The 57,671-nt window shown below is 54.5% G+C and carries 47 protein-coding genes; 23 read left to right on the top strand and 24 right to left on the bottom strand.

The window, feature by feature from the left end:
* The first annotated feature begins 180 nt into the window (after positions 1-180).
* Positions 181-1,884 (top strand): amidase, encoded by a 1,704-nt coding sequence (locus Q8W24_RS13295; RefSeq protein WP_305475592.1) that lies wholly within the window; start codon positions 181-183, stop codon positions 1,882-1,884.
* Positions 1,885-2,739: 855 nt separating this feature from the next.
* Complete coding sequence (locus Q8W24_RS13290; RefSeq protein WP_303433251.1) at positions 2,740-3,057, top strand: 2Fe-2S iron-sulfur cluster-binding protein; 318 nt, start codon at positions 2,740-2,742, stop codon at positions 3,055-3,057.
* A 93-nt stretch (positions 3,058-3,150) separates the two neighbouring features.
* Here the strand turns inward: Q8W24_RS13290 and Q8W24_RS13285 are convergent, their stop codons facing one another.
* Positions 3,151-3,843 (bottom strand): glutathione S-transferase family protein, encoded by a 693-nt coding sequence (locus Q8W24_RS13285; RefSeq protein WP_303433252.1) that lies wholly within the window; start codon positions 3,841-3,843, stop codon positions 3,151-3,153.
* Positions 3,840-4,391 carry a carboxymuconolactone decarboxylase family protein gene (locus Q8W24_RS13280; RefSeq protein WP_305415058.1) on the bottom strand — a complete coding sequence of 184 codons (552 nt, stop codon included), beginning with the start codon at positions 4,389-4,391 and terminating at the stop codon, positions 3,840-3,842. The genes Q8W24_RS13285 and Q8W24_RS13280 overlap by 4 nt, the downstream gene beginning before the upstream one ends.
* 120 nt (positions 4,392-4,511) lie before the next feature.
* On the opposite strand from Q8W24_RS13280, the gene Q8W24_RS13275 reads away from it, so the two are divergent.
* A complete protein-coding gene (locus Q8W24_RS13275) occupies positions 4,512-5,093 on the top strand; it encodes a TetR/AcrR family transcriptional regulator (RefSeq protein ID WP_303433254.1) in 582 nt (193 codons plus the stop codon).
* A 23-nt stretch (positions 5,094-5,116) separates the two neighbouring features.
* On the opposite strand, the gene Q8W24_RS13270 is transcribed toward Q8W24_RS13275, so the two are convergent.
* Entirely contained in the window at positions 5,117-5,530 is a 414-nt protein-coding gene (locus tag Q8W24_RS13270; RefSeq protein WP_305452203.1) for a heme-binding protein, read from the bottom strand.
* A 445-nt stretch (positions 5,531-5,975) separates the two neighbouring features.
* On the opposite strand from Q8W24_RS13270, the gene betI reads away from it, so the two are divergent.
* The 6 genes from betI to choV all read left to right on the top strand — a co-directional run bounded on the left by betI (position 5,976) and on the right by choV (position 13,118).
* Complete coding sequence (gene betI / locus Q8W24_RS13265) at positions 5,976-6,608, top strand: transcriptional regulator BetI (RefSeq protein ID WP_303433256.1); 633 nt, start codon at positions 5,976-5,978, stop codon at positions 6,606-6,608.
* Positions 6,609-6,619: 11 nt separating this feature from the next.
* On the top strand, positions 6,620-8,080 hold the full coding sequence (gene betB, locus Q8W24_RS13260; RefSeq protein ID WP_305475590.1) for a betaine-aldehyde dehydrogenase: 1,461 nt from the start codon (positions 6,620-6,622) through the stop codon (positions 8,078-8,080).
* Complete coding sequence (betA, locus tag Q8W24_RS13255; RefSeq protein ID WP_305475588.1) at positions 8,077-9,807, top strand: choline dehydrogenase; 1,731 nt, start codon at positions 8,077-8,079, stop codon at positions 9,805-9,807. The genes betB and betA overlap by 4 nt, the downstream gene beginning before the upstream one ends.
* A gap of 84 nt (positions 9,808-9,891) precedes the next feature.
* The gene (locus tag Q8W24_RS13250) at positions 9,892-10,833 is read left to right on the top strand and encodes a choline ABC transporter substrate-binding protein (RefSeq protein ID WP_305475586.1); all 942 of its coding nucleotides are present in this window, start codon (positions 9,892-9,894) and stop codon (positions 10,831-10,833) included.
* Positions 10,834-11,088: 255 nt separating this feature from the next.
* On the top strand, positions 11,089-11,931 hold the full coding sequence (choW, locus tag Q8W24_RS13245) for a choline ABC transporter permease subunit (RefSeq protein WP_303433260.1): 843 nt from the start codon (positions 11,089-11,091) through the stop codon (positions 11,929-11,931).
* A 2-nt stretch (positions 11,932-11,933) separates the two neighbouring features.
* Entirely contained in the window at positions 11,934-13,118 is a 1,185-nt protein-coding gene (gene choV / locus Q8W24_RS13240) for a choline ABC transporter ATP-binding protein (protein WP_305475584.1), read from the top strand.
* Positions 13,119-13,187: 69 nt separating this feature from the next.
* Here choV and Q8W24_RS13235 read toward each other — a convergent pair whose 3' ends face one another.
* The 7 genes from Q8W24_RS13235 to Q8W24_RS13205 form a co-directional block, all read right to left on the bottom strand.
* Entirely contained in the window at positions 13,188-14,519 is a 1,332-nt protein-coding gene (locus tag Q8W24_RS13235) for an HlyD family type I secretion periplasmic adaptor subunit (RefSeq protein ID WP_305475582.1), read from the bottom strand.
* Positions 14,516-16,339: a type I secretion system permease/ATPase gene (locus Q8W24_RS13230; RefSeq protein WP_305475580.1), complete on the bottom strand. Its 1,824-nt coding sequence runs from the start codon at positions 16,337-16,339 to the stop codon at positions 14,516-14,518. Before Q8W24_RS13230 ends, Q8W24_RS13235 begins: the two co-directional genes overlap by 4 nt.
* A 164-nt stretch (positions 16,340-16,503) precedes the next feature.
* Positions 16,504-18,453 carry a choice-of-anchor tandem repeat GloVer-containing protein gene (locus Q8W24_RS13225; protein WP_305475578.1) on the bottom strand — a complete coding sequence of 650 codons (1,950 nt, stop codon included), beginning with the start codon at positions 18,451-18,453 and terminating at the stop codon, positions 16,504-16,506.
* Positions 18,454-18,510: 57 nt separating this feature from the next.
* The gene (locus Q8W24_RS13220; protein WP_305475576.1) at positions 18,511-19,398 is read right to left on the bottom strand and encodes a hypothetical protein; all 888 of its coding nucleotides are present in this window, start codon (positions 19,396-19,398) and stop codon (positions 18,511-18,513) included.
* A 229-nt stretch (positions 19,399-19,627) separates the two neighbouring features.
* Entirely contained in the window at positions 19,628-22,387 is a 2,760-nt protein-coding gene (locus Q8W24_RS13215; RefSeq protein WP_303433266.1) for a TonB-dependent receptor, read from the bottom strand.
* A 229-nt stretch (positions 22,388-22,616) separates the two neighbouring features.
* Positions 22,617-23,582, bottom strand: a complete 966-nt coding sequence (locus tag Q8W24_RS13210) for a FecR family protein (RefSeq protein ID WP_305475574.1) — start codon at positions 23,580-23,582, stop codon at positions 22,617-22,619.
* Between the two features lie 12 nt (positions 23,583-23,594).
* Positions 23,595-24,110 (bottom strand): sigma-70 family RNA polymerase sigma factor, encoded by a 516-nt coding sequence (locus Q8W24_RS13205; RefSeq protein WP_305452188.1) that lies wholly within the window; start codon positions 24,108-24,110, stop codon positions 23,595-23,597.
* A 342-nt stretch (positions 24,111-24,452) separates the two neighbouring features.
* On the opposite strand from Q8W24_RS13205, the gene Q8W24_RS13200 reads away from it, so the two are divergent.
* Both Q8W24_RS13200 and Q8W24_RS13195 read left to right on the top strand, forming a co-directional pair.
* Entirely contained in the window at positions 24,453-25,049 is a 597-nt protein-coding gene (locus Q8W24_RS13200) for a biliverdin-producing heme oxygenase (RefSeq protein WP_303433269.1), read from the top strand.
* Positions 25,033-25,452, top strand: coding sequence for a YbaN family protein (locus Q8W24_RS13195; protein ID WP_303433270.1), 420 nt, complete (start codon positions 25,033-25,035; stop codon positions 25,450-25,452). Before Q8W24_RS13200 ends, Q8W24_RS13195 begins: the two co-directional genes overlap by 17 nt.
* A 128-nt stretch (positions 25,453-25,580) precedes the next feature.
* Here Q8W24_RS13195 and Q8W24_RS13190 read toward each other — a convergent pair whose 3' ends face one another.
* Both Q8W24_RS13190 and Q8W24_RS13185 read right to left on the bottom strand, forming a co-directional pair.
* Positions 25,581-27,845, bottom strand: coding sequence for a TonB-dependent receptor (locus tag Q8W24_RS13190; protein WP_305475572.1), 2,265 nt, complete (start codon positions 27,843-27,845; stop codon positions 25,581-25,583).
* Positions 27,811-29,046 carry a hypothetical protein gene (locus Q8W24_RS13185; protein ID WP_305475571.1) on the bottom strand — a complete coding sequence of 412 codons (1,236 nt, stop codon included), beginning with the start codon at positions 29,044-29,046 and terminating at the stop codon, positions 27,811-27,813. The genes Q8W24_RS13190 and Q8W24_RS13185 overlap by 35 nt, the downstream gene beginning before the upstream one ends.
* A 127-nt stretch (positions 29,047-29,173) precedes the next feature.
* Here Q8W24_RS13185 and zigA point away from each other — a divergent pair, with 127 nt between their 5' ends.
* Together zigA and Q8W24_RS13175 are read left to right on the top strand one after the other, a co-directional pair.
* The gene (zigA, locus tag Q8W24_RS13180) at positions 29,174-30,394 is read left to right on the top strand and encodes a zinc metallochaperone GTPase ZigA (protein ID WP_305475570.1); all 1,221 of its coding nucleotides are present in this window, start codon (positions 29,174-29,176) and stop codon (positions 30,392-30,394) included.
* A 2-nt stretch (positions 30,395-30,396) separates the two neighbouring features.
* On the top strand, positions 30,397-31,068 hold the full coding sequence (locus Q8W24_RS13175; protein ID WP_305475569.1) for a DUF1826 domain-containing protein: 672 nt from the start codon (positions 30,397-30,399) through the stop codon (positions 31,066-31,068).
* 66 nt (positions 31,069-31,134) lie between these two features.
* Here Q8W24_RS13175 and Q8W24_RS13170 read toward each other — a convergent pair whose 3' ends face one another.
* From Q8W24_RS13170 to Q8W24_RS13160, 3 genes are all read right to left on the bottom strand, one after another.
* Positions 31,135-32,079, bottom strand: coding sequence for a hypothetical protein (locus Q8W24_RS13170; RefSeq protein ID WP_305475567.1), 945 nt, complete (start codon positions 32,077-32,079; stop codon positions 31,135-31,137).
* Between the two features lie 250 nt (positions 32,080-32,329).
* A complete protein-coding gene (locus Q8W24_RS13165) occupies positions 32,330-33,535 on the bottom strand; it encodes an ABC transporter permease (RefSeq protein WP_305452175.1) in 1,206 nt (401 codons plus the stop codon).
* Position 33,536: 1 nt separating this feature from the next.
* Positions 33,537-34,214: an ABC transporter ATP-binding protein gene (locus tag Q8W24_RS13160; protein ID WP_305475565.1), complete on the bottom strand. Its 678-nt coding sequence runs from the start codon at positions 34,212-34,214 to the stop codon at positions 33,537-33,539.
* 78 nt (positions 34,215-34,292) lie between these two features.
* Between Q8W24_RS13160 and Q8W24_RS13155 the strand changes: the two genes are divergently transcribed.
* Entirely contained in the window at positions 34,293-34,910 is a 618-nt protein-coding gene (locus Q8W24_RS13155; RefSeq protein WP_305415083.1) for a DUF3299 domain-containing protein, read from the top strand.
* Here the strand turns inward: Q8W24_RS13155 and Q8W24_RS13150 are convergent.
* Positions 34,907-35,197 (bottom strand): DUF3861 domain-containing protein, encoded by a 291-nt coding sequence (locus Q8W24_RS13150; protein WP_303433279.1) that lies wholly within the window; start codon positions 35,195-35,197, stop codon positions 34,907-34,909. The two genes, Q8W24_RS13155 and Q8W24_RS13150, sit on opposite strands and share 4 nt — an antisense overlap.
* 101 nt (positions 35,198-35,298) lie before the next feature.
* Positions 35,299-35,787 (bottom strand): DUF2798 domain-containing protein, encoded by a 489-nt coding sequence (locus tag Q8W24_RS13145; protein WP_303433280.1) that lies wholly within the window; start codon positions 35,785-35,787, stop codon positions 35,299-35,301.
* 111 nt (positions 35,788-35,898) lie between these two features.
* On the opposite strand from Q8W24_RS13145, the gene Q8W24_RS13140 reads away from it, so the two are divergent.
* Entirely contained in the window at positions 35,899-36,351 is a 453-nt protein-coding gene (locus Q8W24_RS13140) for a MarR family winged helix-turn-helix transcriptional regulator (RefSeq protein ID WP_305415085.1), read from the top strand.
* A 55-nt stretch (positions 36,352-36,406) separates the two neighbouring features.
* On the opposite strand, the gene Q8W24_RS13135 is transcribed toward Q8W24_RS13140, so the two are convergent.
* The 5 genes from Q8W24_RS13135 to Q8W24_RS13115 all read right to left on the bottom strand — a co-directional run bounded on the left by Q8W24_RS13135 (position 36,407) and on the right by Q8W24_RS13115 (position 43,936).
* On the bottom strand, positions 36,407-37,051 hold the full coding sequence (locus Q8W24_RS13135) for a DUF2796 domain-containing protein (RefSeq protein ID WP_305475563.1): 645 nt from the start codon (positions 37,049-37,051) through the stop codon (positions 36,407-36,409).
* 233 nt (positions 37,052-37,284) lie between these two features.
* The gene (locus Q8W24_RS13130; RefSeq protein WP_305475561.1) at positions 37,285-38,757 is read right to left on the bottom strand and encodes a YdiU family protein; all 1,473 of its coding nucleotides are present in this window, start codon (positions 38,755-38,757) and stop codon (positions 37,285-37,287) included.
* A 54-nt stretch (positions 38,758-38,811) separates the two neighbouring features.
* Positions 38,812-41,697 (bottom strand): insulinase family protein, encoded by a 2,886-nt coding sequence (locus Q8W24_RS13125; RefSeq protein ID WP_305475559.1) that lies wholly within the window; start codon positions 41,695-41,697, stop codon positions 38,812-38,814.
* 67 nt (positions 41,698-41,764) lie between these two features.
* The gene (locus Q8W24_RS13120; RefSeq protein WP_303433285.1) at positions 41,765-42,022 is read right to left on the bottom strand and encodes a hypothetical protein; all 258 of its coding nucleotides are present in this window, start codon (positions 42,020-42,022) and stop codon (positions 41,765-41,767) included.
* 39 nt (positions 42,023-42,061) lie between these two features.
* Positions 42,062-43,936, bottom strand: a complete 1,875-nt coding sequence (locus Q8W24_RS13115) for a response regulator (protein WP_305475557.1) — start codon at positions 43,934-43,936, stop codon at positions 42,062-42,064.
* A 147-nt stretch (positions 43,937-44,083) separates the two neighbouring features.
* Here Q8W24_RS13115 and Q8W24_RS13110 point away from each other — a divergent pair, with 147 nt between their 5' ends.
* Positions 44,084-44,629, top strand: a complete 546-nt coding sequence (locus tag Q8W24_RS13110) for a helix-turn-helix domain-containing protein (RefSeq protein ID WP_305475555.1) — start codon at positions 44,084-44,086, stop codon at positions 44,627-44,629.
* Between the two features lie 67 nt (positions 44,630-44,696).
* Entirely contained in the window at positions 44,697-46,796 is a 2,100-nt protein-coding gene (locus Q8W24_RS13105; protein WP_305475553.1) for an ATP-binding protein, read from the top strand.
* 52 nt (positions 46,797-46,848) lie between these two features.
* On the opposite strand, the gene Q8W24_RS13100 is transcribed toward Q8W24_RS13105, so the two are convergent.
* Positions 46,849-47,253 carry a hypothetical protein gene (locus Q8W24_RS13100; protein ID WP_305415091.1) on the bottom strand — a complete coding sequence of 135 codons (405 nt, stop codon included), beginning with the start codon at positions 47,251-47,253 and terminating at the stop codon, positions 46,849-46,851.
* 147 nt (positions 47,254-47,400) lie between these two features.
* Between Q8W24_RS13100 and Q8W24_RS13095 the strand changes: the two genes are divergently transcribed.
* From Q8W24_RS13095 to Q8W24_RS13075, 5 genes are all read left to right on the top strand, one after another.
* Positions 47,401-48,549 carry a 1-acyl-sn-glycerol-3-phosphate acyltransferase gene (locus Q8W24_RS13095; RefSeq protein ID WP_303433290.1) on the top strand — a complete coding sequence of 383 codons (1,149 nt, stop codon included), beginning with the start codon at positions 47,401-47,403 and terminating at the stop codon, positions 48,547-48,549.
* Positions 48,550-48,641: 92 nt separating this feature from the next.
* On the top strand, positions 48,642-49,757 hold the full coding sequence (locus tag Q8W24_RS13090; RefSeq protein ID WP_303433291.1) for a hypothetical protein: 1,116 nt from the start codon (positions 48,642-48,644) through the stop codon (positions 49,755-49,757).
* Positions 49,758-49,948: 191 nt separating this feature from the next.
* Complete coding sequence (locus Q8W24_RS13085) at positions 49,949-51,937, top strand: DNA topoisomerase III (protein ID WP_305475551.1); 1,989 nt, start codon at positions 49,949-49,951, stop codon at positions 51,935-51,937.
* A 106-nt stretch (positions 51,938-52,043) separates the two neighbouring features.
* Positions 52,044-52,976, top strand: a complete 933-nt coding sequence (locus Q8W24_RS13080) for an AEC family transporter (protein WP_303433293.1) — start codon at positions 52,044-52,046, stop codon at positions 52,974-52,976.
* Positions 52,977-53,416: 440 nt separating this feature from the next.
* Positions 53,417-54,373, top strand: coding sequence for a glycine betaine ABC transporter substrate-binding protein (locus Q8W24_RS13075; protein ID WP_303433294.1), 957 nt, complete (start codon positions 53,417-53,419; stop codon positions 54,371-54,373).
* A gap of 92 nt (positions 54,374-54,465) precedes the next feature.
* Here Q8W24_RS13075 and Q8W24_RS13070 read toward each other — a convergent pair whose 3' ends face one another.
* Positions 54,466-56,193, bottom strand: coding sequence for a sigma-54-dependent Fis family transcriptional regulator (locus tag Q8W24_RS13070; protein WP_303433295.1), 1,728 nt, complete (start codon positions 56,191-56,193; stop codon positions 54,466-54,468).
* A gap of 391 nt (positions 56,194-56,584) precedes the next feature.
* Here Q8W24_RS13070 and Q8W24_RS13065 point away from each other — a divergent pair, with 391 nt between their 5' ends.
* A complete protein-coding gene (locus Q8W24_RS13065) occupies positions 56,585-57,514 on the top strand; it encodes a catechol 2,3-dioxygenase (RefSeq protein WP_303433296.1) in 930 nt (309 codons plus the stop codon).
* Positions 57,515-57,671: the final 157 nt, after the last annotated feature.

Genomic DNA, 57,671 nt, shown 5'->3' with positions numbered 1-57,671 from the left:
TTATGAATGATCATGACATAAATCATGGTGTTATGGCTGCTTACCTATGTTTTTGTCAATAAGTTTCAAGATGTGGCGCGATGTGTGCTTACGCATGTTTACGATCAACAACGGAAGCTGATCTGACTTGACAAATTAACCGGGAAAATTTCTTCAAAATTTTCAAACCAAGGTAAAAATATGCAAGCCTCCAAACAGGTACTCAGTATTACCGCAGTAACCGCAGCCATGTTGCTGCTTTCTGGCTGCGGAAGTTCCTCTTCCGATAACGATTCTCCTGCCGCCGCTGCTGAGGATTTCAACTTTTCTGAAGCAACGATCGCCAGTGTTCATAGCGCCATTACATCTGGACAGATGAGCTGCGAGCAAATTGTCAGCGGTTATCTGGATCGCATTAACACCTATGACACGGTGGTGGGTGGCACAGAGCTCAACTCTGTTGTGCTGACCAATCCGAATGCCATTGGCCGAGCCATTGAATTTGACCAGAATTACGGTACCGACGCTGATCTCGATGATCAGCCGCTGTACTGTATCCCGGTGCTGCCAAAAGATAACTACAACACCTCGGATATGTACACGTCTGGTGGTGCAACTGCATTCCAGTACAACCAGCCGAGCCGCGATGCCTATACCATCGAAAAACTGCGTGACGCCGGTGCCATTATCCTGGGTAAAGCGAACATGGATGAGCTGGCATTTGGCTTCCGTGGTGAAAGCTCCGTGCGTGGTCTGGTCAAGAATGCTTATGACCAGACCAAAGGTGCGGGCGGTTCTTCTACTGGTACCGGCGCAAGTATCGCCGCTAGCCTGGCCGTTTTTGGCCTGGGTACTGATACCGGTGGTTCCATCCGTGTTCCGTCCAGCCTCGGTGGACTGGTTGGTATTCGTCCCAGCATGAGACTGGTAAGTCAGGACGGCATCATGCCTCTGGCTGCCTGGCAGGATACTGGCGGCCCAATGTGCCGGACGGTTGAAGACTGTGCCGTTGCGATGGACGTATTGGTTGGTTTTGATGAGTCTTCACATTCAGGTCAGCGCGAAGTCTTCGATATCGATGGCGCACTGGTGGCTGATGAAGCCTCTTATCAAGAAGTAACAGGCGTTCCGGAAAGCTACACCGCGTTCCTTGATGCTGATGCACTGAACGGTGCTCGTATCGGTGTGGTACGTGGTCTGTTTGGTGATAATGAAGGTGATAATGCGATCGTACAGGCCAAGCTGAACGAAGCACTGGCGGCAATGGAAGCGGCAGGTGCCACGGTTGAAGACGTCGTGATCCCGGATATGGACGATATTCTGAGCAAATACCGCAGTATGTCGTCGTATGAGTTCGCCCGCGATATGGAAACCTACCTGCATAGCTGGTCGAGTAACCTGGACGGACACTTGCGTACCTATCAGGACTTCCAGGACAGCGCCGGCTACCTGGAGCGTAACACCAGAACCATCGCATCACGTAACAACCTTGATGTGGATCTGAGCACTGATGAAACATACCTTCTGAACACGGTTGATCGCCCAACGTTTGTGCGTCCCCGTATTCTGGAAGCCCTGGACAATACCGCTGCTGGTGAAGGTGCAGAGCCGTACGACGTGCTGTTGTACCCAACCCTGCAAAGCCTGGCCGGTGATCTGGGTAGCAGCCCAAGTGCTGGTAGTGCGAACCGTCTGAGCCCGTTCTCTGGCTTCCCTGCCTTGTCCATGCCTGCTGGTATGGCGGATGAAGACGACGGCGTTAGCCCAGCACAGCCTGTGGGTTTCGAAATTCTGGCCCGAGAGTTTGATGAAGCAACGCTGATCAGCATCGCTTACTCTTACCAGGAAGTGGCACAGCCACGTCAAGCACCGACTTATTACCCTGAACTGACGTCTGTTCAGTAACGGTCTGGTGATCGCGCAGAGCAGTATGCTTATTGCTCTGCGCGAGATTATCCAGTCTGACCTTGATTGCCTGGGTCGACTGGGTATGTCCTCTGGCAGGGCACATCCTGTGCAATCCAGCGGCAGCCGACAAAGTATATGAACCCGTGAATATCAACGGACACAACACCGTGACTCCCCTCAATTGTGAACCTCTCTCGGCTTTCTGAAACGCCTGTTTTATTTCCCTGGCATCACTATGAATAACCACCCGCGCATCGCATACAGAACAGGGTAGGTTTTTACCGTGCTCATTTCTCTCTGTGTTGGGGTCTCGTGTTTATTGGCGATAACACGCTTCTTTTCTGCCTGTATTTATTGGTGCTTCTCTGTCCCTGCCTAAGGTGGCTGGGCACAAAATCAAAAGCCGCCACGGGCGCATATGGCAATTATTGTAATCCCCCATTTACTATGATCCAGCTGTCCCTTGTCCCGGGACACAGGACGGGAGCCTGAAAGGCACCATGAAGAGTCAAGATGCTTTTCTGTTGTTGACACTGGTCAGCCTTGAAAAACAGAAAAAAGTGCCTCTTTGATCCCTTCTGACAATGGATTGCTATGCGATGAACATGACATGGAATAGCAGCAAGGGCCGATCACACAGGCTGAATAATTGACGGTATTACACCAGGGAGATGTGTACCCCCTGCGTTGCCTCCCAGACTTTCTGACGGTTCTGGTTAGTTTGCTCTGCTGATCATTGATCCCGTAAACAAGAATCCTATTTCCCGGAATTGACGCCAATATATGGGCGATTTTTTGGGCTACCTACGTAATATGAAAGGTCATCGGTTAACAATAAAAAGAAGTGTGACCATGAATAATCAGCAGACTGTTGTATCGCCAGATCGTGCCTGTTATCAGGTTCGCGTGATGAATGAATCACGATGCTTTGAAACCAACTCACAAAACAATGTACTGGCCAGTATGGGCTGGGCAGAGAATTCCCCGGTGCCGGTTGGCTGCAAGGGCGGTGGCTGTGGTAAATGCCGCGTCAAGGTGACCAGTGGCACTTACCTCAGCAAAAAGATGAGTCGGGCGCATATTACGCCACGGGATGAAGAGCAGAGTATTGTGTTGGCGTGTCGTATTTTTGCCCAGAGTGATATTCATCTGATACCGCTTGAGGCTTGAGCAAGCCGCGGACGCGGTTTATCTAACTACTGTTCTACTGTTCGAGACAGCAGTACCCCGCAAGGGGACTGCTGCCGTGCTGATCGTGGCGGTTTATTCCGCCGCATCGACTTCCGGGTAATTTTGCGGGAACAGGGCGCGACGGGCAGCGTCATCCAACTCACTCTGGAATTCGGCGTGCTGGCCAATGGTGCGGGCGCGTTCGACGGCTGGACGGCTGTTGATACGGTCAAACCAGGCCTTTAGGTGCGGAAATTCACTCAGAGCACCATCATCACCCAGTACCACGGTAGCCTTGTCGATCCAGCCCCAGGCGGCAATGTCTGCGATGCTGTATTGCTCACCGACGATAAAGGTACGGCTCGCCAGATGGGTATTCAGCACTGAATAATGACGGCGGGCTTCACGCCAGTAACGATTGAGGGCGTAAGGAATCGGCTCTGGGGCGGCGCGACGAAAATGCACTGATTGACCAGAGTAAGGCCCCAGCCCGGTAGCCACAAACATCAGCCAGGACAGCAACTCGGCACGAGTGGCTGGTGTGCCCCCCAGTTGACCACTTTTTTCTGACAAATAGAGCAGGATGGCGTTGGAGTCGAACACCCGTACGCCGTCGTCTTCAATCGCTGGCGTCTTGCCATTGGGGTTAATGGCGCGGTATTCCGGGCGGTGTTGTTCACCCTTGAGGGTGTCCACCGGGATCAGTTCGTAAGGCATGCCGGTTTCTTCCAGAAACAGGGCCACCTTGGTTGGGTTCGGGGTTGGGTGGTAGTAAAACTTGATCATTTCGGGCTCCAGGCAAATTGTTGAAAGCGTTCATCCGCTGGTGTTTTGGCGAAGTGATTGATGTAGTTGCTCATTACTTTTTGCGCCATGCCCAGCGTGATCTCCAAGACTTGTTTGGGGCCATAGCCTGCAGCATAAAAAGTATCCAGTTCGGCATCGGCAAGGTTGCCGCGACCACGCAGCATCGCCAGTGTGGTGTCATGCAGCGCTTGCAGTTTGGCGGTTGGCATGGCCGTACCATTACGGAGTGCTTCGGTCAGCGCCGGATCAACCTTCATCATATTGGCAATGGCAGTGTGAGCCGGTACGCAGTAATGGCACTGGTGTTCAACATTGATGGTTTGCCAGACGACGGTGAGTTCTTCAGCATCAAATGAGGTTTGCGTAAATAATTGGTGCAGCTGTTGGTAGGCTTCCAGTGTTTCTGGCGATTCGGCCATCACGGCGTGCAGACCCGGAATAGAGCCAAAGGCTCGTAACGATTTTTCCAGCAGCGGCTTGCTTTCGGCCGGGGCGGATTCCAGGGTGTGCAGAGTAAAGGATTGCATGTTTGCTCCAGAGGCCCGCGATTGTCGCGGTTATTTATTAATCATTGGAATCACTCTAGCTGGATTTGAACGTTTGTTCAAGGTAGAATTGAACGATCGTTACAAAAAGAGAATTCAAGGGTGTCTCACGCCAAGCATGATCGCCAAGAGGCGATCCACAACGCCACACAACTGTTTTGGGCAAAAGGGTTTCACGCTACCTCCATGCGTAATATCCAGCAGGCCATGGATATGCGTCCTGGCAGTATTTACGCCAGCTTCGGCAGTAAAGAAGGCTTGTTCAAGGAAGTGCTGGGCCACTATGCCGCGATGAGTAAAGCGCGGCTGCGTACCAGTGTGGAGCAGGCGGGATCGCCGCTGGCCGGATTAAAAGCCTTTGTTAAAGGCGCGGTATGCAGTGATCCGGCATCGACTCCCAGCAGTATGTGTATGCTGGTGAAAACCATCACCGAACTGACCGATGACAACGCCGATTTACTGGCAGAAGCCAAATATTGGCTGGCCGAAATGGAAGCCGCCTTTGCCGAGGTACTGACTCAGGCGCGAGCAAGCGGAGAGACCGCAGCGACTGCTGATCCAGAGCGGCAAGCACGTTATTTGCAGGTCCAGCTGATGGGGTTACGCTCTTATGCGCGTGCCCGCCCGGGTGAATGCCATCTCGATGAATTGGTCGACGATGTGTTTGAGCATCTGCGCGGCTGACAGAGCGAGCGGATTGCTGGCGTTTACGACGCCAGCTGCGCCAACAGAGCGGTTATGGCCGTTGTCGCAATAGCCTTGTCCTGCTTGGCCGTCGCGCCTGAAACGCCTACCGCTCCAATCAGTTCGCCATTCACCAGAATGGGCAAACCACCCCCGAATGCCATCAGGCCACCATCGATCTGATCCATGCCGAGCAGCTTCTCTTGCTCGATAACCTGACCAAACACATCGGTCGGGCACTGAAATAAAACCGCTGTCCTGGCCTTGCGCTGACTGACTTCAGTTGACCCCAGAAAGGCCTTGTCCATCCGCAGGAAAGCAACCTGGTTGGCACCGCTGTCGACGACCGAAATACAGACATTCAATCCCATATCCTCGGCTTGTTTAACCGCATCATCGAGCATCTGGCGAGCTTGTTGGCAATTGATCGGGTTCATGGCGTGACCTTTTTATCAGGAAATCGGAATGCATGAATGCAGCCGCCAAGACAGCATCCAAAGAGTGACGATGCTACCACTGGGGCAGGATCGGCAGAGTACCAGATTCGGGATTTTACAATACCGAAGAGACCAGACTCAGGCAGTAACGACCCGGACGGACGCCCTCTGTGATTGTTCGAACACAGCGCCAGATCATGGCAGACGCCGTTTAATGACCTGTTTATTTTTTCATCATTTTAGTTAGAGTCCTAACTAAAAATCTCCCTGCAAACCGTTGCCCTATGGGGTTTTCCACGCCAACAATCCATTCACGAACCGCCTGCCTTCATACCTGACAGTGTGGATTATCTGCGCCTCTTCAGTTGACATCAGCGCTGAAGCCGTTACATTTTGGTTAAACGATCATTTAACAAAAAAGATTCTGGCCAGTAGAGGACTTCCTATGCCGAAGTTGGGAGTAGCAGAAATACGTAGACCACAATTGATTGAGGCCACCATGGATTCAATCAACGAAGTGGGTTTACACAAAGCCAGCGTAGTAATTATCAGCGGCAAGGCAGGGGTATCGCCGGCCATTATCAACCACCACTTTGGCGGCAAGGATAATTTGCTAGAGGCGACCATGCGGTCGGTGCTGAAACAACTATCGAGCAGTGTCCGCAAGCAGCTGGATCAGGTGGCGCGTGATGATGTCCGTGGCCGTCTGGATGCCATTGTCTGCGGTAACTTCGACAAGTCGCAGACGGACCCACGGGTGGTAAAAACCTGGCTGGCGTTCTGGTCGCAATCGATGCACGTACCGGCGCTGTTCCGGTTACAGCGGGTCAACGAAAAGCGCTTGCTGTCGTATCTGATGTTTGAGTTGAAGCAGGTGATGCCCCGGCATCAGGCCTGGCAGACCGCCCAGACCATCGCGGCGCTGATCGATGGTATCTGGCTGCGTGGCGCATTACGGCCGGAAGGCATTGATGTCGGGATGGCGAAAAAACTGATCAGTGATTACATCGGCCAGCAACTGGCGAGCGTCGATGCTGATGATGCCCCGGCCCGACCGACGACCCCTATTCAGAACTAGAAGGTAACTCCATGCAAACCCACACTCTGTACATTCACGGCCAGTATCAGGACGCCACTTCTGGTAAAACATTTGCGACCTGTAACCCGGCAACCGGCGAAACCATTGCACTGATCCAGCAGGCCTCCAGTGCCGACGTCGACCGGGCTGTGGTTTCTGCCCAGGCCGGTTTCAAGGTCTGGTCGGCCATGACCGGGATGGAACGCAGCCGTATTTTGCGCAAGGCGGTTGAGATTCTGCGCCAGCGTAACGACGAGCTGGCCATGCTGGAAGTACTGGACACTGGCAAGCCGATTCAGGAAGCCAACTGCGTCGACATCGTCACCGGTGCCGATGTGGTGGAATATTTTGCGGGCCTGGCACCGTCGATTCAGGGCGAGCAGCAAGATCTGGGTGGCAGCAACTTTTTCTATACCCGCCGCGAACCATTGGGTGTCGTGGCTGGCATCGGTGCCTGGAATTACCCGATCCAGATCGCCATGTGGAAATCCGCTCCGGCGCTGGCAGCCGGTAACGCCATGGTGTTCAAACCCTCGGAAGAAACGCCGCTGACGGCGATGAAGCTGGCCGAGATTTACACCGAAGCCGGTGTGCCGGATGGTGTTTTTAACGTCGTGCAAGGGGACTACCGGGTCGGGGAAGCGCTGACTCATCACGCTGATATTGCCAAGGTGTCGTTTACCGGCGAGTGCGGTACCGGCAAAAAAGTGATGGCTGCCAGTGCCACCACACTGAAAGACATCACCATGGAGCTGGGTGGCAAATCACCACTGATCATTTTTGATGACGCCGATCTGACCAACGCGGTGTCGGCGGCAATGATTGCTAATTTTTACACCCAGGGCGAAGTCTGCACCAACGGCACCCGGGTGTTTGTGCACGATGCCATTTACGACGCCTTCCTCAGCCAGCTGCAAGAACGCACCGCCAGGCTGACCATGGGCGACCCCAGCGATCCAGCTACCCAGGTCGGGGCGCTGATCAGTATCGACCATATGCACAAGGTACTGGGATATATCGACGCCGCCAAAGAGGCGGGTGCCCGTCTGGTGATTGGTGGTGAACGGGCCATGACCGGTGACTGTGCCAAGGGGGCTTTTGTGCAGCCGACCGTCTTTGCCGATTGCCACGACGATATGCCTAACGTGAAAGATGAGATCTTTGGCCCGGTGATGTCGGTGCTGCGTTTCAGTGATGAAGCGGAGGTGATCCGCCGTGCCAACGCAACGGACTTCGGTCTGGCTGCCGGGGTCTTTACCCGTGATTTCTCCTGTGCCCATCGGGTGATCGCGGCAATGGAAGCCGGTATTTGCTGGATCAACAGTTGGGGCGCTTCACCGGCCGAAATGCCCGTGGGTGGTTACAAGTTGTCGGGCATTGGCCGAGAAAACGGGGTGGAAACCCTGAATCACTATACCCAGACCAAAAGCGTGTTTATTGAGCTGGGAGATGTCGAGAGTCCTTACGCATGAGTGGTCAATACGATTTTATTATTGTCGGCGCCGGCAGTGCTGGTTGTGTGCTGGCCAATCGCCTGAGCGCCAGCGGCGAGTACAAGGTGTTGTTACTGGAAGCCGGTGGCAGCGACAAAAGCATATTTATCCAGATGCCGACCGCGCTGTCGTACCCGATGAATACCGAAAAATACGCCTGGCAGTTTGAAACCCTGCCAGAGCCGGGCATCGACAACCGGGTATTACATTGCCCGCGCGGCAAGGTGCTGGGTGGCGGATCATCCATTAATGGCATGGTGTACGTCCGTGGCCATGCCCGAGACTTTGACGAATGGCAAGCCCACGGCGCAGAAGGGTGGGATTACCAGCACTGCTTGCCGTATTTCAAAAAGGCCGAGTGCTGGATGGGTGGCGAGAGCGAATACCGCGGTGGTCATGGCCCGGTCGGCACCAACAACGGCAACAACATGAGCCTGAACCCGCTGTATCAAGCCTTTATCGACGCCGGTAAAGACGCCGGCTATCCATACACTCCGGACTACAACGGTTATCAGCAGGAAGGCTTTGGGCCAATGCATATGACCGTCAAAGACGGTGTGCGGGCCTCGACTTCCAATGCCTATTTGCGGGAGGCGCTATCGCGTCCCAACCTGACGCTGAAAACCGGTGTGGTGGTACACAAGGTGTTGTTGAACGGCGATGGCCCGACGCTGGAAGCCACTGGCATCCAGTTTGAAAGCAACGGCAAGGTCGAACAGCACACTGCCCGCCGGGAAGTGATTCTGGCGGCAGGCTCCATCGGTTCACCACAGTTGCTGCAATTATCCGGGATTGGCCCCAGGGATGTCCTGGCCAAGGCTGGCGTCAGCGTGCAACACGAGCTGCCGGGAGTGGGCGAAAACCTGCAAGACCATCTGGAAGTCTATTTCCAGTTTTACTGCCACCAGCCAATCACCCTGAACGGCAAACTCGACCTGTTTAACAAGGGGTTGATCGGTGCTCGCTGGCTGCTGTTCAAAAATGGTCTGGGCGCCACCAACCACTTCGAAAGCTGCGCCTTTATTCGCTCCCGGGCGGGAGTGGAATGGCCCAATATTCAATATCACTTCTTGCCTGCGGCGATGCGTTACGACGGTCAGGCAGCCTTCGATGGTCATGGCTTCCAGGTGCATGTCGGGCCGAATAAACCGGCCAGCCGCGGCAAGGTCTGGATTACTTCTGCCGACCCTCACGCCAAACCATCGATTTTCTTTAATTACATCGGCACCGAACAAGACCGGCAGGACTGGCGCGACACCATTCGCCTGACTCGCGAAATCATTCTGCAACCGGCGCTGGACGCGTATCGGGGGGATGAAATCCAGCCCGGTGCGGCGGTTCAGACCGATGCCGAGATTGACGCCTGGGTTCGGGCCAATGTCGAGAGCGCCTATCACCCGTCCTGTACCTGCAAGATCGGGGCAGACGACGACCCGATGGCGGTGCTGGACAGCGCTTGCCGGGTGCGGGGCATCGACAGCCTGCGGGTAGTGGATTCTTCCATCTTCCCGACCATTACCAATGGCAACCTGAATGCCCCGACCATCATGGTGGCAGAAAAGGCCGCCGACCTGATTCTAGGCAAGGGCGCTGCCACCGCAGCGGATGTCCCTGTCTGGATAGACCCCGACTGGCCAACCCAACAGCGCAGCGGTACGCCCAAGCGTGCGCTGGCCAACTCCACCGGCAGCGAAGATGCTGCATAACGCCCAACGTCACTGATGTATCTGCACCGCCAGGCCCCGCCTGGTGATGAGCCGTAACTGATATTCAACCACTGAGGACAAGTCATGAAGACTGCAACATCGTTTACCGTATCCACCATCGCCCTGAGCCTGCTGATGCACGCCGGAGCCGCCAGCGCTGACCAGTGCGACACCGTCCGTTTTGCGGATGTCGGCTGGACCGATATCACCGCCACCACCGCTGTTGCCTCGGTGGTGCTGCAAGGCATGGGCTACGATACCAAAACCCAGTTGCTGTCGGTGCCGGTGACTTACAAGTCCCTTGCCAACAAGGACATTGATGTGTTCCTGGGTAACTGGATGCCGACCATGCAGGCCGATATCGAGCCTTACCTGAAAAACAACAGCGTGCAAGATCTTGGCCCCAACCTGACCGGTGCCAAATACACCCTGGCCGTGCCGAAATACGCCTACGACGCCGGTGTCAAAAGCTTTGACGACCTGGTGAAATTTGCCGATAAGTTTGATGACAGGATTTACGGTATCGAGCCGGGCAATGATGGCAACCGCCTGATTCAGGACATGATCGACCAGAACGCCTTTGGCCTGAAAGACTTTACTCTGGTGGAATCGAGCGAAGCCGGCATGTTGTCGCAAGTGAAGCGCGCCGTCCGTCGTGACAAATGGATTGCCTTCCTTGGTTGGGCACCACACCCAATGAACGCCAGCGTTGACATGATGTACCTCGACGGTGGTGATGACTTCTTTGGCCCCAACTACGGCGGTGCCAATGTGCATACCAACGTCAGCCAGGGCTATCTGGAAAGCTGTCCGAACATTGGCAAGTTGCTGACCAACCTGACTTTCACCCTGCCGCTGGAAAACGAAATCATGGGCGCGATCCTGAACGATGGCAAAAAGCCGGAAGTCGCAGCGACCAACTGGCTGAAAGCCAACCCGGGCGTATTGACCCAGTGGCTGGCCGGAGTGAAAACCAACAGCGGTGCGGATGCGCTGCCAGCGGTACAGGCCTACCTGAAAAAGTAGACCGCCTCCCGGTCGGATAACGGCCAACCTGACCAACCATCAATAACCGGTTGGCTGACCATCCCGAACCAGGTGCGGCCAACACCGCTCTGGTTTGGAGTCTCTCGACAAGTCTGTGTTATCGCCGATCTGGTTGTGGTTCTGACCGCATCAGAGCCGTAGCCTGAGCCAGTGATAACGCAGACTTCTCCAGAGATTTCCGCTAACGATCAGAATGACCAGATCAAAAAAAAACAGAACAAACAGAGGCTTGATATGAACTGGCTGTCCGATAACAAATTGCCGCTGGGCGCATGGATGGAAACATTCGTCGACTGGCTGACCGACCACGGAGCCTGGTTTTTTGACCTGGTGTCCATTTCTCTGGAATGGGTGATCACCTCGCTGGTGACTCTGTTCCAATGGTTTCACCCGGCTGTACCGATTATTGCGACAGCAGCCATGGCCTGGTTTCTGCACCGCAGCATCCGACTGGTGCTGTTTGTTGTCGCCTCGATGCTGCTGATTATCAACCTTGGTTATTGGGCCGAGATGATCGAGACCTTTGTGCTGGTCGTTACCGCCACCACGATTTGTATTCTGACTGGTGTCCCTGTAGGCATCTATGCCGGTCACAAACCCAAGGTGTACAACTATTTGCGGCCGGTGCTCGACCTGATGCAGACCGTCCCAACCTTCGTATACCTGATCCCGACCCTGGTGCTGTTTGGCCTTGGCGTGGTGCCCGGCCTGATCTCGACCATTGTGTTTGCCATTGCCGCCCCGATCCGGCTGACCTACCTCGGCATTCGTAACGTCCCGGAAGAACTGATTGAAGCGGGCAAGGCCTTTGGTGCCACGCCCCGGCAATTATTGTGGAAAGTCGAGCTGCCTGCTGCGCTGCCCAGCATTATGGCCGGTGTGACCCAGTGCATCATGCTGTCGTTATCCATGGTGGTGGTGGCCGCGCTGGTCGGTGCCGATGGTTTGGGCAAACCGGTGATCCGGGCACTCAACACGGTGAATATTTCGCAAGGCTTTGAAGCCGGTATCGCCATCGTGCTGGTGGCTATTATTCTCGATCGTATTTTCAAAGCGCCGGGCAAGGCAGAGGTATAACCATGAACGCCATTTCTATCAGAAATCTTGATGTTGTTTTTGGCGACACGGTCGCCCCCGCGCTGGCATTGCTGGATCAGGGTAAAACCCGCCAGCAGATCATCGAATCCACCGGCAGTGTGGTGGGCGTGCATAACGCCAGCATCGAGGTCAAGCAAGGGGAGATCTGTGTCTTGATGGGGTTGTCTGGCTCCGGCAAGTCCAGCCTGTTGCGGGCGGTGAATGGCCTTAACCCGATCTCTCGTGGTCAGGTACTGGTCAAGGATGGCGACGGCCAGGTTGATGTCGGCAGCTGTGACGCCAATACCTTGCGGCGGCTGCGGGCCGAACGGGTATCGATGGTATTCCAGAAATTTGCCCTGATGCCCTGGTTATCGGTGCTCGACAACGTTGCTTATGGTCTCGAACTGATGGGGCAAGGCAAGGCCGAGCGCCATCAGAAAGCCATGGAAAAACTCGACATGGTCGGTCTGACCGACTGGAAGGATGCATTACCGGCGGAGCTATCCGGAGGCATGCAACAGCGGGTTGGCCTGGCTCGGGCATTTGCCATGGACAGCGATATTCTGTTGATGGACGAGCCATTCTCTGCACTCGACCCACTGATTCGGGCGCAACTACAGGATGAACTGCTGGTGCTGCAGCGCAGCCTCAACAAGACCATTCTGTTTGTGTCTCATGACCTGGACGAAGCGTTAAAAATTGGCACCAATATCGTCATTATGGAATCAGCCCGGATTATTCAGCAGGGCGCACCGGAAGACATTGTAATGAACCCGGCCACCGCCTATGTGGAAGACTTTGTTGCCCATACCAACCCATTGAATGTCCTGGCTGGCCGGTCTCTGATGACCGCAGCGGATGAGCTGACGCGGAAAGGGAACGACACCCTGGTGTGTAGCGAAAAAGACATCTGGCTGGCGTCCGATGGCAAAACAGCCCATCGCCACGGCGAACCGGTCCCCATGCAACAATGCGGCATCGAGGCCAACACGGATATGCCACCACTGGGCACCATGGCAATGACAACGCCAGATATTTCCATGCGACGGGCGATCGAAATCCGTTATGCCACCGAGCAACCCGTGGTGCTGGCTGAACATGGCAAACTGGTGGGAGTACTGACCGACCATAACTTCTATCACGCCATGCTGGGTAAACATTTTAATGGTGCTGCTACGGCGTAATCTTGCGCGCCGTGCACCATTGAGCATCGAGCCTGGCTTTGTCCGTGGGGTTGGATGCCCGTGGCAAGACTACTCCTCTGCCAGTGCGCTATTGGCCCGGTCTTGCAGTGGCTTGAGTAAATAATTCATCAGTGTGCGTTCACCGGTACGAATAAACAGACTGACCGACATACCCGGTCTTGGGGTGAAATCCTCTAATTGTTGATAACCATCCGGGCCAATACGGACCAGCACGGCATAGTAGGGCAGGCCGGTCTGATCATCTTCCGAGCGGTCGGCGGCGACGGTTGCAACCGTGCCCATGATATCGGGCGTACGGTTCTGGTTGGCCGCAGGAAACAGAATCCGAACAGGTAAACCGGGTTCGACTTTATCGATCAGGTGCACTGGTACCTGGGCTTCAACGACCAGGGTGCCACTGGCAGGCACCACATCGAGCAGATGACTGCCCGGATTGATAAAGCCGCCTTCGGTAAATACACTCAGCCCCATGGCCACGCCATCGACAGGGGCCAATACCCGGGTTTGCTCCAGACTGTATTGGGCTGAGCGCAGCTTTTGCGCCAGGGATAACAGATTGAGTTCAGCCTCGGCATAGGCTTCGTGTACCTGTTCGAGAAAGGATTGCTGATGCGACGATTGGCGGATGGCTAACTCTTGCAGCTGTTGCTGCAATTGCCCTAGCTGACCGATATTCTCGGCCAGTTTACTGTCGGTTTCGGCGTGCAGGCGCTCCATTTCCAGCAAGCGTACCCGGGAGACATAACCGGATTTTTCCAGTGCTTTCATTCCCGCTAGTTGCTCATCCAGCGTGGCACGCTGACGGCGGCGGCTGCTATTGCTGTCGCTCAGACCTTTCAGTTGGTAATCCATGCCGGTGATGATTTCATCGTAGCTTTGTAAGGCTTGTGCCAGTGAGCGCTGCCGGGCCTGGAACAACCGTTGCTGGCTGTGTACGGCATCGGTGGCCCGCTCCATCAAGTCCGCCGGAAACTCAATGTTTGCTTGCCCATCGCGTTCCGCTTTCAGACGAGTCAGCAAGGCCAGGGCATTGTCGTACTGAATCTGCACTTCACGCAGATGCGCCTCGGCCCGGGTCGGATTCAGACGGATCAATACCTGCCCTGCGTGGACCTGGTCGCCGTCGCGTACCAGAATACGCTCAATCTGACCGCCATCCGGATGAAACAGACTCTTGCGCTGCCCTTCGACGATCAGCTGACCATTGACCGGAACGCCCTTGTCCAGTGGTGCCAATGAGGCCCAGCCAAGAAACCCCAGTACACCGGCAATAATCAACAGCCAGCCGGCGCGTACATAGCGCTGACTCTGGTAGGGAATGGCCATCTCTGTGTTGGCTGCGCGCAGGGTGTGAGCATATGGCAATGTGGTTACGGTCATTGTCCGCTGGCCTTTGTGGAGTGGGATTTTGAAGAAGACGAAGGCGTTGAAGGTGATTCTGGGGCCGACGATGGGGCTGCTGTGCTGAACGACACCGTTGGCGAGTGATAAACCTCCGGCGTTGGCTTGATCTTCTTCGCCGCCCCCGACAACACCTGCTCCCTTGGCCCAAAGGCGCGCATCTGGCCATCCGCCAATACCAACAAATGGGAGCAGGACGACACCAGCGCTGGACGATGAGTAATCACCACCACCGTACCGCCCCTGTGTTGTTGGCTAATGATTACCTGCTTGAGGGCCTGTTCGCCAGCGTCATCCAGGCTGGCGTCCGGTTCATCCAGCACCAGTAACGCCGGGTTACGGTACAAGGCCCGAGCCAGCCCGACCCGCTGGCGTTGACCGCCGGATAATCCCCGGCCGTTTTCTCCCAACAGGGTCTCGTAACCGTCGGGTTTTTGCAGAATCAGCTCATGGATACCCGCCAGCTTGGCCGCCGCGACCACCTGCTCGGCATCGACCTCACCAAAGCGGGCAATATTATCGCTGATGGAACCGGCAAACAGCTCGACATCCTGCGGCAGATACCCCAGCGAAGGGCCAAGCTCCGCTTTGTTCCAGCGAAAAATATCCGCTCCATCAAGACGGACTTTGCCAGATGCCGCAGGCCATACCCCAACCAACAGCCGCGCCAATGTCGACTTGCCAGAGCCAGACGGCCCCAATACGCCGAGCACACTGCCGGATGGCAACTGGAAATTCAGTCGTGATAACACCACTTGCCGTGTGCCCGGTATTGCAGCACTGAGATGTTCAATACTCAATTCACCAGAAGGGGCGGGCAGAGACAATGTTGTTACAGGAGGAGGGCAGGCCTGCAGCAACTCCGACAGCCGATGATAAGACTGCCGCGCTGTGGTCCATTGCTTCCAGGCGCCAATAACCGCATCCACCGGAGCCAGAGCACGACCCATTAAAATAGAAGCGGCAATCATCATCCCGGCACTGATCTCACCCGAGATCACCAGCAACGCAGCCAACCCCAGAATCATCGACTGTAAGGTAATACGGATACCACGACTGGCCGCCGCCACCGAACCGGCTTTTTCACTGGCAATTCGGTGATGATCCAAAAACTGTTGGTGTAACTGAAACCAGCGCTGCCGCAACGCTGGCAACATGCCCATGGCCTCAATCACCTCGGCATTACGCAATACCGAGTCCGCCTGATAACCGGATTTGATTGACGACTGATTGGCTGCCTGCAAGGGTTTTTGGGTGAGTTTTTCATTCAGTATCGCCAACCCGATCAACACCAGGCTGCCCACCGTTGCAAACAAACCCAACCAGACATCAAACATATAGATTACCGCCAGATACACCGGCACCCAGGGCGCATCAAAAAACGCCAGCAAGGGGCTGCCGGTCAAAAACTGACGAATACCGTTAAGATCACCCAACGACTGGTTGGCGTTAAAGCCGCCCTTGCGCAAACTGGCAATAAAAGACGACGAATACACCTGTTGACTGAGCTGAATATCCAACTTTGTGCCCAGCCGCACCAGCACCCGACTACGAATAAACTCCAGCGCTGCCATTAACAGATACAAGCCCAGCAAGATCAGACTGAGCATCAACAGCGTCATACTGTTTTGCGAACTGATCACCCGATCGTACACCTGCAACATATAAATAGCCGGGGCCAGCATCAGTAAGTTGATCACGGCACTGAAGGCCGCCACCGACATAAACACCGACTTGCAGCTCAACAACGCCTCACGCAGTGGGGAAGTATTGGCTGAGGCAGCCGCTTCAGGTTTCATAACAGACTCCGGGATTCAGGCTTTTTATCCAGCCGGCGCTGGGTAACTGCGCCGACTGAGATAGAGATTAAAGGTAGTTGTTAAAGATGGTTATTTTAATGGTGGTTATGGTCGTTATGAGTGATCGCTGTACCCCGGAAACCGGAGCAGAGGCTATCCATGGATTAACTGGCCGACGTCACCCGACGGCGACGGAACAACAGCAAGGCTGCGGGTAGCAGCAGAAGAGGGTTAAAAGCACCGCCGGAGGAGGAGCCGGCATCAACGGATTCACTGGTTTCGACAGTTATATCTAAAGGCGTTGCCGATACTTCATCGCCACCCAGACCGGTACAGGTCAGCTCATACGTATACTCGCCGGGTACTCCTGTAATTTCTTTAGAGCCGCTGACAGCTTGCTCGGTATCCAATGTGCCCCAGTTAGTGTCACAGCTGGCGGCATTTTCGGTTTGCCAATTGATGGTAAAGGTTTCACCTTGTTCGACTTCGTACAAATCTGAACGAAAATCAATAATGGATACTGGATCCGGTAGACCGGAGGCCAGCACTCTGAGGGTTTGGCTGGATTGTTCTGTACCGTTATCACAGGTCAGGACAAATTCGTTGGTGCCTTCGTTAGCGATAACCACTGTTTGGCTGGCATCTGTCAGCTCAGAGATGGCCTCGTCCCAGTCGCCGCTGGCGCTACAAGTTACGTCGCTGAGTTCCCCGGATGGATTCGTGACATTCCAGTTCAAAGTGGCCTGCAAAGCCCCCGACTCCCAAGTCAATTCAGGGGTTTCTGTCCAAAAGGCGGTGATAACTGGAGACGTTGGGATAATATCGGTATCGACTTTAAACACCGTACTGCTTGAAGCTGTAGTTGAACCAAAAAAGTTACCGTCTGGGCTGACAGGGCTAAGACCGACCGGAAAGGCTTTTACATCATTGTCAGAACTGAACTCATATAAGGTTTCAAATATGTCGGTTACGGGGTCGAGCCTATATAAGGTTCCCTCACCGTTGGCATTTGTTGTTACATTGCTTCCGCCCTTACTAGTGACGCCGTAAATCATTCCATCCATGCCCAATTGCAAAGTACGCGGTGAATTACCCATGGGCGAGGAAGTGCCATTAAAATCGACTACCTTGAACCAAGAAGCATCAATGGTGTCGGCATCCCCGGAAGATAAATCCAGGCTATTGAGTATTCCATCACCACCATCTACTGCCGGATGGCCATCGGTAATATAATAAAGTTTATCGTTAGTGGTGGTTAACCATGCTTCAGAGTCTAAACCTGGGTCTTCCAGAATATAAGCTTGGCGTAGTACCGAATAGTCATAATTATTGGCGGTATCGATTTTAAAAATGGTTCCAACTCTAAAAGTGGTGCCACCGCTTTCAAAACTTTTATTGCCCCCCTCGGTATTTATGCCGTAAATCGTCTGGCCATCGGCATTGATAAATAAATTGACGGGATCATAACCTTCTTCGAGCGCTTGCTCTTCATTGTCGCCTTCTGCGTCCACAACAAATTCTTTGATAACTTCTAATTCGCCTTCGGCACTTAAACGGTAAATACGGTTAACAGCCTCAATTTCTGTATCGCCTTCAGCCTTACTGATAAAGTAGAGATTATCGTCGTTATCCAACACCATATTGCCGGTTGGACAAATGGCCGCACCCAGATTGGTTGTCATATCCACCATTCTTTCCGAAGCTTCCTCAGCCCAAGGGGTATATTTAGTAATGGAACCATAAACCCGGCCGGTAATCTCACTACTCCCTTGTATTTCTCGAAGAATCTCTGGGCAGCGAGTTTCTGCACTGTGCCCTAAAAAAATCTGCCCGCGATGATTACTGACCAAAGTAGTGGCTTCATAGTAAAAGTCGACTTCATCCAATTGCGGGTCACTGCCATCGGGTTCCATCGATAAAATAGAGAGAACAGATGGAGATGAAGATCCATCGATATATTTGCCGTAAAGACGACCGTCAGAACCGTAAATAAACTTGGTGAGTACAATATCCGTTTGATCGGTGGAATAAATTCTCTCAACCGACGGAGCGGCCTGCAAACTGAAACTGATTCCCGTTAGTAACAGAGTGCTGATTATACGTTTGGAAAACATATTTCTTCTCCAGAAAATAAAAAAGGGCCGCCTTAAAAAGGCAGCCCCAAAGGTTAATTAAACAACAAAGTTGTCTGTAGTTAGGCCAGATGAAACACCTGTGATTTCAACTGTATGTGCAATAAACCCTTCATAGTAGGTGAGCACGGCATTACCCGTGCTGTAATCAACCGCGGTAACAGCAGCGGCCGCATCTGCAAAGCTGTTGATTCCATCAATATTGATGACATCACCGCCGGAACCGACTTGGAAACCGGCATTAACAAGGTCATCACCCCCGCTCAGGACAAACGCATCTTGACCGCTAAAGGCATCAAACGTATCGGCAACGCTGGTTCCGTTGTGAGTAATGTCATTGGCGTTAAGGATGGTTTCCAGCGTACTGATATCGCCGCTCATCAGACCATTAATCAGATCGTGCACATCGTTGTCGTCAGTAGCAGAGTTACGATCAATAATTTCGTCGTAAGCACCATCACTGTCGTTATCCAACATGCCGTTGCCAATGGCTTCGTACAGGCCATCAATGGCGAACAAATCAGAGGCCAGACTACCGCTACTGTAAGCACCATCACCGAAGGTCAGAGTATCGATTGCACCGGCCAGAGTGTGGGATGGTGAGGTGCCACCGGTGTAAATCATGTCATCGGAAGAGTAAGTGGTACCGCTGCTGTCTTCCAGAGTGACGGTTTCACCTGCAATCAGAAAACTGACATCACTTTCAGAAGTCATGGTGTTGGCCAGGTCACTACCGATCACTTGGGTGTAGTAGTAAGACTCACTGTAAGTTTCGTCACCAATATCCAGGTCGCTGCCAGGGCCGTCAGCAAAGGTCATATTGGCGGCGTGTGTGGTCTCGCTGTAGGTGGTTTCGTAATAAGTAAAGTAGTCCTGCAGGCCGTCGTAGCTGGAAAAGTTACTGTCGTAAGTAATGGTTAAACTCATATTGAAATCTCCATGATCAGGTTGAGTTTACAAGTGGTCGTATCCGTAAAATCCGGTAGAATCAGAGCCTGTATGTGATAGGTAAACGCTGCTTTCCGGTGTTGTACGAGATGACCAGAGGGTGGCCTTGACGGGATCAAGGCCGTGGTTGCTTCAGGGTGGCGTTGCCGCGCCACCCTGATGGCAATAGCGTTAAGTGTTGGGGTGATATCCAATGCATGCCGGATCATCAGAAGCCCCACTGTAAGTTGGCGGTAAGGGTTCGGCCCGGTGCATAGGTGAGTACCATGCCGTCGCCCATGGCCTGGATATATTCCCGGTCGGTGATGTTTTTCAGATTAAAGCCCAGTTGCAGTGCTTCGCTGAGCTGATAGCTGCCGTAGGCATCCAGAACGGTGTAAGGGCGCAAGCCGATTTTTTCTCCGGCAACGTCTTCTGTTCCATCCAGAGTTCCCCAGAGGGAGCCGTATTGCCCGGTCTGGGTAGCCCCTGTCAGAGTCATACCGATATCCAGTGTGTTATCAAGCAAACGAGCACCGAGCGTTATCTTGCCGGTCCATTCCGGTTCTGGTGGGAAATACAGAGTGCCGGCAGCGATGCAGTCTTCGTTGACATAATCAGGGCAATAGCTTGACGGGTCTTCGCCATCCGGGCCGCCCAGAGCCCAGGCGTTATAGAGTAATCCCCAATCTTCATGATCATTGAAACGGGTGTAGCCACGTTCGGTACGTGTGAGGTTGAGGCCGCCGTAAAAATTATAAAAAGTAAAATCCAGCTGTAACTCTTCGCCTTCGTAAATCAGGTCATTGAGTGCATTGACGTACATCGAGCTATAGGCATAAAAAGGCGTGCCCACAAAGCCTGGTGTTGCTGTCCCTGTCCCATAAATAATGTAATTTTCTGTGCGGTTGTAATAGTGCAGCAGCTTGACGCTCAGGGTGTTTTGCGGGTTTTTCTGGCTGGTTAGCTGCCAGTTAAAGCCTAACTCCCAGCTGCGGGTTTCTTCTGGTTCCAGCATCCAGTTGGGGTAGGTATTCACCGCGGTCACATGGCTGGGCTGGGTGCTCGCGGTCAGGGTTTCGGTGATTTGTGGTGGCCGCCATGAAAGACCGCCACTGGCAAACAGTTGTAATTGATTGGATGGGTCTTGTATCAGGTCGTAGGCCAGTCCCAGACTGGGTAACCAGCGGTTATCACTGCGATCAACATCTATATCGGCGTACTGCCATAACTGCTCACCATAGGTTTCTGAATCAGCGCGTGCATCGGAGTCATAAAAACCGGTGTTACCCCACAGTCGATAGGTTTCCCAGCGAATGGCGGGTGTTAGAGTCAGACGTCGGTATTGCCAGTTGCTGCTGAGCCAAAGGCCGGTGAGCTGACGTTTGCCCTCCGGTGTGCTGCCGGCGAGTAAATCCACGTCGTTATCACTCAGTACTTCGGAGTCGGCATCCGGCCGGTTGCGATCCTGAAAAACCTCAATGCCGTAGTCCAGCATCAGATGGGTATGGCCCGATGACCATTCAGAGCGGTTGCTCAGCACCCCGCCCAGCGTGTCGGTGTGTGTGGTAACGCTGTAGCTGTCGTCGCTGTCTTGACTGATATTATGAGTGGATACCTGATACAGCTTGGCCTGGGCATTGATCCAGTGGGAGTCAGGGTTGTAGTAGAGATCAAGCGCATAACTCTGGGTGTCGGTATCATTGGTGCTGGTGATAGGGTAAATGCCTTCGCTGTCGTAGCTGTAGGAGGCACAAAAATCCGGATATTGGCCGTAGTAGTCGGAGTCGGTATCGCAGTATTTCTGGTATTCCTTGTAGGTGCCAGCCTGATCGGTATCAATGGCTGAGCTTTCGCCGTAGCGGGTGGTGGTACTGATCGCACTGGCTTTCAGTATCAGATCATCGGCAATGTGCCAGTTCGCTTTGGCAATCCAGGATTCCATTTCCTGGCCGGTGCCATTCACAATGCCAGTATTAATGTAATAGTCGTTTTGTCCCCAATAAACCGCATCCCCTTGTGTACCCGGTTCGTATTGATCGGAGTCTTTGCGGCTGTAGCCAATCAGCACATCAGTACGATCTGTGGGCCGGAATGCCAATACCAAAGAGCCGGACGGGTTCTGGCCATTGGCCCATTTACCAACGCCACTGGCCAGCCGCAAGCGGCCGCCAGAGGTTTTATCTGCGGCAATAATGTCGTCGGCTTCCAGGGTTTTGAAGGTGGCAACCCCACCGCTGGCGCCGGCGCCACCGGCTCCGGCGTAAGCGCCTTTTTGCACTTCTACTTCGCTCAGGAATTCGGTATCAAAAAACATTTCGCCGTTACGCTGGCCATGGCCGCTGCGTTGGAAGTTCTGGCGCATGCCGTCGATGTTCATATTGACGCGGCCAAAGTCTTTCAGGCCTCGAATATTCACTGAAACGCTGGGGTTCTGTTCATTGGTGGCGGTGTAGACCCCGGCGGTGGACTGCAAAATTTCACTGGCATGGCGCGGGCCGGTGCGGTCCATCTCGGTGCGGCCGATGATGCTGGTGCCGTCGGCGCGTTCATAAATCTGGGAGCGGGAACCCGACTGGGCAACCACCTGCATGGTGTCCAGCATCAGGGTGCCGACAGGTGCTTCGATAAGAGAGGCGGCCGGATCATAGACGGTTACTTGTTGGCCGTTGTTTTCTATCCGGAAAGACAGGCCGGTGCCGCGCAGTAATAAGGAAAAACCTTCTCCGATGCGGTATTCCCCTTGCAGGCCGGCACTGGTTCGGTTTTTCGTGATAGCGGGATCAAACAGTACCGATACCCCGGCTTCGAGCGCAAAGCGATTCAGGACGGAGGTCAGGGAGCCAGCCGGGATCTGGTAGTTCTGACCTGTCTGTTCTTGTGTCTGGCCTGTGGTCTGGCTTTCTGCCTGTACCGGGGCTACTGCAGGCAGTAACAGACAGATGGCCAGCAAGGTTGTGGCGTTGCTGTTGGTAAGGTTGTTTTTCATAGGTGCGAAGTATTCTTGTTTGCGTTTGTACTATAAGACGCACCACCATAAAAATCGGGCAGAAAAAATTGAATGTTTTTGCGGTCGGTAAATTTCGAGTGACTAACGGGTGTTTTATAGGTGTTCAGCCAGGGCGGCCTATCAGGGCTGGCACAGAGGGATTGAACAACTCAATGACGCAGAATGGCGATACGAGGATAAGGCCGGTACGGCAGTGCCCGCCGGTTGGTCAGTGATTACGTGGCCGTACCATGGCAAAGAATTTGCCAGCCCGGTTAACCCGGATTGGCAAGCTGTGCTCCAGATGGGTGAGGATTTGTTCGGGGGCATCAAGGATAAAGACGCCGGAGACCTGGATGGATTGCAGCGCCGTGTCGCTATACAGCAAGGGGCCGGGGTAATAACGCGATATTTCTGCCAGCAGTCTGGAGAGAGGCCAGTTGTCGACCACCAGCTTGCCGCTGGTCCAGGCGGTGTGGAGGTCTGCATCGACCGTATGAGGTGTGGCGACCTGTTGGTTATCCGCGCTGGTGGCTTCGTTTTGATGGGTCACTACACAGGGGGACGTCTGTTCCGGGCAGACGTTGACCTTGGATTCGGTCACGACCACCTCGGTTGTCTGACGGCGTACCCGAACGGCGTATTGGGTGCCGAGTGCAGTGGCTGTGGCGTGCTCGGTCTGGATCACAAACGGGCGGCTGACATCGGCAGCAACGGTGATATACAGCTCGCCCTGTTTCAGATGAATGAGGCGTTGCTGGTTCGTAAAGTCGACGTCAATGGCCGAGTCGGTGTTAAGGATGATCTCGCTGCCATCGTTGAGTGTGATTTGCTGCCGCTGGCCGTGGCTGGTGTGATAATCCGAGAATAGCCCGGATAGTTCGCTGCTGAGACTGATCCAGCAGGCTGATAGCGTCACCATGGCGACCAGAGGCAATGTGGAACGCTTTGTCAGGGTTGCTTGTTGTAATGCTTTGGCGGCGGGCAGACGCAAGTCTTCTTCAATATGGTCCAGCTGTTGCCAGACGCTGGCCATCCGATCGAAAGCCTGTTCGTGGCGTATGCTTTGTTGACGCCAGCGTTCAAAGTCCTGGCGTTGTTTGGAGGTGACCTGTTCATCGCCCAGAGTGGCATGCCACAGTGCCGCCTGATGAAGAATCTTGCGATTGATTGACGCGGGTTCTGATCTTGCCATATGGGGGTTGGCTCAGTTTTCCAGCAGGTCGTAACAGTGCAGCATGGCACTGGCGATGTACTGTTTGACGCTACTGTGGGAGACGTTCAGGCGTTGTGCTATATCGGCGTACGTCAGCCCTTCCAGGCGGCTCCAGATAAACGCATTACGTACTTTTTCTGGCAACCCTTCCAGCATGCGGACCAGGGCGGTGAGTAGTTCGGTCACTTCGGCCTGGGTTTCGGCGGAGCAACTGCAGGCATCTTCCTGATTGAATTCTGTCCAGGCTTCGATCCAGGCTTGTTCTACCCGGCGTTTACGACTGTCATCGATCAGCAATCGGCTGGCGATGGTTTTCAGGTACGCTCTGGGCTCGCGCAAGGAGTGGAGCTGTGAGTGGTTCAGCAGTACCCGGATAAAGGTGTCGTGAGCGAGGTCGGCAGCCCGTTCGGAGCTGCCCATTCTCTGGTTTAGCCAGTTGCGCAGCCAATGGTGATGGTCGGTGTACAGCAGGCTCAGTGCTTCACGTTCGCTTGTCGTACTCTGCATTCCCGGCCTCGCATCAGAAAATACTTGATGATAATTGTTCTCATTATCTATAAGGGACTGATTATTTCAAGCATGATTCTGAGTTTGGGCAGAATGAATGGCTTGGCGGCGAGAACTCCCTGTCTGTCTGCGTCACATTGTCAGCGTTTTTTTTTGCCCTTTCCCCAGACTTGTACGTCTTGGTAAGTACAGCGTGGCAAAAATGTTGCCATGCAGCATAAATACTTGGGGACATCTATTTAATCCGGTGCTCACTCTGGGCTACCAGTGGCCATTCTATTGGCCGACAAATCAGATGAGATCAGACAAGCCAAGGCCCTCAAACAGCGTAAGGAGAACAGCATGACAAACACCAGTACGGCGGAACGTAGCCGCACCAAGCAACTTGAAGTACTTACCGATGCCCAGCATCAGCAGCTGCACCGGTTGGTGGCAGAGGGCAATCCATTTGCTACCCGCGAAAACTTTGCTATCTGGGTCAGTGTTCAGTATCAGTTTCAGCAGAAGATTGCGGATTTGTACCGTAATCCGACGCTGAAATCACTGCTCCCTGATTTGGAAGACCGCAGCCGTCTGCAAGCCGCAGCAGCGGACTTGAAGGATCTGGGGCAGGAAGTCCCACAGGCCGATGTGATGAATGCCGATGATCTGACGACGGCTCAGGTGTTGGGCTGGTTGTTTGTGTCGGAGGGGTCGACGTTGGGGGCGGCGGTGTTGCGCAAGAAGGCATCGGAGTCTTTGGGGTTATCGGATGAGTTTGGTGCTCGCCATCTGGCGGCATCACCAGAAGGCCGCGCCAGGCATTGGAAAGCCTTTACTGCACTGGTGAATGAGCTACCGATGAGCGAAGAAGAAGAACGTCAGTTAGGGGAAGCGGCTCAGGCAGCGTTTACCTATTTTGCCGTTGAATTGCGTAACGCGTATGGCATCCCGGCCTGACCCAAAACACACCATGGTAACAGCGCCATTGCGTTTGCTGTTGATGATGCTGGCTGTTGCCAGTTTGGCGCTAGGCGTTATCGGGGTGTTTGTACCGGGGTTGCCGACTACGGTATTTGTTCTGATCGCGGCCTGGGCGGCCGCGCGCAGTTCCGCTCGGTTTTCAGCCTGGCTGGAGTCGCATCATCTGACCGGGCCATTGATACGTAACTGGCGGGATGGTGGCTCTATGCCTCGTTCTGCCAAGTATGCAGCGACGGTCAGTATGTTCTTATCGGCGTTGGTGATGTGTCTGCTGCATCTGCCGATCTGGATTATTGTTCTGGCAGATACCAGTATGGCGCTGGTGCTGATCTGGTTATGGCGTCGGCCGGAGCCGTTGTCGGCGGTCAAGACCGATTAGCCAACAGGATCCAGGGTTTCGATGCCAGCATTCAACAGTCCAACAGCCGGGTAACAGCCGGGCAGTTGGCAGGGCGTGTCTCCACGCCCTGTTTTAATCATCCACTCTCGTATTTACCCTCTCTCATGTTAGCCATTACCAAAGGGCCATTGCAGTTCCAGCAACAGGTTACGTCCCATGACGGGAGCGTACTCCTTGAGATAGGAGGTGTGCTGTTCGCCGTATTGGTCGGTGAGGTTGCGCAGTTGGGCATCCAGTCGCAACGTTTGGTTGGCAAACCGGATTTCTGTCCGTGCGGAGAGATTCAGCTGATACCAGTCCGGGCTGATGGTTTCTGCCGCGGTGACGCGTGTCTGACGAGCGTGGTAGAACACTTCAGCTCGTAGCCGGGTGGTGTTGTGCTGGTGATTGATGGCCAGCATCAGGTTGTCTGCTGGCATACGTGGCAGGTCGTCGCCAGATTGCACCAGCCAGCCGCGGGTCAGGGAAGCTCCCATATCCAGCCCCCATTGCTCGTTGATCGGGTGTACCCAGGTGGCATCGACACCGGCCAGGCGGGCATCGGTCTGTTCATGACGGTACACCCGGTTGCCGTGGTAAGGGTCGGTAAACTCTTTCAGGTCGTTATAGATGTAGTCCTGATAGTCGTAAAAGTAACCACTGATACGCCATTGGCTGGCGTTGGCATCGGGGTAACTTTGCCAGCTGATATCCAGCGCCCGGGCGGTTTCCAGCTTGAGGTCGGGGTTATCCAGCTGAAAGGAGAAAGTGGCATGATGGTCACCATTCCAGTACAGCTCGTCGGTGGTGGGTGCCCGCTGCAGGCGTGAGAGCGTGGCGATCATCTGGCTGACGTCGTTCAGGTCGTAAGTGAGGCTGGCGGACAGTGACACGGGTGTGTACTGACGGGTTTTGTAATACGACTCATCCTGGCGGAAGCTGGCACTGATAACGGTTTCATCTGCCTCAATCTGGCGTTGTTCAATACGGCCACCGAGAGACAGTTGGCCAAAGATCAGCTGTTGGTCGGCATGCCAGAAACCGATGATATCGCGATTGACGGTCGCCGGCATGGGCGTGTCGTGGGCAAATTTATAGCCTTCGTAGAGAGTGAAGTCAGACCCTTGGGTGCCATCCCAATCTTCATCACTGTGGTCGGCAATCTGTTCGCAACCGGAATGGTCATGGCACAGTTCAAAATTACGCTGGTTGCTGCCGATACCCAGGGTGCCGACCCAGCCAGACTCGGTCTGGTAGTCCAGTTCGGTGCGCCATTCCCGGAATTCCTGAATAAACAAGCCGACCACCAGGTCGTCTGTCAATTCATCGTGTTCGTAATCACTCCAGCCCAGTTGTAATCGCCAGGCCTCGGCCCAACTGCTATTGAGGGGGAGTTCTGCGCGCAGGTCGTAGCGCGTCTGGTCAGGAGCGACCCGAGTGTCATCGTTGTCTTCGTTAGGGACGGCGTAGTCGCTGCTGAGGTTGCTGATACTGAGACCAATGTAGCCGTAATTGTCGAAGATCCGGCTCAGGCCCAGTGCCATGCCCTGGCTGCTGGTGTCGCTGTTGAGAATTTCGCCAGTGCGGTCGCCGCTCTGTGCGCCATTCGCACCTGCATGATAATTATTGCCTTCACGGTCAAAGCCATCGATATGCACAATGGTCTGGCCATTACCGGCATCAAGCCGGGCAATACGAGTCCAGCCCTGATCATTGCTGGAATATCCCAGAGTGACTTCACCGTTGATGCCATCCAGTTCGGTGTCGTGAATACGCTGGTCCTGGACGTTAACAATGCCGCCAAGGATACCGCTGCCGAAGCGAAAAGCAGCCGGGCCTCGCACCAGCTCAACCTGGTTTGCGGCGGCGAGGTCGGCCATTGGGGCATGGTCGGAACTCATGGCGGAGAGATCCGCGCTGTCTGCGCCATTGGTCAGGATTTGTACCCGGTTGCCGGATAATCCGCGTACGACCGGACGGGCAACGCCCTGGCCAAACGAGGCGTTGCTGACGCCGGGCATGGACTCCAGCAAGGCCCCCAGTGACTGGCTGCGGTTACCCTGAATCGACTGTTGATCGAGAACCTGGGTGGCGGCTTCGGATGGGGTTTGTTCCGGGGCGGTGACGCGAATTTCTCCGAGGTCGAGCCAGTCTTCCTGGTTGCTTTCTGTGTTGTCTGAAGCGCCTGTATCGGCGCTTGTCGTCTCTGCGTGGGACAGGGTGGCGAGTATTAGTAATGGCAAGCCAATGGCGGTTGCCATTGGCCGTGGTAATACACCCCCCGACCGCTTGCGGGTCAGGGGAGGGTTGGCAGAGGTATCTGCCGAGGCGCCACCGTTTCCGGTGGTGCCTCGCCTGTTAATGGTCATGGTCGTCGTCGTCATCATCTTCATCGTCGTCATCCGCTTCCAGCATCACGGTAGACTGGATTGCAATGCCGCTGGAGAGTGCCAGTGCACTGCCATGTAAATGCCAGGCACCACCGTCATGGGAGTCAACCGTGTACAGATGACCGCCGCTGTTATCGGTGATCATGAAGGCCGAGCTGCCAGCAGCCAATTGTATATCATCGCAGCTGAAGCTGGCGCTATCGACTTCGCTGAGGCTGATACTGGCTGGGTCCAGACCGCTATCACTCAGGTCAAGCACTTCGGCAGTGGCGTCGTCATATACCGCGATAACGGCAGTAGCTTCGTCGTTGAGGGCAGCAGCACAAATGTTCTGGCCTTCTTCCAGGCTGAACCCGGGATCGCTGCTGTGGGTGTGGTCGCCGTGAGGATAAACCATCGAAACGGTGTTGCTATCGGTGCTGTACAGCAAGATATAGTCACCACCGCTGTTCCAGCCGCTGACGGTTTCGCCGGTGAAGGTAGTGCCGCTGTAGGCGGTATGGACGTCGCTGTCGTCTTCGTCCACGACCACGTAACGCAAGGCTTCATCACACTGGATCAATACCAGTTCGTCGTTCTGCATGGCGGCAGAAGGTGATGTACAGGTATGGCTGCTCAGTATCTCGCCGTCGCTGTAAAGGTGCACCTGATCGTTATAGAAGGCGGCATACAGGCTTTCGCCTTCATCCAGAATCAGTGCCGGAAAGGTCTGGGTAATATCAACCAGAGTAAAGTCTTCTTCCGGGCCGTTGGCGCTTGTCAGGTCTTCAGCCGGGTAGAATTCGGTAACGCCGTCTTGCAGCAGGGCAAAGTGGTTTTCTGTCATGACCATTTGTGGGTCATCTTGCGTGACGGTCAGGGCATCCAGAAAGACGGGGTCAGTTTCTGGCTCAGTGTCCAGACCACTGCTGATAAATTGCACGCCAGAAGCCGTAACCAGAGCAGCGCTCAGGCCATCATCGGATTTTAACAGTTGTCCGGCTGTGGCCGCTGCCTGACCAACCAAACTGACGCTGGCTTCATCCCGATCATATACGGAAATATCCTGGCTGGTCTGTTCAGCCATGACCAGACGCTGGCCGTATTCATCGCTGTGGTCGTGGTCATCTGAACTGGATGAGCTGTCATCCGAGCTGCCACAGGCACTGAGCAGCGCACTGGTGATAGCCAGAAAAAGTATCTTGCGATTCCGCTGAGCAAACATGGATTGAAGTCCTTGGTTGTTTAAATTTTGCGTTGTTATAACATAACAAAGGCGGGAAGCGTCAAGAACTGACAGCAAATTTAGCGGTCGGCGGGCGTTCTCTTGCCTGATGAAGAGGAACACCACTATGTCTGCAAAGCACTTTGAGCCGTTACCGGTCACCTTGTTGTCCGGTTTTCTGGGGGCCGGTAAAACGACGGTGCTGAATCATATTTTGAATAATCGCGATAATTTACGCGTTGCCGTGATCGTCAATGATATGAGTGAAATCAATATCGATGCCATGGCGGTAGGCCAGCAAGTGAGCCTGAATCGCGCTGAAGAAAAGCTGGTCGAAATGAGTAATGGCTGCATTTGCTGCACGCTGCGCGAAGACCTGTTGATTGAAATTCGCAAGCTGGCGGAAGAAGGCCGCTTTGATTATCTGCTGATTGAATCCACGGGTATTTCCGAGCCGTTACCGGTGGCTGAGACCTTTACCTTTGCCGATGAAGACGGCCGTTCGCTGGCTGATGTGGCGCGTCTCGATACTCTGGTAACGGTGGTCGATGCGGTGAACTTCCTGCAAGACTACGATGCTGCCAAAGGTTTGCAGGAAAGTGGCGAATCGCTCGGTGAAGACGATGAGCGTAACGTGGCCGATCTGTTAGTGGATCAGGTCGAATTCTGTAACCGTATCCTGATCAGCAAAACCGATCTGGTTGATGGCGAGCAATTACAGCGTCTGTTTGGCATTCTGGACGCACTGAATCCAGAGGCGGACAAGATTCCGATCCAGCATGGCCAGGTGCCTCTGGAAGCGGTATTGGGTACCGGCGCTTTTGATTTTGACCAGGCCAGTCAGGCTCCGGGCTGGCTCAAGGAATTACGTGGCGAACACGTGCCGGAAACTGAAGAATACGGCATCGCCTCGTTTGCCTATCGGGCCAGACGGCCGTTTCACCCGCGCAAGTTTTATGATTTTTTGCATCAGGACTGGACTGCTCGACAGGGCCGTCTGGTGCGTTCAAAAGGTTATTTCTGGTTGGCCAGCCGGCCTGAGTTTGCCGGTCAGTGGAGCCAGGCCGGGGGCATTGCCCATCACGGCGGTGCCGGGCGTTTCTGGAAATCAATCCCGCAGCAAGACTGGCCAGAGGATGAGGAGTTTCTGGATTTTATCAGTGAATACTGGGTTGAACCGTTTGGTGATATGCGTCAGGAGCTGGTGTTTATTGGTCAGGGAATGGCAGAAGAAACAGTACGAGCCGAGCTGGATGCCTGTTTGTTGAACGATGAGGAGCTGGCCGCCGGTCGACAGCTGTGGAGCCTGATGGATGATCCCTTTCCTGAGTGGGAGTTTGGCGGATGATAGTGGCAGACAGAACCCCGGAAACCGAAACACCGCTGCTGCGCAGCCTGACCGTGGACCATATTGTTGAACTGCAGCGCCTGTATGAAGCGGACATCAATATCGCCATTCTGCCTGAGTCGGCACATGAAGGTTTTTCTGAGCTGGAGCGACAACAGTTACGAGCAGATTGTCAGTATCTGGCACTGACCCAGCCGGGTTTCCGGCTGGCGTTATCGGGTACCGAAGCGGAGCTGGTGCAAGGGCTGAACAGCGGCTTGCCGACCACCTTGCAGCACGCCGATGTACTGGCCCGCTGGTTGAGCCAGCATATTGGTATTTTTGCGGCACTGTTTGAGCCTCCGGCGATGTATGTTCGTCTGGTGTCGTTGCAGCAGGCCATGTGCCCCCGCTTCCATGTCGACCATGTGCCAGCGCGCCTGGTAGCCAGCTTGTATGGCCCGGGTACGGAATGGCTGGCCGAATACGGCGCTGACCGGCAGGCATTGGGAGGTAATCCCCGCGACCCATGCCAGATACCCGAAGCGATCCAGCAGTTGTCGTGCGGCGATATGGCGCTGCTCAAGGGTGAAGGCTGGGAAGGTAACGAAGGACGAGGTCTGATCCACCGCTCTCCCGTGGTGAGCGAAGGCGATAGCCGGTTGTTTTTCAGTATCGATTTTGCCGCTGCCTGAGCGTTAATCCCTGCGGAAGCAGGGGTTGATTGGGGACCTGGTGGCAATGCAGGGGCAACCGGGTGCTTACTCGACGCGATGCCGCAACAGCACCAGGTTATCCAGCACGACATTGTCAGACCAGATAAAGCTGGCCCCCGCTGCGCCAAATTTCTCGCGGAAATTCATATAGGCTTTTTTGTTGTTTACCCCTATTTCGTCTTCGGAATAGGTGGTTGCCGCGGGCCATGTCCGATATTCCTGGCTGGTTTGCCAATCGGTTGGGATATCCCAGTGGACAGAATAGGCGCCACGGGCGTTATCCCTGCTAGCGGTGCTGCAGCGTTCTGATACACGGCGGGAGCCGATCTCTTCAAGGCAGCTCAGATCAAAAACCGGTGCTGTGTAATAAGTCTGGGCATACCAGTCGGGGCCGGTTAGGGTGCCATCGGAAAAGCTGGCAATAAATCCGCCATCCCCGGGATGAAAGGGTTTGCCACGATTGCTCTCACTGCCGAGTCCGGCATGTTCTTCCCAATCGACCAGCTTGATCGCAAGCTCATAGGGTTTGCTGACCTTGAAGCGAACGATATTGGCGTTAAAGGGGGTAAAGGGCACCGGATCAACCGCCACCAGTTGGCCATTCACATAGAGTTCAAAATAGTTGTCGGCAAAAATGTAACCGGTCACGACCTCGCCGTCCGGATCAATGCTGACAACGGCCACATCCTCAACGGACAGCTCGGCCAATGAACGCGGTGTGACGCCGGAACATTCATTATAAAGATCGGCAGCAAAGTAGCGTTCGTCATACTGGACTTCGGCGGGCACAACGAACTGTTTTTGACCGCTGGACTTGATACCAACCGGAGACAGGCGTGAACGGCCTCGTTCGCAGCTAAACAGGTTGTTCTGCTCGACCGTGGCTGCGCCCTGAATGACAGTGCCGGAGCCGGAATAGGTGTCTGCGGTAGCGCAGCCACTCAGACTGGCCAATGAAAAAATAATAACTAACGGGTGTTTGATATGCATCTTGGTGTCCATGATATGGTTTGTAATAACGCCGCGGCTTGGTTCGATAGATAGGTGCCAGAAATAGCCACGCAAGACGAAGATACCAGCATTGTATTGTGTTCTGGCAAGTACTTGGCTGGCATGAATAGTGGTTTGCGAATACCGGTTTGTGGGTGGCAGTTTGTGGATACCGGTGGTCAGGTTGTTCGATGGGCACGGGCGGTGATGGCTTGCCACCAACCGCCCGGAGAATTATCCGTTTCCTCTGTTAATGCGACTCACTGTGTAACTGCTGCAGCAAGGAACGACGACTGGCAAGCCAAGCCGGTATCACTGCCGCGAGCAGGGAAATCAGCAGCAACAATCCCAGCCAGCCCAGTAACCGGGCATCGATTTTCAGCAAGGTCAGCTGGATACCTGTGATATGAGCCAGCCATTGACCAGCGGCCAGCAGGCCCAGCTGGGTTGTCAGCAATGCCAACAGCAAGGCGCTGGCGGTAATCAGCAATACTTCGATTTCAATCAGCGCAAATACGAACCAGGGGCCAGCCCCCAGTGAACGTAGCGTGCCAAGCTCCTGTTGCCGTTGCTGGATTGACACCAGCAGCAGGGTAATCATGCCCAGCATGGACGACAGCAACACCAGCGCGGCAATCGACCTCAAGCTGGTTTCGATCCAGCCCAGGTTTTCCCACAGCAAGGACAATTCGACGCCAGGCAAAATGGCCAGCAGGGCTTCGTCGTCAAATTCGTTGATCTGGCGTTGCAAGGTAAAGGTCTGGATGCGGCTGTTGAGGCCAACCAGCAGGGCGCTGATGGACTCAGGGTGTGCGCCCGGTTTGCCACCATGAATCAGGTCCATGGCATCAAGGCCAATCAGCAAGGTCTGGTCAATGGGAGTGCCGGTGGGTTGCAGCACCCCGGTAATGGTAAACGGATGGTCGGTATGGCGGCTGAAACTGGTTCGCCCCTGGCCATGAGCCAGCACCAGACTGTCGCCGAGGTCATAGCCCAGTTGTTGCGCCACCGATGAGCCAATGACCACATCGCTGGCCGTGGCAAAGCCTTGCCCATGCTGCCACTGTAGCGGGTGTTTCTGGCCATAATGAAAGTGTGTGAAAAAGTCACTGCTGGTGGCCAGTACGCGAAAGCCCCGATGAGAATCTCCCATCGACAAGGGCACGACCCAATCAACCGCAGGCTGTTGCCTGATTGTTTCAACACTGTCCCAGCTCATGTTGCGGGTCGGGCTGCCGATACCAAACAGGGAGTACAGCAGCAGGTTGCTGGAGCCGGTACGGGCACCCACGATCAGATCCACCCCGGAGACGGTGCCGGTAAAGGTATCGCGCACCTCGTGGCGAATATGTTCCACCGCCAGCAAGACGGCAAACGCCAGGGTCAGTGCCAACACAATCAGGCCGATGGTGATGCGCCGATGCCAGAGGCTCAAGCGAGCAATACGCCATAACATCTCAAATATCCTCTCTAACGACAGTAAGATCCTGCAAGGCAACCGATTGATCAAACCAGTCGGCCTGTCGGTGGTCGTGGCTGATCATGATCAGGGTGGTGTCGGGGGTCAGGTTTTGCAGCAACAAGCGAATAAAAGCAGCGGCAGAATCCTCATCCAGCGCCGAGGTGGGTTCATCGGCAAACAGCAGCAGTGGCTGGTTGATCAAGGCGCGGGCTATGGCCACCCGTTGTTGTTGACCTTGACTGAGACGGCCTGCGGTCTGATGGAACAGGTTGGCGGGCATGTCCAGTTTTTCTAGCAACTGGTAAATGTTGTTATCCAGCGCGGCGCTGGATTTTTTGGCCAGTACCGCCGCCAGGCGAATATTGTCAGCAACGGACAAATACGGCAGCAGATAAAACTGCTGCGAAATCTGGCCAATATGGCGTGCCCGGAAACTGTCCCGCTGCGAAGCCGACATGGTCTGGATGTCTTCTCCCAGGATGCGTATCTGGCCTTGTTGCGGTAACATCATGCCGGTTAACAGACGCAATAGCGTGGTTTTACCGCTGCCAGAACGACCGTGCAAAAACAGTCGTTGGCCATGATCAACCTGCCAATGGGGAATGTGTAAAGCATGCTCTGGCGGGGCGGATGGGTAGTGGAATTCAACGTCCCGTAACTCAATTGCCAGCATAGGTTTCTCTGGGGTTTGTGGTTTGTTATATAGTAACAAGCAAAGAGCATTAATTCTTCAGAGTACTGAGTACTGACTATGAATACAGGTTTGTTATCCGGCAGTTTGCTATTACTGCTCTTTATGGCTGGGTGCTCTGATTCATCTCCCGCTTCTGCAACACCCGTGGTGCAAGCCGTTAGCCAGGAGCTCCGCGAAGTGGAGTGGATCGATCTACTGCCCGAGGATGATTTGGCAGCCTTGATGGACCGCCCGGCGATACTCGACGGTATTGTGGAAGGATCGGCGGCAGATGATATGGCAAGCGGACTGGCCAGCCAGATTACCAGCGACACCTCACTGGAAGACGCCGCCCAGATGCAGCGTTATCAGGCGGCACTGGAGTCGACCCGCACGCGTGCAGAGTTGAATGGTGTCAGGGTACGGATACCGGGTTTTATTGTGCCGATCAATTTTGATGACCAACAACGGGTGATCGAATTTTTCCTGGTACCGTTTTTTGGTGCCTGTATTCATGTCCCACCCCCACCACCGAACCAGATTGTCCATGTCGAGGTGGAAGACGGATTTGTGCTGGAATCGATTTACGACCCGGTCTGGCTGGAAGGTGTTCTGTTCCTGGAGCAAAACGTCAATGGTTTGGGCCAGTCGGCCTATTCTCTCCAGTTGGAAAAGCGCGAGTTGTATTATGACTAGCGTGGTTGCTTTTTCAGATTTTTCATAAAGCCTGAAAAGTGCGGCCAAAGGTCGGCAAACAGTGGCTCGGAGCGATGTTTCATCATAACGCTGCCAAACAGCTTGATGCCCAGCCCCAAAGGCGCTGCTTGTTGCGGGCTGATATCGGATCGGTGCTGCAGTGTGTCGATAATCGTCAATAACTCATCATGGCTGGCAAAGGTAAATTCGAACGCTTGTCCGGCGGTGTCTGAACCGTCCGGGCTGATGTGATCAATGCGTATACGGTACTGGTGCGCTGCTTTCATGGTCATGATTCCGATGAACAGATGAATAAACAAGAGTTGAATTGTGGTTGTCGATGGCAGCCCTGATGGTTCAGGGCTTGTGGCCGGATCGGATGCCAGATCTAGCTTTTCAGAAAGCGTTCAAGTTTGGGTTTGATCGTCAGCGACATCATCAACATCAATACCAGCCCCAAAGGCAGGGCGGCGAGAAAACCGTCGAGCCAGCCATGCAGCAATGCTTCGTTATCCGCAAAACCAGTCGTATTGACAGCAGTACTGAAGGCCAGGATGGATTCCATCAGGCAGGCCATGATGCTTCCGGCGAGCAGGTTGCGTGTTAATTCCGTCTTGTTGGGCAGCCATAGCCCAATCAGCTTGCTGACCAAGCCCATCAGCAGAATACCTACTGGCATAATGACCAGCGCTGAGAGAAAAGCCCCTCGCCAGGCGGCCAGAAAGTCATCGGAATAACCGACGTTCATATAAGTCATGACCGCTGTCAGTGAGCCGCCAATCACACTCATGATGGCCAGGACTGTCAGTATCTTGTACAGCAGGAGCGTTTTTTCAGGTGCTGCTGCCAGAGAGTCGGGTGCCGTTCGTGTATTCATGGTGGTCTCCTGGCTTGAAGCCAGTTTCAATGTAGTTGATAATGGCAACCATATTGGTCTTTTTGGTTGATTTTGTCAACTACTTTTTAGCTGCTTGTCAGGAGTTTTCTGGTGTCAGAAGAACATTTGTCGGAAGAATATTTATTGGAGAGTCTTTTCCATCTGATGCTCGCCGTAAAACGCCAGCTGCACCAGCAGGCGGAACAACTCGATCTGGAAGTCACACCGATGCACCTCCGGGTGATCAAGATTATTGACAGAAAACAGCCTTGCACGGCGATTGATATTGCCAGCTTTCTGGGGCGGGACAAGGCTCAGGTAACGCGGCTGATTAATGCTCTGATAGATCAAGAGCTGATCAGTAAAGCGCCCAACCCCAATGACAAACGCAGTCAGTATCTGCTGACGACCGAGAGAGGGGTTGCGGTTGTGGAGGAGCTCAATCGTATGGATGAATGCATTGTGCAGCGCATGACCAAAGGTCTTCAGCCCTCAGAAAGGGCTGAATTCCAGCGGCTTGCTCGCTTGATGGCTGGTAATTTTCAGGGTGAGGAGCAGAGCTGACACCAGAGCCACCGAGGACGATGGCGTCAGCTGATGATCAGGCGGGTAGCCGGATTCAGGGCCGTGGCAGCAGGATGGGCTGGTCGCTATCGAAGCTGTCTGCGCCTTGTTGCTGTTCGGTTATCCACAGCAGCTGCAGTGTTTCGATACCGGGGAAAGTGGTGATCAGTTGGGAGTCCAGGGTGATGGCTCCGGTTGAGGGGCATTGGAAGTCCCAGACGACGGTCAGATCGCTATGGCCGTGTTCATCGTGGTCATGTTCGTCGTGGTCATGTTCGTCATGCTCATCGTGGTCATGCTCATCGTGGTCATGCTCATCGTGGTCATGTTCGTCGTGGTCATGTTCGTCGTGGTCATGTTCATCATGGTCATGCTCATCGTGGTCATGCTCATCGTGGTCATACCCGTCATGGTCTGGCCAATCAAACGACGCCTGTTGCAACTGGCACTGAGGAGCCTGAATCATTTCCGAAGTAAAACGCTGCTTGACGTTAGCCAGAGCCTGGCGCTGCTCTTCGGTATTGGCGCGACCTTCAAATCCGGCGAGGTTCATCAAGGGTGAATGTAATTCAACTTGCAGCCTGGTGTCGGACAGGGCGACTTGCAGGGTCGCGACGCCATGTTGGTGGGCGGGGGCCGCGTGCGTCAGCCAGGTGGTGGTCAGCAGTATCCCGGCGGCATAATGTAGGTGTGGTTTCATGGGTTGGCTCTCCTGTAGTTTTGTTATGGTATAACAAAACTACAGGGTGGATAACTCTTAATCCTTTAAATCCCGCTGTCCTTTTATTCGTCCTTTTATTCGTCTTTTTATAGGTTCTTTTACACGTTTTTTAATGCGCCGGTTTTTAAGGTGATCGTCGTCTGATTGGCTGGGTCAGCACGGCCCAGCAGCATCACGGCCTAGCGCTATTACCACTCACCACTGGTTGCGCTTTACGACGAGCAGCTCAACATCACCAGTCCTTTGGTGTCCGGGGCACGACGCCATTGCTCAAAACCAGGGTGTTCATCAAACGGGTTCTGCAAAATGGCGAGCCAGTCATTGAGCGGCTGGTAATCCCCTTCTTCAGCACGATCGATCAGGTGCTGGGCAACATGGGTCCGCAGGGTATAGGCCGGGTTAACGGCCAGCATGGCGCTGCGCCGGTCGGCGGCATGGCGGCTTTCCTGTTGCAGCCGTTGGCGGTATTGCGGCAGCCAGTCGTTGAGCATGATTTGCCAGGGGGCGAGGTCGAGATGGTTCAGGCCGGGTTGGCCTTCGTCATCTTGCTGGGCTTCTGACAAGGCCCGGTAGAGCGGGTTGTAATCAGCCTGATGCTGGGCCAGCAGGTTGCGCCAGCGTTGAATCAGCTCGTCATCCCCTGGCTGGGGAGTCGCCAGTCCGAGGCGGGCAGACATGCGTTGCCGATAGGCTGTTTCATAATAACCAGTGAACTGTTCCAGTGCGTCTTTCAGGTCGTCGATTGGCACCAGTGGTGTCAGTGCCTGCCCCAGTGCAGACAGGTTCCATTGGATAATACCGGGCTGCTGGTCGAAGGCGTAACGGCCTTCCTGGTCGGTGTGGTTATAGACGGCGTTTTCTTGCCAGCGATCGATAAACGCAAAAGGGCCGTGATCAAAGGTTTCGCCCAGAATCGACATGTTGTCGGTATTCATTACGCCGTGCAAAAAACCATAGGCTTGCCAACCGGCGACCATCTCGGCGCTGCGTTGGCTGATTTGCAGAAACATGGCCAGGTAAGGGTTTTCGGCCGATTGGCAGTCGGGGTAATACCGGGCGAGGCAATAGTCGGCCAGTTGTTTCAGGCCATCAAACTGGCGGGTGTAATACAGGTGTTCGAAGTGACCAAAACGGATATGGCAACGGCTGACCCGTAAGATTGTTGCCGCCAGTTCGACCCGTTCGCGCTGGATCTTCTGGCTGCTGACACAGACCGCCAAGGCCCGGGTAGAGGGGATGCCGAGGTGTGTGAGTGCTTCGCCAATCAGGTATTCCCGCAGGCTGGAGCGTAAGACCGCCCGGCCATCGCCCATGCGGGAGTAGCGGGTTTGCCCGGCACCCTTGAGATGCAGGTCCCAGTAGTCGCCATCGACGGGCAGTTCGCCCAGCAGTAGACCGCGGCCATCACCCAGTTGCGGGTTGTAGACGCCAAACTGGTGGCCGCTGTATTTCATGGCCAGTGGTTTGGCGCCTGGTGGCAAGGAGTGGCCACCGAGCCAGTCTGCCAGCGCTTGTGGGTCGAGGCTGCAGGGGTTGATCTGAAGTTGTTCGGCGACCATCGAGTTAACACTGATAATGCGGGGGTTCGGCAAGGGGGTTGGTTCGATGGCGTGATACCAGGATGCCGGCAGGTCGGCGTAATGGTTGGTCAGAGTCAGTTCGTCCAGATTTTGCCAGGTTTTCATGATGTTCTCCCCCAGGCGCTGGCCAGAATGGCCAGGCCTCGTGTGGTGTACCGGTTAGCGCGGCAGTTCAAACGGTGTCATTTGCTCACGCGGCAGGCGGTTGATGGGTTGCCAGTCTGGCACAGGGTCGCCCTGGGTAAACAGTAACCAAGGAACCTCGGCCTGTAAAATCAGGCGCTGATACAGCGCCTGGATTTCTGCCAGTGTCAGGGATTCGACTTCGCTGGCAATGGCGCGGCTGGTATCAAAACCGGTGCGCTGCAGGTCAATATCACGCCAGAACAGGTCGGCTTTTTCGCTCATGTTGCGAGCCGGTTGCAGCAACAGGTTGATCAGGCCGTCTTTGAAGGCGGCAAATTCATCATCACTCATATTGGCCAGCGAGTCTTGATAGCTGTTCCAGAAGGTCTGGCTGTGGCTGAGCAGGTCGCTGGGGGAGTGCTCCGGTGATTGTACGATAAAGACCAGTCCGGGCACGCTGCGCTGTGGATAAACGGTGGCAAAGACGATGTAACCCAGCTGCTGTTCGGTGCGCATGTACTGGTAATACGGGGCGCTGATCATCTGGCCGAGCAGGGCGATGCGGGCACGGTTGTGATCGCTGGTGTCTTGTCCCTGCAGGTACAGCACCATGACCTTGTCTTTGTGATCGAGATCGAGCGACTGCTGGAATTTACCCGCCGGGAGCTTGAGTACGGACAGCTCGGACTGTTGCTCTGGATTGGCCGGGTAGACTTCGGCTACCTGGTGGGCGACGGCTTCGGCGTCGGCCTTGCTCATGCTGCCGTGGATGTACATACGGGTGGCGGTCTGGCCTTTCAGGGCGTTGGCGAAGGCTTCGACATCGGCGCGACTGATGGAGCCCAGTTCAGCCAGCAGTTGCTGTTCGTTAAAGCTGGGGGAGTAAATCTGGCGTTTCAGCTCGGCGATGCCGCGTTCGTAGGGCTTGGCCTTGAGCTGGTTTTCCAGATTACGCTGCAGCGAGGCTTGATAGCGCTGGAACTGGTCATCGCTGATATTGACCTGTTGCATGCCTTCGAGTACCCGTTTGAGCAGCTCGGGCAGTTTATCCTGGTAGCCGGACAGCATCAGTTGCAGACCGCGAGTGTTGGCACTGAGGCCATAGCTCAGTCCGGCCAGATGTGCCGGGTAACTGTAGGTGTTCAGGGCTTCATTCACGGCGCGGGTATACAGCTGGGCCAATACCATGCCGCGTGGGGTGGCGATATCGGCGTGTTGCAGCTCCAGGGTAATGCGGCTGCGTGGTTGCAGGAACTCGTGTTCCGGGTAATACCAGAGCTGTTGTCCGGGCTGGTCGATCAGTATTTCGGGTACGGTTTGTTCTGCTTCGCTGTTGAGGCTGAAGTCTTGCGGGATAAAGGGGTTGGGCGCTGGCAGGTGAAGCTGCTCAAGACCATCGGTCGCGACGTCGGTTGCGCGATAGTTGGATGGACGAATACGCATCGGGGTGTTGTACCAGGGGTCGACCATCTCGGTGGTAACGCCAGGGGCAATCAGGGTACGCAAGACGTTATCCATGTTCAGTGCATCGAGGAAAGGAGCAAGTTCGGGTTGCGCGATAGGCCGCCATAAATAATCACCATGGATCACTTGTTCGGGCGGGTAAACCTGCAGATTGCTGCTCAGGCGTACGGCGTAGTCTGACAGGCGGCCATGTTGCTGGAAGCGGAATGACATTTCGCTCAGTTGCTGCTGTTCGGTCATCAGGTAGGCAGGAATCGGCTGCGCTTTCAGCAGGTCAACGTAGTGTTCGAGTATTTGCGTGATGTTGTCGACATGCAGCAGGCCGCTGCGGGTCAGCTCAATCTGGACGACCAGGTTGGATTCAAACCGGGTGCTGATGGAGCGTCCGGCACTGAGGCCTTCAGCCCAGCCTTTTTCTTTCAATAAGGCGAGGATGCTGCCTTCGCCTTCATGGCCAATCAGGTTGGACAGTAGCTGCAGCGGTTTGTATTGATACAGCGACTGGGTTTCTGGCATCGGGAAGGTAAATTGTAACCGGCGGATTTCTTTCACCGGCTCGATATTGACGTCGAGCGGTAACTGTTCCGGTACAAACATCGGCGGCCGTGAGTCGGCGAGCTGGATATCGCGCTTGGGGACGGTGCTGAAGTGGTTTTTGGCCCAGTCCTGCAGCTGTTGTAGCGGGTAGTTGCCTGCCAGTACCAGGGTCATCTGGTCGGCGCTGTAATGCTGTTGGTAAAACTCGATCAGGTCATCACGAATTTTGCGGTCAGGGCGATCTGACAGGGTGTCGAGATTGCCGGTCGCAAAACCAGCATAAGGGTGGGCCGGGTTCATGGCCTGTTTTTCAGCCGAGAAAATACGGCGGAAATCGTCTTTTATCTTGGCGCTGTATTCGGCATGAACGGCGTTTTTCTCACGATCGACATAGGCTTCGTCAAAGCTTGGGGATATAAAAAATGGCGCAAAACGATCCAGCGCACCACTCATGGCGTCGTTGTCGATAGAGAAAAAGTAGGTGGTTTGCTGATGAGCGGTGAAGGCATTGTGGCTGCCACCGTGGCGGCTGATAAAGGCCTGGTATTCACCTGCTTCCGGGTAAGGCTCGGTGCCCAGGAACAGCATGTGCTCCAGGAAATGCGCCAGACCTTCGCGACCGTCAGGGTCGTCACCACTGCCGGTGGCGACGGTCATGGCGGCGGCGGCCTTGTCGGTACCGGGCGTGGATACCAGCAGGACACGCAGGCCATTGTCGAGCTGGACGTATTCATATTTGAACGGGTCTGACGGGCTGACAATAGGACTGGTGTCCCCGTCTTCCCGGCAGTTCCAGGGAGTGGCGTCATTGCAGTCAGAGACGACGGCAGACGGTGGAGCAGAAGCGGGTTTGAGCATGGAATATCCGATGGCGGCCAGAACAATAACAATAAAAATCCAGTAACGGGGCGATAACATACCTGCTCCTACTACAAGTCGCGGTCAATCTGGGTGAGTTGCCTGAAGTCTGACTTCAGGCCCGTGGTCAGTGTGATGTGCCCCGGCTTTGGGCAATCGCCTGGGCATCGCCCAATGTGCTGGTGCCGGGATCCAGCTCACTAATGCGGTTAAGACGCGCGCGGCTGTCTTCCAGTTCCGTTAGTACCAGAGCAAATTGTTGCTGGAAAGCAGCATCAATGGTGCCGTATAGCTCGGAGATGGCATCCGAGCTGCTGGCGCTGGTGTTGCGCAGGGATTTCAGGCAGGCCAGAGCAATCTGGTGATAGGCTTGGTCTTTGTTCACAGGGGTTCCTCCGATTAGCCGCTCATCATACATGAGAAATCAGTCATTGATGGCAAACCAGTACAGTTGGGCGGCGTTCACTTTACGTGACAGGGCATCACCACTCATCCAGTCGATACCGCTTTGATGTGCTGCCGCCAGTGCTTCGGTCGAGTCGATGCCATGGGCATAGATAATGAGGCCATCCTGCTGCAGCCGCTGCAGTAAGGGCTGGCCTTGATGTAACGCCTGGCGGGCATGGGAGATCATGCAGGGAGGCAGGCTGAAACCGTCCACATCCATGGCCGAGAGGCTCTGATAGCCAGGCAGGCGTTGTTGATGTTGAGGGTCCGTGATTTCGAATATCAGCAGTATATCCAGTTGCCGCAATGCCTCCTCCAGCCTGGGGGTTGGTTCTTCTGGCGTCCATGGCAGAACAATACACCAGACCGGGGCTGGCTTTCCGGCCTGCTGGGGCCATGCGGCCAGGCAGCTGGTCAGGTGTTGCCTGCAGTGATCGGTAAGGTCGGCGACACGGAGAATAACGTACATCGGCTGGAGGAAATGTTGCTGCCAGGTGATGTGCATATCTTCCAGCCAGCGGTGACACAGATCGGGCTTGGCCATATATTCGGGCAGCAGCTCCAGTCCGGCGAGTGCGCCTTGGGAATCGAATATAGGGGTAGCGTGAAAATCACTTTGCTGGCGCTGTTGCGTTGGCAAGGTCGTGGCGGACAGAGCCGATTTGTACGGTTGTACCTGTTCGAGGGACGGGGTGTCGGGGCCTTCCAGCCCCAGATGCTGGCGGATATGTTTGAGTGATGTTGCTGCGTCCGGTGTGTGTTGTGTTGATTGTCCCCAGCTGCAATTAATGTCGGGGCTGAGCATGACGGCTTGCTCTTGATGCGACAGCGGCTGGCGGAACCCCTGGGCGATGGCTTGGCACAGGCCCTGGGTACAGGGGTTGGCAGGGTCGGCGATAACAGGAACCAGAAACAGATGATGTGCTGGCTGGAAGATCGGTGACGGTGAGGTAGTGGCTTCGGCAATGCGCTCGTAACAGAGGCGGCTCAAGCCAGTATCAAAGACCTGATCCGGATCGAAACTGATCAGCAGGATACAGGTGATGCCATCGGACTGGGTCAGATAGCTCTCCATCTGATTCAGCTGGTGCAGACCGGCATAACGCTGGGTGTCGTTGTCGGGATTGGTGTGTCGTTCGGTCACGCTATCGAGCAGGCTGCAGATACAGAGCCGGAAGTCATCACTGATCGAGGTTATCGCCATCCAGGTGGGCTGGATACGACGTTGCTGGACTATCAGGTTAAAGTAACCCAGCCAGGTTTGGTTGGCTTCGGTTTGACGGGTGATTTCTGCTTCCAGAGCGACCGGCATGTGGCTTATCGTGCCAGTAAACAGGTTGCGGCCGAGCAGTTGCTCTTCGTTTACCTGCAGGGCATCACAGATTGGTTGGTTGGCAAGGCGAATAACCCAGTTGCGATCTGTCAGTAATACGGGCTGCTGGGTATTGAGGGCGGACTGCAGAGAATGAGCCTGCTGCATCAGGTTGGCCTGTCGCGCGCCCTCGATAATATCACGTATCAGAACCAGGTTATTCCAGGGTGTGGCAATCAGTTTATGGATGGCACCTTGCTGGCGTGCCTGTCGCAGCCGCGCTGAATCCAGTTGGTTGGTCAGCAGGATGCGATAGCTGCCAGGGCTGATCTGCCGTGCTTGCTGGCACAGTGACAGTTCATCCAGCTCTGGTGTCTGGGAATCAATAATCAGTACGTGTACTGGGTAGCTGGCCAGATAATCAAGCGCTTCTGCTGTACCGGTTGTGGTCTGTACTGCGATGTGTTCACTGAGTAGTAATCTGGAAATTGAGTGCAAAATACCGGCTGCGTTACCAACCAATAATACCTTGAACGTCATTGTTATTCCTTTCCTGGGGCTGATCGTGTAAGAGTGCACTTTCAACTATCACGCTCCGGTGCCTTGGCGACAGCATACTGTTTCAGTCTTGCAATGGCCAAAGGCTATCTATACTGAAACCAATGTATTTATTGGTTGGGTGATGTTGTGAGAGGAAAACAGGTACTGACGACCGGTGAAGTGGCGAAATATTGTGGCGTCAACTTCAGAACGGTTATCCGCTGGATCGAGCGCGGTCATCTGGAGGCTTACAAATTGCCGGGACGAGGTGATAATCGTGTTCCTGTGGCCGGGTTTGTCCGGTTTTTGCAGAGTAACGAGATGCCTGTGCCGAATGAGTTGCAGGATCAAAGCCGCGGCTTGCTGATCCTGGCAGAACCGGAAGTGATGGCGGCGGAACTGGCTTCAGCCGCCCGGCGGGCGGGATGGGATCCACAGGTGGCTGTTGATGCGATGCAGTTTGGCTATTGCTATGCAGAGCAGATACCGGCTGCTATGGTGCTTTCCAGTGAAGTATGGATAGCTGCTGTTGATAGGATTCGCCGCGAAAACGTGTCGCAAGCAGTATTGTGTATAGTGGCAGGGGCCAATATCACAGAGAATGACAGCCATGACGGCTGGCACCGACTGTGTTGGCCAACAGAGCAGAAGCGTTTCGTTGAGTTGCTGAATATGAATGACTCGTCATGCTAGCCCAGGGTGTACCGGATAAGGGCTGGTTCTGCTTGCAAGGAGAGCTCAATAGCTCAATAAGGTGGCTATGGCAGATATTTTTTCAGAAAACAACATCGCATTATGGGTCATCCTGGTTCTGTTGGTACTGGCGGTGGTGTTGCTGCTGCGAGCAAAAAGCCGTATGCACCAACAGCTGGATGACCTGACCCAGTGTAATCAACAACTGCAACAGTGGTGGGTGCAATCCCCCAATGTGCTGGTGCGCGTCGATGCCGATGGCGTCGTGCTGGAGGCCAACCGGACTCTGGCTGGACAAACCTTGAGTCGCGGTAAAAAACTGACCAACTGGCTTCCCTTGTCCGATCGGGAAGCCTGGCTGGCGATTCTGCGCAAGGTGCTGGACAAACATGCCAGCGGCGCAGAGATGACGATGGAAGTACTATCAGCCTCGGGGCCGGTTTATTGCTGGCAGCTACAGACAGCCGCCGATCCACAAAACGATGATGAAGCCCTAGTGTATTTTCATGATATATCAGACCTGGTCCGGCAACGGCAGTCGCTGGAGAAAAGCCGCGATTATGCCGATCGTTCCAATCTGGCCAAGAGCCGTTTCCTCGCCAATATGAGCCACGAAATCCGCACCCCGATGACCGGCCTGCTGGGGATGGTGTCGTTGATGGAACAGACCCACCTCGACGAAGAACAGCGCGGATTTCAACGGGTTATCCAAAGCTCATCCGAGCATTTGCTGGCCATTATCAATGATATTCTCGATATTTCGAAAATCGATGCGGGCAAGCTCAGTATTGAAGCTGAAGTATTCGACCTGCCGGAATTGGTACAAAGCCTGTTGGAGATGGTGTCTTGCCGGGCACAGGAAAAACAGCTGGTGATGCAATCGTTTGTGGATGAAAAACTGCCCTCGCAGTTGATCGGCGACCCGGTACGGATTCGTCAGGTACTGATGAATTATCTTAATAACGCCATCAAATTCACCGAGTCCGGCCATGTATTGCTGCGGGTGGTCAAAGTCCGCAACATGGTGAGTGAAGTGCAGCTGAGATTTTCGGTTGAGGATTCCGGTATTGGTATTAGCGCCAGCAAAGTGGTGGCTCTGTTTGAGGAATACAGCTTTGTGCATGGCCGGATTTCAGTTGAAGCCGGTGGTACCGGGCTGGGGTTAAGCATCTGTCGGCGGCTGGCCCAGCTGATGGGTGGGCATGTCGGGGTCGTCAGCACCCCTGGTGTCGGTTCCAATTTCTGGTTCGACGTGACCTTGCCGGTCGCTGTAACAGCGCTGGAAAACGACGGTGCGATTCCGTTGTTGGGCGAACAAACCCTGTGGGTCTGTGATGAGCTGCAAGTGAACCGTACCTTGCTGATGTCTATTGCTCGTCAACTGGGCATGGTGTACCGGGAGTTTGACCGGGTCTCGGATTTGCTGCTTGCCCTGGAGGAAACACAACCCACCATTCTGGTGATGGCCTACCGCACCTGGCAAGAAGGTGACGATTATCTGCGTCAACTGCTGGCCGACACACCGATACGATTGGCCCTGTCCTCCATGGATGTACTGACCACGGGGCGTGATGAACTGCTGGCGCAAGGTGTGGGTGCACACTGGGACTGGCCAATCAGTCAGAGCAACCTGCGTGATTTGTTGGGACGTTTGTTACAGCAGCCCGCCCGACCACAATTGATGATTACCCGCACCAATCGTTATCAGGGAACGGGGATCGCGATTGCTGAAGAAAACACCCTGCTGAAAAACTGTCGGGTACTGTTGGCAGAAGACAATGGCGTCAACCAAAAGGTCGCCTCCCAGATGCTGATACACCTCGGCTGCGTTGTCACCTTGGCCAACAATGGCCGCGAAGCCGTGGAAAAAAGCGCCAGCGGAGAGTTCGATCTGATCCTGATGGACTGTCATATGCCGGTATTGGACGGCCTCGCCGCCTGTCGCGAAATTCGCCAGCGTGAGCAGCAACAGCAGCTTCCGGCGGTACTGATTGTGGCGTTGTCTGCTGATGTGATGGTTGACCGGAAAGAAGAGTGCGAAGCCGCCGGTATGAATGGTTATCTGGCCAAGCCCGTCCGGCTGGAAGATCTGCGCCGGGAGTTGCCCATGTTCCTGGCACTGTCGAACAACGACCTGGGGCCGGCAGCGGTAACGCCGGATTCATAACGCCGGTTTGTACTTCCGGGGGCTTGCTCCGGCCGCGTTGGCTGACCTGGTATCAGAGTGCGCTGCCGTGAGGGATATAGCGGTTATCCGTCAGAGCCTTGATCGCCCGGACCTGTTCCTTGCTGGCGGGGGTACCCTGTTTTTTCAGATAACGGAAGATCCAGATCGCCGGGTTGCTGCTGCCGCAGTGCCAGCCTTCCAATTGTTGTTCAGCGCTGGCAAAAAAAGCCGCCAGTGGCAGTAACTGATCGGTGTCCATTGCCGTCAGGGCCGCTTGCCAGGCCGCCTCATCCAGCTTGATCCAGGATTGCACGGTTTTCAGCGCCCCGGCGTCCAGTTGATCGCTGTTAATGACCGTGGCTTCCTGGGCTGTGGGTAGAGCCGCAAGCAATTGCTGCAGCGTGTCGGAATCCGGTGTGCCGGTTTGGCTGGAAGCCGGTTGCCACTGCTCAATCATCGGGTATCTCCTCAAAAATCGTCAGTACGGTGTACTGAGCTGAAATTTTATGGGCTTAACGGTACCACATCCGGCAATGTGCCTTAACAGAAACACTTTGTTCAGGCATCATCCCCGCGCCTTTCATTGTTGAATCCAGATAAGCCAATGCCTGATCGTTACGCTGATATCCGCCCCTACCAGGATGATGAAGTTGCCGCTGTACTTGAGCGAGTGAGTCAATCCGACACCTTGCACCGGGCGCTGTTGAAATACCGCCTGCCCATGTTGCCGCACTGGTTGCGGGAGTGGCTGCTGCCAGTGGCGCGCTACCTGCTGGATCGCCAGTTGGCGAATGTGAATACCGTGCACGACTTCCAGATGTGGATGGAAGGCTGGGTCGAGCGGTTACTGGCCAAAACCACCACCGACGTTGTGGTACGGGGGCTGGATAGCATGTCTCCGGATCAGGGGCATCTCTGGATTTCCAATCATCGCGATATTGCCATGGACCCAACGCTGATCAACTACTCGTTGTATCAGGCCGGCTGGCCAACCAGTCGCATTGCGATTGGTGATAATTTGCTCAGCCATCCGGATATTGCCGACGTGATGCGGCTTAATAAATCCTTCATTGTTCGACGAAACATTACCAATAAACGCGAAAAGCTGACGGCACTGCAGCAATTGTCGGGCTATATTCGCTATTCGCTGGCACAGCGTGAATCGGTCTGGATTGCCCAGCGGGAAGGCCGCGCCAAAAACGGCGTCGACCTGACCGACAAAGCGGTACTGAAAATGCTGGCATTAAACGGCCGGGAACATAAAGAAACCTTTGCCGAGACCCTGTCGGCCTTGCGTCCGGTGCCTGTGTGTATTCAATACGAGTGGGACCCCTGTGATCTGATGAAAGCCAGAGAGCTGGTGGCTCGGGCGAAATACGGCAGTTACAGCAAGGAAGAAGGGGAAGATACCCGTAGTTTGTTGACCGGTATCGTGGGCCAGAAAGGCACGATCCATGTGGATTTTGGCCAACCGCTGAGTGACGACGATCTTGCCAGTGCCGAAACCATGGCGGCCGCGATTGATCGCCAGATCCGGGATATGACCGAAATCCTGCCCGTGCATCATGCCGCCGTGCGCCTGTTACAGCAGCGTTTTTCCTGCTATCTGCAGGCCCGGGCCGGTGACAGCAGTCGCCAGATCCAGGATACCTTGTGGCAACGGATTGAAGGCGAAGCACAAGACGTACAAAAGCAGGTTCTGACTGGTTACGCCATGCCGATTCTGCTGCAACAAAATATGGCCGATGGTTGATGGTTAAGACCCCGGCGTAACGGGGGTCGCTCTAACCTGACTGAACGGGTTGTTCCGTTGGTTACTGACCCGATGACAGAGAATTTGAACCTATGCGTTGGATAATACGGTTGATATTGCCGCTGATGGCCCTGGCACTGTCAGGCTGCCTGGAGCTGGGGCGAACCTGGGATGACCAGGTAGAAACCCGGCTGGTTGATTATTACAAAGAGCAATGCGACTCCGATAGCACCTCGCTTTGCTTCCGCATTCGGGAAGACAGCAGCGACAGCTGGGAAGTTGTCGAGGAATCGTTCAGCGGCTTTGATGACTTCGTCTGGGGCAACCGTTATGAAGTCTACGTCACCGTCTCGTTTGATGATGATGGCGACCCCAGCAGTTATGTTTTCAACAGCATTATTTCTACCGAAGCGGTTGATGACAGCGAAGATACCTTCTCCATATCGTTATACACCGACGTTGGCATTCTGTATGAACTGGATGACGCCACCTGGGAGCTGGCCAGCGAGATCGACTTTGCCTGTAACGAAGCCTGTGATGACCTGACCGCTGCGGTGGCCAACAGCTATGTAACCCAGCTGGAGTTCAGTGTCGACGATGAAGGCACCATTGCGCTGGAATACGTGCTGTGCTCTGCCGCCGAAGACGACTTTGACAGCACGTGCGAAGGTGACAGCGATGCCTCCTGGTATATCGGTTGGTTCCAGAGTGACTGTGGTCTGGCCGATGCCGCCATGTGTCTGCTGTACAAGGTAAACAGCTCCGATGAATACGAGCTGCTGCAACTGGAAGACGATATCGATGGTTTTACTCCGGTATGGGGTGAGCGTCCTTATATTGATGTGGTGGTGACCACCAGTGATGGCGGCAGCATTACCGCTGTTGAACTGGATGAGGATGACAGCAGCCCGGATGACCGCATCGGCAGCAGCTACGATTTCAAGATGATTGTGCGTGGCAGTGAACTGTCCGAAAGCAGTGGCGGTTCCATCGACCTGTACGACAGCGCCCCGGATCTGGATTGCAGCAGCTTCAGTCAGTGTAGTGATCTGAACGATGCCATTGACGATGATGACTGGATGCTGATCGAAGGTTATTACGATGGTATTGATATTGTGGTGACCGATCTGGAATGCAGTCGATCAAGCCTGTCGTCTTTCCGTAGTAACTGTACCGATGACGACGATGATGTGAACTGGGGTATCTGATTGCCCGGTGGGCCTGTGGCTAGTCAGGGCACAGGCCCGGAACGCTGCTGGTTGCTGCTGGTTGCTGCTGGTTGCGCCATTCTTTGCCAACTCATAGATACCGCCAGTTCAGCGATAGCGCCTGGTACTGACGGTTTCTTTTGTTCCCAGTCTGGATATACTGTACAAAATCCCAGTTATACAGACATTCCATGCGCCTGTTTATTGCTGAAAAACCTTCCCTTGGTCGCGCCATTGCGGCGGTACTGCCCAAGCCTCACCAAAAAGGTGAAGGCTTTGTGCGCGCTGCCAATGGCGATGTGGTTAGCTGGTGTATCGGCCATTTGCTCGAACAGGCCGAGCCTGAAGCCTACAACCCGGCCTTCAAACAGTGGCGGCTGGATGTCTTGCCAATTGTACCTGACAGCTGGCAACTGCAACCCAAAAGCCAGACCCGCAAACAACTGACGGTGCTACGCAAACTGGTAAAAGAAGCCAGTCAGCTGGTGCACGCCGGTGACCCGGATCGCGAAGGACAACTGCTGGTGGATGAAGTGATCAGCTACCTGAATGTTCCGAGTGCCAAGCGCCAGAACATGCAACGTTTGCTGGTCAGTGATCTCAACCCCAAGGCCGTAAGCCGGGCGCTGACGCAACTGCGTTCCAACCAGGAGTTTATACCGCTGTCGACTTCGGCCCTGGCGCGCAGCCGGGCGGACTGGCTGTATGGCATCAACCTGACGCGGGCCTGTACCCTCAAGGGGCAGCAAGGAGGGTTAAAACAAGTACTGTCGGTCGGTCGGGTGCAAACCCCGATTCTTGGTCTGGTGGTACGACGGGATGAAGAAATCCGGCAATTTGTCTCCCGGCCCTTTTATGAAGTCTGTGCGGCGATTCATCTGCAGGCCGACCAGCCACTGTGCTTTTATGCCAGCTGGCAACCCAGTGATGCCTGTGCCAGTCATCAGGACGAAGAAGGCCGGGTACTGAATCCCCGGCTGGCCAACAACGTCGCCACCCGTATCCGGCAACAGGAAGCGCGGGTTACTGCGACGGATCGCAAGGAAAAACAGCAAGCCGCGCCCTTGCCTTACAACTTGTCGGCCCTGCAGATCGATGCTGCCAAAGCCTTTGGCCTGAGCGCCAAACACGTGCTCGACGGCTGCCAGTCGTTGTACGAAAAATATCAGCTGATCACCTATCCCCGTTCCGATTGCCGTTACTTGCCGATGGATCACTACAGTCGCCGGGAAGCGGTGATTCAGGCGATTGGGCAACATCAGCCCGAGCTGGCCAGCGTGGTGCAGGGAGCCAATCTGGGGCTACGCTCGAAAGCCTGGAACGACCGCAAGGTCGAAGCCCACCACGCCATTATTCCGACCGAAAAAACCACCGGAGCAGATCGTCTGACGCTGACGGAAAAACAGCTCTACAGCCTGATTGCACGGCAGTATCTGCTGCAGTTTTATCCCCCATATCGCTACGCGGATCGCCGGATCGAACTGGAAATTGCCGGTGGCCGGTTTGTCGCCAACGAACGCGAGAACCTGGAACCTGGCTGGAAAGCCGCCATGCCACCTGGCAAACAGCGGCCAGCTGCAGACGGGCCAGATTCACAATCGCAGCCATTACCGGCGTTATCTCCGGGTCAGCTGGTCTGGAGTGGCGAGCCAAGGGTTGATGAAAAACACACCCAGCCTCCGGCGCATTTTTCCGATGCCAGCTTGTTGGCGGCGATGACGGGCATCAACCGTTTTGTCAAAGACCGGCAGCTGAGAAAAATCCTCAAGGACACCGACGGCCTCGGCACCGAAGCCACCCGGGCCAGCATTATCGAACTGCTGTTCAAACGCGGTTTTTTACACCGCGAAGGCAAAAGTATCCTGGCGACGCCACTGGGGTGTGCGCTGATCAATACCTTGCCAGAAAGCACCACAGTGCCGGATATGACCGCGCACTGGGAGCGTCAGCTTAACGATATCAGCGAACGAGCGCTGAAATATGACGGTTTTATGCAGCCCTTGCTGGAGCAGCTGCACAACCTGGTCGGCCAGGCTTGCCAGCTGAATACCCAGGCGTTCAGTGGGCTACCAAGCCATAGCCCGGTCAAGGGTAAATCCCGTCGTCCCCAGCAGCGTCGGGCAGGCACCGGCAAGTCTCGCAAGAGCAGCTCGACAGGTCGCCGCCGTCAAGCAGACTGAACGGATCGTGCCCTGATACCGAGTGCTACCAATAGCCGTCTGGTATCCGACAATCTTTTCTACTTATACTGCAGGCCCTCCATAAAGGAGGGACTTTGGGGGTGGTATGTCCATTTTGATCGACACGGTTTTTCCGATCTTTCTGATTATTCTGGTTGGTTTTCTGGCCGGAAAATTCAGAATCTGTGGTGGCGATGCGGCCAAGGTCCTGAATGATTTTGTCTTCTGGTTTGCCATGCCATGCCTGCTGTTCAAGGCCATGGTGGTGGTTGATCCGGCCGAGCTGCTGAATCTGGACTACCTGATCCTGATTGCGATCAGCGCCATTCTGACCATGGCGGTTGGGGTCTTGATGGCGAAATATCTGCTGGGTAAACGGCTGGATAGCAGCGCCTTGCTGGGGCTGAATGCGGCCTATGGCAACACCGGTTACCTCGGAATTCCGCTGGCGTTTGCGAGTTTTGGAGATGCCGCCAGTGTGCCGGTGATCCTGTATGTGGTGGTCGGGTCACTGCTAACCGTGACCATTGCCATCATCATGATTGAACTGGATAACAAGGTGGCGGCCAGCCCGGCGCAAATTACCATGGATATTGGTAAAGCCGTGTGTAAAAACCCGATGTTACTGTCGCCACTGGCGGGCATTCTGTATGCCATGTTGCCAGTGGAATTGCCTTCCATGGTATTTAACTTCTGCGATATGTTGGGCGATGCCGCGGGGCCGTGTGCGTTGTTTTCGCTGGGGTTGTTTCTGGTTGGCAAACCCCTGTTTGGGGATATTTCTGCCATTTCAACGACGGCATTACTGAAACTGTTGGGGCAACCCTTGCTGACCTGGTTTTTGGCCAGTTATGTCTTTTCGTTGTCGCCGCTCTGGACCAGTGTGGCAATCCTGATGGCCAGCACCCCAACAGGGGCGGGCAGTTTTGTATTGGCACAAAAGTACAATATTTTTGTGCAGGAAACCTCGACCACCATTATCTGGACCTCGATGGTGTCGCTCTTCACCATCAGCTGGGTGCTCAGCTCCGGTCTCTAGGCGAGCGGATGCCCAGTTGAGACTCTTTGCCGGTTTGTCCGGTTTTCCTGATTCGTCTGACCCTGGTAAATAGCGTGAACGGTCTTCCTCGGCGTGTCATCAGGCTTCGTTCCGTGTGAACCAATTCACAATATCTGCATAAATCTCTCTCCTTGTTTTTTATGAACTATCCTCAAAACGTGCCTGTCTAGCCGATAACCACGCATTTGTCACCCCTGATTGTCATGAAATACCCCTTTAGAGGTGACTCTAACGGGGCAATGTCGATATCTATGGTTGTTTGTAGACTGATGATGATTTGCTGACGGTTAATTGCAAACTTGTCAATAAGATTTCTGCCACGAACCAATGAGTGCAGTGGCGATATTGATACAGGATGTGCTGAAGCTCAGGTGCTGTTTGATTTTCATGGTTTGAATTGTTTGATTAAGAGGTAATGGATGAAAGTTATTTCCCGTTGTGCGTTGGTATGGCTGCTGGCATTGACTGGCCATGTAGAAGCGGCGACCGAAAAACAGTGCGAAACCGTACGAATTGGTGTGGTGGACTGGACTGACTTGCATGTAGTGAATGGCATTGCCCAGTCACTGCTGGAAAAACTGGGTTATCGGGTAGAGCTGAGTATGCAGCCTGCGACCCCGGAAGTCTTTAACCAGATGAAGCAGCGTAATATCGATGTATTCATGGGGTATTGGACACCGGCCATGGTCGAAGTGGCCGCTCCCTATTATGGTCAGCAAGAGGTCAGCACCCTGACCGCCAATCTGGATGAAGCCCTCTGGACCCTGGCTGTCCCTGAATACGTATATAACCAGGGTGTGCGTGACTTTGCCGATATCGCCCGTTTTCACGACAAATTTGGAGGGCGTATTTACGGTCTGGAAAAAGGCAGCAGTGGTAACGAAGCCATTCACGACATGATTAATGCCGATGCCTTTGGCCTGAAAGATTTTGATCTGATCGAAACGTCAGAACGACTGATGATGGCCCAGGTGAATGGCCGCGTCCGCAAGGGCGAGTGGATTGTCTTTATGGGCTGGAAGCCGCACCCAATGAACCAGCAGTTTGCCATTCGCTATCTCAGCGGCGGGGACGACTACTTTGGCCCGGATTACGGCAAGGCCACGGTAAACACCAGTATCCGCAAAGGGTTGGAGCAAGAATGTCCTAACCTGGCCCAATTCTTCAGCAATCTGAAATTCAAGGCCGCGCTGGAAGAAGAAATCATGCAAAAAACCAGCAATGAATTTGTACCGGTGGATCGTGCCGTGCGGATGTGGATGCACAGCAACCCGGGTCAGGTCAGCGCCTGGTTGCAAGGGGTCAAAACCCTGGATGGCCAGTCGGTTGATCCTCGTGCCATTGCCGAAGATATGGAATTGACCTTCGGTCGCTAGTGGCCGATCGGTAGCAGTTGGGTCGCTAGCAGTTCTAGCAGTTGGGCTGATAGCGACCGGGCCGAGATGCCAGCCCGGCTGGCTCTCGAACTTTATTGGCGTTTTTTCATGCGGTAGGCCAGTGCCGGGCGTGTCAGCCCCAGCTGTTTTGCTGCTTCAGTAACGACGCCCTCGCTGTTTTTCAGCGCCTTGTCGATCATCAGGGTTTCCAGCTCATCCAGACTGGTACCGGATGAGATAAGAATGTCAGCCAGCTGGTCGGTCGATAATCCCGGTATCAGGTTGCTCGCGTCACCTTCCGGGGAGGTAATTTTACCCTGGTGATTAATGATATTAAGCGGGTGTGTCGGCTCCGTCAGTGATGGAAACAGATGCTCCAGCTCGATTACTCGGTGGTTGTCCGTCAGGATAACACCGCGTTCGATCATGTTTTCCAGTTCGCGGACGTTACCTGGCCAGCTGTAGTCGGCCAGCATCGACATGGCGCGGTCAGTCAGGCCGATGATTTTCTTGTTGTATTCGCGCTGGTAGCGGTCGAGAAAATGCTCGACCAGCAGCGGAATATCCTCCCTGCGCTCACGCAAGGGTGGGATACGGATCGGCAGCACATTCAGACGGAAGAACAGATCTGCCCGAAAGCGTCCGTCTTGGACGGCCTGTTGTAAATCTTCGTTGGTGGCGGCTACGACACGTACGTCTATTTTACGGGTCATGGTATCGCCCACCCGTTCCAGTTCACCTTCTTGCAGGACTCGCAGCAGCGTGGCTTGTGCGCGGGGCGTCAGTTCAGCCACCTCATCAAGAAAAATGGTGCCATAGTCCGCCCGTTCAAACTTGCCTTTGCGTGACTGGTGCGCTCCGGTGAAGGCTCCTTTTTCAACCCCGAATAACTCGGACTCAATCAGGTCTGGTGGGATGCAGGCGCAGTTGACGGCGACAAAAGGTTGCTCGGCCCGGTCACTGAGGCGATGGATATTACGCGCCTGGACTTCCTTGCCGACACCGGTTTCACCCAGCAACAGCACGCTTACCTTGCTGGCTGCCGCCCGGCTGATCATATCGCAGGCCTGTTTGAAGGCCGGGGAGTTGCCGACAGCGGAAAAGGGTGTCCAGTCAGCCTGAGCCTGGGCTTCGTAGCGGCTTTTTAATTCGGTGTATTCGTGCTGCAGCAGCTCCAGTTCGTCGATTAATGGACTGGGGCGGAGGTATTTCTCCAGTGCTTCGCGGTCGGGCCATTCATGGGCCGGGCGGCCGATATTAACGCAATGACTGTCACCACAGGCGCAGCACTGGGTTTCCTTGAACAGAATCTGTCGTCCCATATAGTAACTGGTGTAGCCACTGGCATAGCCGAGCAGAGTCCAGCACACGGCTTCTTTGCTGGGGCCAATCTCCTGCAGGTGCTGCTCTGCTTCCCAGGAGTGATGCCAGTCAAATTCGCCGTAATAGGCACCGCTGGCCATATCAAATTCCAGCCGGATCGGCGTCACTTTGACCTTGCCTTCCAGCTTGTGCAGCTGTGGCCCGACAACAAAAGAATCCTGGGTACTGAGATCGGGGCGCAAGCGTTTGGCCAGCTCGGCATCAAGGCGGCCAGAGGCATAACCAAAACGCATCAGCACCCCCTTGGCCCGCTCCCAGCCAAGAATATCAATCAGATCCTTGCGTAACTGGCCAAACACTGCGGCATGGGTCAGCAGCATGCGATTTTCGTGCAGCCAGATATGGCCACTATCCGGGTCGAAGCGCAGTTGATGAATCAGGTCATCATCGCTGGGAGTGGGTAACGGTGTGCGATGGCTCATGGCGGCTTGGCTCATTGTTATTATCTTTTTGTAAGCAGTAATCTGCTTGATCATATAGTCAATTGCATAGATCACAATCACCATATCATTAACTACAAACGGGATCTGGTCGTCCCGCTGTTGGGCTGAAACGTGGTTTAACGAACAGTCTTTCTCTAAAAAATCGTTTAAAAACAATGGCTTGAATTTTCAGTGCAGACGCAAAGTCCAGTTTGATGCGCTGGCATGGCCATTGCTCTTACCTGTTATGTGATGAGATAACAGTCAGGTCGGTTATGTGTTTGTTCTTCATATGCACCAACCGGATGAACAGGCTTAACACATTTCTTGCTGGTGCCACCAAATTCAATACCGGTGGAATCCGCTGTTTGATCGAAAACAAATAACAATAAAACAGGAAATAGCTATGAAATACGGTGTAATGCGTCCTGGACATGTCCAGATTCGGGTTCTCGATATGGCAGATGCCCTGAAGCACTATTGTGACTTGATGGGATTGATTGAAACCGGCCGTGATGATCAGGGACGTGTTTATCTGAAAGCCTGGTCAGAAGTAGACAAGTATTCAGTGGTGCTGCGGGAAGCAGACGAAGCGGGGATGGATTTTTTTGGTTTCAAGGTAGTGTCTGAAGCAATGCTCGATCTGCTGCGCGGACGACTGGTCGAGTATGGCGTGGAAGTTGAAGATATTGCCGCTGACGACCTGCAAGACTGTGGCCGCAGGGTACGTTTTGTGGTGCCAACCGGTCATTCCTTCGAATTGTTTGCTACCAAGGAACAAACCGGCAAATGGGGCATTTCCAATATCAACCCGGAAGCCTGGCCTCGTGGTCTGAGTGGTATGGGCGTGGTGCGGTTTGACCATTGCCTGCTGTATGGCCCGGATGTTCCAGCCACGGCAAAACTGTTCGAGGAAGTGCTGGGCTTTGGTATGGCTGAGCAGGTCGTGGCACCGGATGAAGACAAAACCCTGATCGCTGCGTTTCTGAGCTGTGGCATGAAGGCGCATGATATAGCCTTTATTGAAAACCCCGAGCCAGGCCAGTTCCATCACTCGTCTTATTATCTGGAAACCTGGGAAGACGTGCTGCGTGCTGCAGACCTGATCTCCATGACCGATACCCCGATCGATATTGGCCCAACCCGCCACGGGCTGACTAACGGTCGTACGATCTATTTCTTTGACCCTTCCGGCAATCGCACCGAAGTGTTTGCCAACGGTAACTACCACTATCCGGACCACGAGCCGGTTACCTGGACTGCGGATCAACTGGGCAAGGCGATTTTCTATCATGATCGTGTTCTGAACGAACGCTTCTTGACCGTTACTACCTGATCAGCAATAAAACGTGGCACCACACGCTGTTGTGGTGTTACGTCTGTTTTGTTGATCGATACCAGGGGAACAAGGCGATAGGGGACATCTATTTAATCCTGCACGGCTCTGCGCGAGTGTTGCCGTTGTTCAGGGCAAGGCGACGAATGCAGTGAAA

The sequence above is a fragment of the Oceanobacter sp. 4_MG-2023 genome (genome assembly GCF_030689165.1).
In the GTDB taxonomy this organism is placed as follows: Bacteria; Pseudomonadota; Gammaproteobacteria; order Pseudomonadales; family Oceanobacteraceae; genus Oceanobacter.
This window is presented reverse-complemented; position numbering and strand designations above follow the sequence as displayed.

What these genes read in the sequence shown, in the direction of transcription:
- Q8W24_RS13295 (WP_305475592.1), top strand. Translation starts at nt 181, where the DNA reads ATGCAAGCCTCCAAACAGGTACTCAGTATTACCGCAGTAACCGCAGCC.
- Q8W24_RS13290 (WP_303433251.1), top strand. Translation starts at nt 2,740, where the DNA reads ATGAATAATCAGCAGACTGTTGTATCGCCAGATCGTGCCTGTTATCAG.
- Q8W24_RS13285 (WP_303433252.1), bottom strand. Translation starts at nt 3,843, where the DNA reads ATGATCAAGTTTTACTACCACCCAACCCCGAACCCAACCAAGGTGGCC.
- Q8W24_RS13280 (WP_305415058.1), bottom strand. Translation starts at nt 4,391, where the DNA reads ATGCAATCCTTTACTCTGCACACCCTGGAATCCGCCCCGGCCGAAAGC.
- Q8W24_RS13270 (WP_305452203.1), bottom strand. Translation starts at nt 5,530, where the DNA reads ATGAACCCGATCAATTGCCAACAAGCTCGCCAGATGCTCGATGATGCG.
- betI (WP_303433256.1), top strand. Translation starts at nt 5,976, where the DNA reads ATGCCGAAGTTGGGAGTAGCAGAAATACGTAGACCACAATTGATTGAG.
- betB (WP_305475590.1), top strand. Translation starts at nt 6,620, where the DNA reads ATGCAAACCCACACTCTGTACATTCACGGCCAGTATCAGGACGCCACT.
- betA (WP_305475588.1), top strand. Translation starts at nt 8,077, where the DNA reads ATGAGTGGTCAATACGATTTTATTATTGTCGGCGCCGGCAGTGCTGGT.
- Q8W24_RS13250 (WP_305475586.1), top strand. Translation starts at nt 9,892, where the DNA reads ATGAAGACTGCAACATCGTTTACCGTATCCACCATCGCCCTGAGCCTG.
- choW (WP_303433260.1), top strand. Translation starts at nt 11,089, where the DNA reads ATGAACTGGCTGTCCGATAACAAATTGCCGCTGGGCGCATGGATGGAA.
- choV (WP_305475584.1), top strand. Translation starts at nt 11,934, where the DNA reads ATGAACGCCATTTCTATCAGAAATCTTGATGTTGTTTTTGGCGACACG.
- Q8W24_RS13235 (WP_305475582.1), bottom strand. Translation starts at nt 14,519, where the DNA reads ATGACCGTAACCACATTGCCATATGCTCACACCCTGCGCGCAGCCAAC.
- Q8W24_RS13230 (WP_305475580.1), bottom strand. Translation starts at nt 16,339, where the DNA reads ATGAAACCTGAAGCGGCTGCCTCAGCCAATACTTCCCCACTGCGTGAG.
- Q8W24_RS13225 (WP_305475578.1), bottom strand. Translation starts at nt 18,453, where the DNA reads ATGTTTTCCAAACGTATAATCAGCACTCTGTTACTAACGGGAATCAGT.
- Q8W24_RS13220 (WP_305475576.1), bottom strand. Translation starts at nt 19,398, where the DNA reads ATGAGTTTAACCATTACTTACGACAGTAACTTTTCCAGCTACGACGGC.
- Q8W24_RS13215 (WP_303433266.1), bottom strand. Translation starts at nt 22,387, where the DNA reads ATGAAAAACAACCTTACCAACAGCAACGCCACAACCTTGCTGGCCATC.
- Q8W24_RS13210 (WP_305475574.1), bottom strand. Translation starts at nt 23,582, where the DNA reads ATGGCAAGATCAGAACCCGCGTCAATCAATCGCAAGATTCTTCATCAG.
- Q8W24_RS13205 (WP_305452188.1), bottom strand. Translation starts at nt 24,110, where the DNA reads ATGCAGAGTACGACAAGCGAACGTGAAGCACTGAGCCTGCTGTACACC.
- Q8W24_RS13200 (WP_303433269.1), top strand. Translation starts at nt 24,453, where the DNA reads ATGACAAACACCAGTACGGCGGAACGTAGCCGCACCAAGCAACTTGAA.
- Q8W24_RS13195 (WP_303433270.1), top strand. Translation starts at nt 25,033, where the DNA reads ATGGCATCCCGGCCTGACCCAAAACACACCATGGTAACAGCGCCATTG.
- Q8W24_RS13190 (WP_305475572.1), bottom strand. Translation starts at nt 27,845, where the DNA reads ATGAAGATGATGACGACGACGACCATGACCATTAACAGGCGAGGCACC.
- Q8W24_RS13185 (WP_305475571.1), bottom strand. Translation starts at nt 29,046, where the DNA reads ATGTTTGCTCAGCGGAATCGCAAGATACTTTTTCTGGCTATCACCAGT.
- zigA (WP_305475570.1), top strand. Translation starts at nt 29,174, where the DNA reads ATGTCTGCAAAGCACTTTGAGCCGTTACCGGTCACCTTGTTGTCCGGT.
- Q8W24_RS13170 (WP_305475567.1), bottom strand. Translation starts at nt 32,079, where the DNA reads ATGCATATCAAACACCCGTTAGTTATTATTTTTTCATTGGCCAGTCTG.
- Q8W24_RS13165 (WP_305452175.1), bottom strand. Translation starts at nt 33,535, where the DNA reads ATGTTATGGCGTATTGCTCGCTTGAGCCTCTGGCATCGGCGCATCACC.
- Q8W24_RS13160 (WP_305475565.1), bottom strand. Translation starts at nt 34,214, where the DNA reads ATGCTGGCAATTGAGTTACGGGACGTTGAATTCCACTACCCATCCGCC.
- Q8W24_RS13155 (WP_305415083.1), top strand. Translation starts at nt 34,293, where the DNA reads ATGAATACAGGTTTGTTATCCGGCAGTTTGCTATTACTGCTCTTTATG.
- Q8W24_RS13150 (WP_303433279.1), bottom strand. Translation starts at nt 35,197, where the DNA reads ATGAAAGCAGCGCACCAGTACCGTATACGCATTGATCACATCAGCCCG.
- Q8W24_RS13145 (WP_303433280.1), bottom strand. Translation starts at nt 35,787, where the DNA reads ATGAATACACGAACGGCACCCGACTCTCTGGCAGCAGCACCTGAAAAA.
- Q8W24_RS13135 (WP_305475563.1), bottom strand. Translation starts at nt 37,051, where the DNA reads ATGAAACCACACCTACATTATGCCGCCGGGATACTGCTGACCACCACC.
- Q8W24_RS13130 (WP_305475561.1), bottom strand. Translation starts at nt 38,757, where the DNA reads ATGAAAACCTGGCAAAATCTGGACGAACTGACTCTGACCAACCATTAC.
- Q8W24_RS13125 (WP_305475559.1), bottom strand. Translation starts at nt 41,697, where the DNA reads ATGTTATCGCCCCGTTACTGGATTTTTATTGTTATTGTTCTGGCCGCC.
- Q8W24_RS13115 (WP_305475557.1), bottom strand. Translation starts at nt 43,936, where the DNA reads ATGACGTTCAAGGTATTATTGGTTGGTAACGCAGCCGGTATTTTGCAC.
- Q8W24_RS13105 (WP_305475553.1), top strand. Translation starts at nt 44,697, where the DNA reads ATGGCAGATATTTTTTCAGAAAACAACATCGCATTATGGGTCATCCTG.
- Q8W24_RS13100 (WP_305415091.1), bottom strand. Translation starts at nt 47,253, where the DNA reads ATGATTGAGCAGTGGCAACCGGCTTCCAGCCAAACCGGCACACCGGAT.
- Q8W24_RS13095 (WP_303433290.1), top strand. Translation starts at nt 47,401, where the DNA reads ATGCCTGATCGTTACGCTGATATCCGCCCCTACCAGGATGATGAAGTT.
- Q8W24_RS13090 (WP_303433291.1), top strand. Translation starts at nt 48,642, where the DNA reads ATGCGTTGGATAATACGGTTGATATTGCCGCTGATGGCCCTGGCACTG.
- Q8W24_RS13085 (WP_305475551.1), top strand. Translation starts at nt 49,949, where the DNA reads ATGCGCCTGTTTATTGCTGAAAAACCTTCCCTTGGTCGCGCCATTGCG.
- Q8W24_RS13080 (WP_303433293.1), top strand. Translation starts at nt 52,044, where the DNA reads ATGTCCATTTTGATCGACACGGTTTTTCCGATCTTTCTGATTATTCTG.
- Q8W24_RS13075 (WP_303433294.1), top strand. Translation starts at nt 53,417, where the DNA reads ATGAAAGTTATTTCCCGTTGTGCGTTGGTATGGCTGCTGGCATTGACT.
- Q8W24_RS13070 (WP_303433295.1), bottom strand. Translation starts at nt 56,193, where the DNA reads ATGAGCCAAGCCGCCATGAGCCATCGCACACCGTTACCCACTCCCAGC.
- Q8W24_RS13065 (WP_303433296.1), top strand. Translation starts at nt 56,585, where the DNA reads ATGAAATACGGTGTAATGCGTCCTGGACATGTCCAGATTCGGGTTCTC.